The 55,670-nt window shown below is 58.8% G+C and carries 55 protein-coding genes and 1 riboswitch (1 of these 56 running past the window's edge); of the genes, 33 read left to right on the top strand and 22 right to left on the bottom strand.

Annotation, left to right across the window (positions count from 1 at the left end; genetic code table 11):
* On the top strand, window positions 1-132 hold the final stretch of the coding sequence (gene mug, locus AEQ67_RS03635) for a G/U mismatch-specific DNA glycosylase (RefSeq protein WP_059402538.1). It extends 384 nt beyond the left edge of the window; the window shows 132 of its 516 coding nt (coding positions 385-516); the start codon falls outside the window, past its left edge; the stop codon is at window positions 130-132.
* Between the two features lie 96 nt (window positions 133-228).
* On the opposite strand, the gene AEQ67_RS36545 is transcribed toward mug, so the two are convergent.
* Both AEQ67_RS36545 and AEQ67_RS03625 read right to left on the bottom strand, forming a co-directional pair.
* The gene (locus tag AEQ67_RS36545; protein ID WP_059402524.1) at window positions 229-579 is read right to left on the bottom strand and encodes a LysR family transcriptional regulator; all 351 of its coding nucleotides are present in this window, start codon (window positions 577-579) and stop codon (window positions 229-231) included.
* Window positions 580-643: 64 nt separating this feature from the next.
* On the bottom strand, window positions 644-1,324 hold the full coding sequence (locus tag AEQ67_RS03625) for a DUF2848 domain-containing protein (RefSeq protein ID WP_059402523.1): 681 nt from the start codon (window positions 1,322-1,324) through the stop codon (window positions 644-646).
* Between the two features lie 270 nt (window positions 1,325-1,594).
* Between AEQ67_RS03625 and AEQ67_RS03620 the strand changes: the two genes are divergently transcribed.
* From AEQ67_RS03620 to AEQ67_RS03600, 5 genes are all read left to right on the top strand, one after another.
* Window positions 1,595-2,809 (top strand): IscS subfamily cysteine desulfurase, encoded by a 1,215-nt coding sequence (locus tag AEQ67_RS03620; protein ID WP_059402522.1) that lies wholly within the window; start codon window positions 1,595-1,597, stop codon window positions 2,807-2,809.
* 68 nt (window positions 2,810-2,877) lie between these two features.
* Window positions 2,878-3,249, top strand: coding sequence for a cupin domain-containing protein (locus tag AEQ67_RS03615; RefSeq protein WP_059402521.1), 372 nt, complete (start codon window positions 2,878-2,880; stop codon window positions 3,247-3,249).
* A 138-nt stretch (window positions 3,250-3,387) separates the two neighbouring features.
* Window positions 3,388-4,734 (top strand): amidase, encoded by a 1,347-nt coding sequence (locus AEQ67_RS03610; protein ID WP_059402520.1) that lies wholly within the window; start codon window positions 3,388-3,390, stop codon window positions 4,732-4,734.
* A 370-nt stretch (window positions 4,735-5,104) separates the two neighbouring features.
* Window positions 5,105-5,581 (top strand): flavin reductase family protein, encoded by a 477-nt coding sequence (locus AEQ67_RS03605; protein ID WP_059402519.1) that lies wholly within the window; start codon window positions 5,105-5,107, stop codon window positions 5,579-5,581.
* A gap of 34 nt (window positions 5,582-5,615) precedes the next feature.
* Complete coding sequence (locus AEQ67_RS03600; RefSeq protein WP_059402518.1) at window positions 5,616-7,073, top strand: 4-hydroxyphenylacetate 3-hydroxylase family protein; 1,458 nt, start codon at window positions 5,616-5,618, stop codon at window positions 7,071-7,073.
* 302 nt (window positions 7,074-7,375) lie between these two features.
* Here AEQ67_RS03600 and AEQ67_RS03595 read toward each other — a convergent pair whose 3' ends face one another.
* Window positions 7,376-8,656, bottom strand: a complete 1,281-nt coding sequence (locus AEQ67_RS03595) for an OprD family porin (RefSeq protein WP_059402517.1) — start codon at window positions 8,654-8,656, stop codon at window positions 7,376-7,378.
* A 469-nt stretch (window positions 8,657-9,125) separates the two neighbouring features.
* Between AEQ67_RS03595 and AEQ67_RS03590 the strand changes: the two genes are divergently transcribed.
* Window positions 9,126-10,457 carry an MFS transporter gene (locus tag AEQ67_RS03590; protein WP_059402516.1) on the top strand — a complete coding sequence of 444 codons (1,332 nt, stop codon included), beginning with the start codon at window positions 9,126-9,128 and terminating at the stop codon, window positions 10,455-10,457.
* 86 nt (window positions 10,458-10,543) lie between these two features.
* On the opposite strand, the gene AEQ67_RS03585 is transcribed toward AEQ67_RS03590, so the two are convergent.
* Window positions 10,544-11,092, bottom strand: coding sequence for a MarR family winged helix-turn-helix transcriptional regulator (locus AEQ67_RS03585; RefSeq protein ID WP_059402515.1), 549 nt, complete (start codon window positions 11,090-11,092; stop codon window positions 10,544-10,546).
* Between the two features lie 147 nt (window positions 11,093-11,239).
* On the opposite strand from AEQ67_RS03585, the gene AEQ67_RS03580 reads away from it, so the two are divergent.
* On the top strand, window positions 11,240-11,644 hold the full coding sequence (locus AEQ67_RS03580) for an antitoxin Xre-like helix-turn-helix domain-containing protein (RefSeq protein WP_059402514.1): 405 nt from the start codon (window positions 11,240-11,242) through the stop codon (window positions 11,642-11,644).
* Window positions 11,638-12,330: an RES family NAD+ phosphorylase gene (locus tag AEQ67_RS03575; protein ID WP_059402513.1), complete on the top strand. Its 693-nt coding sequence runs from the start codon at window positions 11,638-11,640 to the stop codon at window positions 12,328-12,330. Before AEQ67_RS03580 ends, AEQ67_RS03575 begins: the two co-directional genes overlap by 7 nt.
* A 19-nt stretch (window positions 12,331-12,349) precedes the next feature.
* On the opposite strand, the gene AEQ67_RS03570 is transcribed toward AEQ67_RS03575, so the two are convergent.
* Complete coding sequence (locus AEQ67_RS03570; RefSeq protein WP_059402512.1) at window positions 12,350-13,273, bottom strand: LysR family transcriptional regulator; 924 nt, start codon at window positions 13,271-13,273, stop codon at window positions 12,350-12,352.
* Window positions 13,274-13,409: 136 nt separating this feature from the next.
* Here AEQ67_RS03570 and AEQ67_RS03565 point away from each other — a divergent pair, with 136 nt between their 5' ends.
* From AEQ67_RS03565 to AEQ67_RS03555, 3 genes are all read left to right on the top strand, one after another.
* Window positions 13,410-14,465, top strand: a complete 1,056-nt coding sequence (locus AEQ67_RS03565) for a tartrate dehydrogenase (RefSeq protein WP_059402511.1) — start codon at window positions 13,410-13,412, stop codon at window positions 14,463-14,465.
* A 106-nt stretch (window positions 14,466-14,571) separates the two neighbouring features.
* Window positions 14,572-15,927 (top strand): dicarboxylate/amino acid:cation symporter, encoded by a 1,356-nt coding sequence (locus AEQ67_RS03560; RefSeq protein WP_059402510.1) that lies wholly within the window; start codon window positions 14,572-14,574, stop codon window positions 15,925-15,927.
* Between the two features lie 462 nt (window positions 15,928-16,389).
* Window positions 16,390-16,770 carry a RidA family protein gene (locus AEQ67_RS03555; RefSeq protein ID WP_059402509.1) on the top strand — a complete coding sequence of 127 codons (381 nt, stop codon included), beginning with the start codon at window positions 16,390-16,392 and terminating at the stop codon, window positions 16,768-16,770.
* A gap of 177 nt (window positions 16,771-16,947) precedes the next feature.
* On the opposite strand, the gene AEQ67_RS03550 is transcribed toward AEQ67_RS03555, so the two are convergent.
* The 3 genes from AEQ67_RS03550 to ahr all read right to left on the bottom strand — a co-directional run bounded on the left by AEQ67_RS03550 (window position 16,948) and on the right by ahr (window position 19,625).
* On the bottom strand, window positions 16,948-17,532 hold the full coding sequence (locus AEQ67_RS03550; RefSeq protein ID WP_059402537.1) for a hypothetical protein: 585 nt from the start codon (window positions 17,530-17,532) through the stop codon (window positions 16,948-16,950).
* Window positions 17,533-17,701: 169 nt separating this feature from the next.
* The gene (locus AEQ67_RS03545; RefSeq protein ID WP_059402508.1) at window positions 17,702-18,469 is read right to left on the bottom strand and encodes a metallophosphoesterase; all 768 of its coding nucleotides are present in this window, start codon (window positions 18,467-18,469) and stop codon (window positions 17,702-17,704) included.
* 124 nt (window positions 18,470-18,593) lie between these two features.
* Window positions 18,594-19,625, bottom strand: a complete 1,032-nt coding sequence (gene ahr, locus AEQ67_RS03540) for an NADPH-dependent aldehyde reductase Ahr (RefSeq protein ID WP_059402507.1) — start codon at window positions 19,623-19,625, stop codon at window positions 18,594-18,596.
* 338 nt (window positions 19,626-19,963) lie between these two features.
* Here ahr and AEQ67_RS03535 point away from each other — a divergent pair, with 338 nt between their 5' ends.
* From AEQ67_RS03535 to AEQ67_RS03505, 7 genes are all read left to right on the top strand, one after another.
* A complete protein-coding gene (locus tag AEQ67_RS03535; RefSeq protein WP_063854407.1) occupies window positions 19,964-20,239 on the top strand; it encodes a YtcA family lipoprotein in 276 nt (91 codons plus the stop codon).
* Between the two features lie 16 nt (window positions 20,240-20,255).
* Window positions 20,256-21,308, top strand: coding sequence for a multidrug transporter subunit MdtN (mdtN, locus tag AEQ67_RS03530; RefSeq protein WP_059402506.1), 1,053 nt, complete (start codon window positions 20,256-20,258; stop codon window positions 21,306-21,308).
* Complete coding sequence (locus AEQ67_RS03525; protein WP_059402505.1) at window positions 21,305-23,350, top strand: FUSC family protein; 2,046 nt, start codon at window positions 21,305-21,307, stop codon at window positions 23,348-23,350. The genes mdtN and AEQ67_RS03525 overlap by 4 nt, the downstream gene beginning before the upstream one ends.
* The gene (locus AEQ67_RS03520) at window positions 23,347-24,807 is read left to right on the top strand and encodes an efflux transporter outer membrane subunit (RefSeq protein WP_059402504.1); all 1,461 of its coding nucleotides are present in this window, start codon (window positions 23,347-23,349) and stop codon (window positions 24,805-24,807) included. The genes AEQ67_RS03525 and AEQ67_RS03520 overlap by 4 nt, the downstream gene beginning before the upstream one ends.
* A 172-nt stretch (window positions 24,808-24,979) precedes the next feature.
* Window positions 24,980-26,299 carry an MFS transporter gene (locus AEQ67_RS03515; protein WP_059402503.1) on the top strand — a complete coding sequence of 440 codons (1,320 nt, stop codon included), beginning with the start codon at window positions 24,980-24,982 and terminating at the stop codon, window positions 26,297-26,299.
* Window positions 26,300-26,324: 25 nt separating this feature from the next.
* Window positions 26,325-27,077: a maleate cis-trans isomerase family protein gene (locus AEQ67_RS03510; protein WP_059402502.1), complete on the top strand. Its 753-nt coding sequence runs from the start codon at window positions 26,325-26,327 to the stop codon at window positions 27,075-27,077.
* Between the two features lie 57 nt (window positions 27,078-27,134).
* Window positions 27,135-28,016, top strand: a complete 882-nt coding sequence (locus tag AEQ67_RS03505) for a LysR family transcriptional regulator (protein WP_059402501.1) — start codon at window positions 27,135-27,137, stop codon at window positions 28,014-28,016.
* An 11-nt stretch (window positions 28,017-28,027) separates the two neighbouring features.
* On the opposite strand, the gene AEQ67_RS03500 is transcribed toward AEQ67_RS03505, so the two are convergent.
* A complete protein-coding gene (locus tag AEQ67_RS03500; RefSeq protein ID WP_059402500.1) occupies window positions 28,028-28,945 on the bottom strand; it encodes a LysR family transcriptional regulator in 918 nt (305 codons plus the stop codon).
* A 166-nt stretch (window positions 28,946-29,111) separates the two neighbouring features.
* Between AEQ67_RS03500 and AEQ67_RS03495 the strand changes: the two genes are divergently transcribed.
* The gene (locus AEQ67_RS03495; RefSeq protein WP_059402499.1) at window positions 29,112-29,876 is read left to right on the top strand and encodes an SDR family NAD(P)-dependent oxidoreductase; all 765 of its coding nucleotides are present in this window, start codon (window positions 29,112-29,114) and stop codon (window positions 29,874-29,876) included.
* A 41-nt stretch (window positions 29,877-29,917) separates the two neighbouring features.
* Here AEQ67_RS03495 and AEQ67_RS03490 read toward each other — a convergent pair whose 3' ends face one another.
* On the bottom strand, window positions 29,918-30,820 hold the full coding sequence (locus AEQ67_RS03490) for an AraC family transcriptional regulator (RefSeq protein WP_059402498.1): 903 nt from the start codon (window positions 30,818-30,820) through the stop codon (window positions 29,918-29,920).
* Between the two features lie 181 nt (window positions 30,821-31,001).
* Between AEQ67_RS03490 and AEQ67_RS03485 the strand changes: the two genes are divergently transcribed.
* Window positions 31,002-31,442, top strand: a complete 441-nt coding sequence (locus AEQ67_RS03485; RefSeq protein ID WP_059402497.1) for a DoxX family protein — start codon at window positions 31,002-31,004, stop codon at window positions 31,440-31,442.
* Between the two features lie 288 nt (window positions 31,443-31,730).
* Here the strand turns inward: AEQ67_RS03485 and phnE are convergent, their stop codons facing one another.
* The 4 genes from phnE to AEQ67_RS03465 are packed head-to-tail and all read right to left on the bottom strand — an operon-like array spanning window position 31,731 to window position 34,970.
* Complete coding sequence (gene phnE, locus AEQ67_RS03480; RefSeq protein ID WP_059402496.1) at window positions 31,731-32,498, bottom strand: phosphonate ABC transporter, permease protein PhnE; 768 nt, start codon at window positions 32,496-32,498, stop codon at window positions 31,731-31,733.
* A complete protein-coding gene (locus tag AEQ67_RS03475; RefSeq protein WP_059402495.1) occupies window positions 32,495-33,322 on the bottom strand; it encodes a PhnE/PtxC family ABC transporter permease in 828 nt (275 codons plus the stop codon). The genes phnE and AEQ67_RS03475 overlap by 4 nt, the downstream gene beginning before the upstream one ends.
* On the bottom strand, window positions 33,316-34,113 hold the full coding sequence (locus tag AEQ67_RS03470; protein WP_059402494.1) for a phosphonate ABC transporter ATP-binding protein: 798 nt from the start codon (window positions 34,111-34,113) through the stop codon (window positions 33,316-33,318). Before AEQ67_RS03470 ends, AEQ67_RS03475 begins: the two co-directional genes overlap by 7 nt.
* Window positions 34,110-34,970 carry a putative selenate ABC transporter substrate-binding protein gene (locus tag AEQ67_RS03465; RefSeq protein WP_059402493.1) on the bottom strand — a complete coding sequence of 287 codons (861 nt, stop codon included), beginning with the start codon at window positions 34,968-34,970 and terminating at the stop codon, window positions 34,110-34,112. Before AEQ67_RS03465 ends, AEQ67_RS03470 begins: the two co-directional genes overlap by 4 nt.
* A 311-nt stretch (window positions 34,971-35,281) precedes the next feature.
* On the opposite strand from AEQ67_RS03465, the gene AEQ67_RS03460 reads away from it, so the two are divergent.
* Genes AEQ67_RS03460 through AEQ67_RS33525 form a run of 3 tightly spaced genes read left to right on the top strand, consistent with a single transcriptional unit; the run spans window position 35,282 to window position 36,846 of the window.
* Entirely contained in the window at window positions 35,282-35,902 is a 621-nt protein-coding gene (locus AEQ67_RS03460) for a dihydrofolate reductase family protein (RefSeq protein WP_059402492.1), read from the top strand.
* Between the two features lie 39 nt (window positions 35,903-35,941).
* Window positions 35,942-36,421, top strand: coding sequence for a VOC family protein (locus AEQ67_RS03455; RefSeq protein ID WP_059402491.1), 480 nt, complete (start codon window positions 35,942-35,944; stop codon window positions 36,419-36,421).
* Window positions 36,422-36,453: 32 nt separating this feature from the next.
* Window positions 36,454-36,846 carry a GFA family protein gene (locus tag AEQ67_RS33525; RefSeq protein ID WP_082377772.1) on the top strand — a complete coding sequence of 131 codons (393 nt, stop codon included), beginning with the start codon at window positions 36,454-36,456 and terminating at the stop codon, window positions 36,844-36,846.
* Between the two features lie 264 nt (window positions 36,847-37,110).
* Here AEQ67_RS33525 and AEQ67_RS33520 read toward each other — a convergent pair whose 3' ends face one another.
* The 6 genes from AEQ67_RS33520 to AEQ67_RS03425 form a co-directional block, all read right to left on the bottom strand.
* Window positions 37,111-37,401 (bottom strand): hypothetical protein, encoded by a 291-nt coding sequence (locus tag AEQ67_RS33520; protein ID WP_082377771.1) that lies wholly within the window; start codon window positions 37,399-37,401, stop codon window positions 37,111-37,113.
* Between the two features lie 90 nt (window positions 37,402-37,491).
* The gene (locus AEQ67_RS03445; RefSeq protein ID WP_059402489.1) at window positions 37,492-38,283 is read right to left on the bottom strand and encodes an ABC transporter ATP-binding protein; all 792 of its coding nucleotides are present in this window, start codon (window positions 38,281-38,283) and stop codon (window positions 37,492-37,494) included.
* Window positions 38,280-39,296: a FecCD family ABC transporter permease gene (locus AEQ67_RS03440; protein WP_059402488.1), complete on the bottom strand. Its 1,017-nt coding sequence runs from the start codon at window positions 39,294-39,296 to the stop codon at window positions 38,280-38,282. Before AEQ67_RS03440 ends, AEQ67_RS03445 begins: the two co-directional genes overlap by 4 nt.
* Window positions 39,293-40,306 (bottom strand): ABC transporter substrate-binding protein, encoded by a 1,014-nt coding sequence (locus AEQ67_RS03435; protein ID WP_059402487.1) that lies wholly within the window; start codon window positions 40,304-40,306, stop codon window positions 39,293-39,295. The genes AEQ67_RS03440 and AEQ67_RS03435 overlap by 4 nt, the downstream gene beginning before the upstream one ends.
* A gap of 144 nt (window positions 40,307-40,450) precedes the next feature.
* Window positions 40,451-40,646, bottom strand: a riboswitch (cobalamin riboswitch).
* A gap of 14 nt (window positions 40,647-40,660) precedes the next feature.
* On the bottom strand, window positions 40,661-41,335 hold the full coding sequence (locus tag AEQ67_RS03430) for a class I SAM-dependent methyltransferase (protein WP_059402486.1): 675 nt from the start codon (window positions 41,333-41,335) through the stop codon (window positions 40,661-40,663).
* A 98-nt stretch (window positions 41,336-41,433) separates the two neighbouring features.
* Window positions 41,434-42,192, bottom strand: coding sequence for a sulfite exporter TauE/SafE family protein (locus AEQ67_RS03425; RefSeq protein WP_059402485.1), 759 nt, complete (start codon window positions 42,190-42,192; stop codon window positions 41,434-41,436).
* A 97-nt stretch (window positions 42,193-42,289) separates the two neighbouring features.
* Here AEQ67_RS03425 and pdxR point away from each other — a divergent pair, with 97 nt between their 5' ends.
* From pdxR to AEQ67_RS03405, 4 genes are all read left to right on the top strand, one after another.
* Window positions 42,290-43,786 (top strand): MocR-like pyridoxine biosynthesis transcription factor PdxR, encoded by a 1,497-nt coding sequence (pdxR, locus tag AEQ67_RS03420; RefSeq protein ID WP_059402484.1) that lies wholly within the window; start codon window positions 42,290-42,292, stop codon window positions 43,784-43,786.
* 78 nt (window positions 43,787-43,864) lie between these two features.
* Window positions 43,865-44,791 carry a LysR family transcriptional regulator gene (locus tag AEQ67_RS03415; RefSeq protein ID WP_059402483.1) on the top strand — a complete coding sequence of 309 codons (927 nt, stop codon included), beginning with the start codon at window positions 43,865-43,867 and terminating at the stop codon, window positions 44,789-44,791.
* A gap of 301 nt (window positions 44,792-45,092) precedes the next feature.
* Window positions 45,093-46,403, top strand: a complete 1,311-nt coding sequence (locus tag AEQ67_RS03410) for an MFS transporter (protein WP_059402482.1) — start codon at window positions 45,093-45,095, stop codon at window positions 46,401-46,403.
* Window positions 46,404-46,501: 98 nt separating this feature from the next.
* Window positions 46,502-47,518 carry a M14 family metallopeptidase gene (locus AEQ67_RS03405; RefSeq protein WP_059402481.1) on the top strand — a complete coding sequence of 339 codons (1,017 nt, stop codon included), beginning with the start codon at window positions 46,502-46,504 and terminating at the stop codon, window positions 47,516-47,518.
* Window positions 47,519-47,635: 117 nt separating this feature from the next.
* On the opposite strand, the gene AEQ67_RS03400 is transcribed toward AEQ67_RS03405, so the two are convergent.
* A complete protein-coding gene (locus AEQ67_RS03400; protein WP_059402480.1) occupies window positions 47,636-48,061 on the bottom strand; it encodes a hypothetical protein in 426 nt (141 codons plus the stop codon).
* 202 nt (window positions 48,062-48,263) lie between these two features.
* Here AEQ67_RS03400 and AEQ67_RS03395 point away from each other — a divergent pair, with 202 nt between their 5' ends.
* Window positions 48,264-48,923 carry a TetR/AcrR family transcriptional regulator gene (locus AEQ67_RS03395; RefSeq protein ID WP_059402479.1) on the top strand — a complete coding sequence of 220 codons (660 nt, stop codon included), beginning with the start codon at window positions 48,264-48,266 and terminating at the stop codon, window positions 48,921-48,923.
* A gap of 772 nt (window positions 48,924-49,695) precedes the next feature.
* On the opposite strand, the gene AEQ67_RS03390 is transcribed toward AEQ67_RS03395, so the two are convergent.
* On the bottom strand, window positions 49,696-50,841 hold the full coding sequence (locus AEQ67_RS03390; protein ID WP_059402478.1) for an alkene reductase: 1,146 nt from the start codon (window positions 50,839-50,841) through the stop codon (window positions 49,696-49,698).
* Window positions 50,842-50,924: 83 nt separating this feature from the next.
* Between AEQ67_RS03390 and AEQ67_RS03385 the strand changes: the two genes are divergently transcribed.
* The 4 genes from AEQ67_RS03385 to AEQ67_RS03370 all read left to right on the top strand — a co-directional run bounded on the left by AEQ67_RS03385 (window position 50,925) and on the right by AEQ67_RS03370 (window position 55,268).
* The gene (locus AEQ67_RS03385) at window positions 50,925-51,314 is read left to right on the top strand and encodes a winged helix-turn-helix transcriptional regulator (protein ID WP_059402477.1); all 390 of its coding nucleotides are present in this window, start codon (window positions 50,925-50,927) and stop codon (window positions 51,312-51,314) included.
* Window positions 51,315-51,452: 138 nt separating this feature from the next.
* Window positions 51,453-52,817: an MFS transporter gene (locus AEQ67_RS03380; RefSeq protein ID WP_059402476.1), complete on the top strand. Its 1,365-nt coding sequence runs from the start codon at window positions 51,453-51,455 to the stop codon at window positions 52,815-52,817.
* A gap of 62 nt (window positions 52,818-52,879) precedes the next feature.
* Window positions 52,880-53,869, top strand: a complete 990-nt coding sequence (locus AEQ67_RS03375) for a LysR family transcriptional regulator (protein WP_059402475.1) — start codon at window positions 52,880-52,882, stop codon at window positions 53,867-53,869.
* Window positions 53,856-55,268, top strand: a complete 1,413-nt coding sequence (locus AEQ67_RS03370) for an aspartate ammonia-lyase (protein WP_059402474.1) — start codon at window positions 53,856-53,858, stop codon at window positions 55,266-55,268. Before AEQ67_RS03375 ends, AEQ67_RS03370 begins: the two co-directional genes overlap by 14 nt.
* Window positions 55,269-55,670: the final 402 nt, after the last annotated feature.

Raw genomic sequence — 55,670 nt, 5'->3', positions numbered from 1 at the left:
CAACCGAAGACCTTCGGCAATGCCGCGGTATGGATCCTGCCCAATCCCAGCGGGCGAAATCGCGCGTTTACGCTTGACCAATTGGTGGCTGCGTACCGCCAACTCTGTTTAGCCGCCAGGTCTAAGCCATAACGCGACCCTGTAGCAGCTGCCGAAGGCTGCGTTCGGCTGCGCAGCAGTCGTAAACCCTGAGCACGAGGTCATCCTGAAGCACCGCATTTTCTGATTTCACGACTGCTGCGCAGCCGAACGCAGCCTTCGGCTGCTACAGGGTATTCGTGGCTGCTCAAATTGTGCTTGCTGCTCATGCACAGTAATCAGCGCCCGATCAAACGAGCGGAGGAAAGAGCCGACGCAGCCAATGAGCAGTTCCCCAGTGCTGGTCAGCTCTATGGCACCAGGTCCACGAATGAACAGAGGGGCATTGAGGTAGTCCTCGAAGCGACTGACTTGTTTACTGACTGCACTTTGGGTCACGCGTAATTCTTCAGCGGCGCGCGTGAAGCTTTTTGTGCGAGCGACGGCTTCGAAAAACCATAACGTTTGTAGCGGCGCCAAATGCCAGCTCACTCTGGACATTGAGAACTCCTCGCAGATTTGGGAAATGGCGCGGCACTGAATCGAAGTCAGGCCGCGCGACAGGTCAGATATTCTCCATTTGGTAGCTGAATCGGATGCTGCGATCGAGCAAAGGGTCTCTCAGCTCCAGGGTCAGGTGACTCGTGTAGCGAATGCCGCCGATGGCTGCCAGGGTTCCGCAGAACATCAACATGCCCGGCTCGAAGGTTGTCCCGCACGTTGCCGCGAAACGTTCCAGTAGGGCTTCTGGTTCCAGCATCGTGGTGACTTTGCCTTCCTGATACAGAACGGCGGCTCCGCTGTCGTTACTCCACGAGCGCAATTCCAGCTGATCCCAGTGCTCCCGCACTTCGTCCAATGGCCAGAGTGTGCGGCCAACGGGTTTGCTGCATATCTGCTTGGACACTGTGATGTCGTAAGCCTCGACCTTGCGGTCCGTGTGATCGGACCCAAGGCCGACCCACAGTCGTTCGCCGTCATTCAGCAAAAAAAACTCGATTTCGCCGGAGGATTCGTAGCCCAGCACTTGAATGCTCTCGCGCTGGGTCAGGCGGTCGTCGGTGACGAAGTAATACGACGGAATGGTAGCGGGGCGCTTCACGCCCAGTTCCTCCAGTTCGACGATATGCGCCTCGACCGCGCCGCGATCGCGACCTGTCCAGCCCGCAATGATCACATCGTTGATGTGAAACTCACGGAGCTCAACGCCGGTTCTGGAGACGCAGTTGAAGGTCAGTGCTGTCATTGTGTGGTCTCTCTTTTTGTCAGTGAATGCAGGGCGGGCCGTTCTCTGTCGAGATTCGGGCTGATGTGTCACCGCTTACTTAAAGCTTATAAAAGTAGCTAACAAAAAAAGCAATATAAAAAATACTAGCCGTGGAGTAACCAGGCTTTCGGTCGAAGGCAGGGTGTGACGCGATGGGTTTTAAGTAACGAAAAAAGCTTGCAAAAGAAGCTAATCATATTAGACACTAACTCATCGAACACAGCGTCTCGAACGGGTATAGGTCTGCCAATGAGCGAAAATATTTATTTGGATTACTCCGCGACCACGCCGGTCGACCCTCGGGTTGCAGAGCTGATGTGCCGGTATTTGACGGCGGACGGGCTCTTTGGCAATCCCGCCTCGCGCTCTCACTCGTTTGGCTGGGAGGCTGAAGCGGCGGTCGATAACGCGCGCAAACAGGTCGCCGACCTGGTCAATGCAGATCCGCGAGAAATTGTCTGGACCTCCGGTGCCACAGAATCCGACAACCTGGCCATCAAGGGCGTCGCCCGGTTCTATCGCAACCTGGGCAATCACATTGTGACCTCCAGCATTGAGCACAAGGCAGTGCTGGACTCGTGCCGCCATCTCGAACGGGAAGGCTTTGAAATCACCTATCTGGACCCGGATAAAAATGGCCTGATCCAGCCGGAAGCGGTGGCCAACGCGATCACCGACAAGACCATTCTGGTCTCCATCATGCACGCCAATAACGAGCTCGGTACGGTCAACGATATCGCTGCCATCGGTGAGATCTGCAAGGTGCGCGATGTGTTCTTCCACGTCGATGCAGTGCAGAGCGCCGGCAAAGTGGCGATCGACCTGCGCTCGGTTCATGTGCACCTGATGTCGTTTACGGCGCACAAACTTTATGGGCCCAAAGGCATTGGGGCGCTCTATGTTTGCCGTAAGCCGCGCATTCGCCTGGAGGCCCAGATCCATGGTGGCGGACATGAGCGAGGCATGCGTTCAGGCACGTTGCCCACCCATCAGATCGTCGGCATGGGTGAAGCCTTTCGAATTGCGGCCCTGGAGATGGAAAGCGAAAACGCGCGCGTGCTGAGTCTACGAAATCGGCTACTCGCGGGATTCGACGGGATGGAAGAGGTGTACGTCAACGGCTCCTTGGAACATCGGGTGCCGGGCAACTTGAACATCAGTTTCAATTTTGTCGAAGGCGAATCGCTGATGATGTCCCTGAGAGGCCTTGCGGTGTCGTCCGGTTCCGCCTGCACATCGGCCAGTCTTGAGCCTTCGTATGTACTTCGTGCGCTGGGTCGAAGCGACGAACTGGCCCACAGCTCACTGCGTATCACCCTGGGTCGTTTCACGACCGAGGCCGAAGTCGACCAGGCCGTTGTGATGATCAAGGCCGCTGTTTCCAAGCTGCGGGAAATGTCGCCGCTATGGGACATGTACAAGGACGGTATCGACATCAGCAAAATCGAATGGGCCGCCCACTGAGCCTTCCGGCCTGTGCCAAGGCAACTCACGTCTCAAGCAGTCCTGCTTGAATTAAGGAGAACGCTGTAATGATCAATAAAGAGCACAAAGAATTCTATTCGGTTGATATGGACTCCGGCTGGGAGACTCCGCCGGGCTACCCCAAGGGCATCGAGCAGCTCATCCTGTCCGGGTCACTGGATGAGGCAGGCAAGTCGGGCACCCGCACGCGTTTGTTGCGTTTCCAGCCGGGTATTTTCACAACCAAGCCTTTTGTGCATGACTATTGGGAAGAGGTGTACCTGGTCTCTGGCGATCTGACTGTGGGTAACGACGAGCAGGGTCAAGGTGGCGAGTCTTTTGAGCCCAATACCTACGCTTGCCGTCCACCTGGAGCGTTCCACGGCCCGTTCAAGTCGCACGACGGTTGTGTGTTGCTGGAAATCCACTATTACGAGTGACAGCGGTTGTTCGCAGCCCGATTCCATTCCTGCAAGCCGATTCCAAGGCGTTGTCCATACGGGTGATTCGGGCGCCCTCTCTTTGTATTCGACGCCAGGAATATCCGGCGTGAATTGGAAGCTCCCGGGAGTCATGCCATGACGCTACTGACCATCAGCCAGGCCGTGAATTCGTTGCTGCGCAGCGAAGAGCTGGTCCAGCGCTGTATCGACAATATGGATCGCCAGCCAGCGCTGGCGGCCAAGGTCTTTACCAAGCAGTTGAGGAATCAAGCCCTGGCGCAGGCCAAGGCCTACGACAGGTTGCGTGAGCAGGGCGTCCCGGTCCCGCCTTACGCCGGTGTGCCGATCAGCATCAAAGACCTGTTCGACATGACCGCAGAGGTGACCACCTGTGGTTCCAGGATTCTTGCCGATCGCGAACCTGCAGGTATCGATGCTGAAGTGGTGCGCCGCCTGCGTAATGCGGGTTTCATCCCTGTCGGACGGACCAACATGACGGAGTTCGCTTATTCCGGACTCGGTCTAAACCCCCATTACGGCACCCCGGAAAACCCTTGGGAACGCTCAAATCCAAGGATTCCTGGAGGCTCATCATCCGGCGCTGCGATTGCCATTACCGATCAGATGGCCGTGGCCAGCCTGGGCACCGACACCGGCGGCTCCTGCCGAATTCCCGCGGCGCTGTGCGGCATCGTGGGCTTCAAACCGACAGCATCAAAAGTGCCGCAGAGCGGTGTGTCTCCGCTGTCTAGCAGTCTGGATTCGGTCGGGCCGCTGGGCGCCTCTGTAGAGTGCGTTGCAATTTTGAACGACATTCTGGCCGGCGATGTTGTCAAGCCGATAATCCGGACAAGTCTGAGAGGACTGCGCCTGGCGGTTCCGACAACGCTGACGCTGGACGGGATGGACGCTGCGGTCGCGGCGACCTTTGAGCGGACACTGATGCTGCTCGCTCAGGCCGGTGCGCAGATCGATCGCATCCCATTGATCGAGCTGGGAGAGTTACCCGCTATCAACGGCAAAGGTGGCTTTGTTGCGGCCGAAGCCTGGGCGTGGCACCGAGAATTGATCGCGGCCCATAGAGACAGCTACGACCCGAATGTCGTGACCCGTATCGAAAAGGGCCAGCATCAGAGCGCTGCGGATTACATCGACCTGATCAAGGCGCGGGCCGATCTGCAGCGACGTGTCGCGGCGATCAGCATTCACTACGACGCGCTGGTCATGCCCACGGTGCCGATCGTCGCGCCGACCCTTCGGGAGATGGAGGATCCGGAACGCTTCCAGCACGCCAATCTGCTGATGTTGCGCAATCCCTCCATCGCGAACTTCCTCGATCGCTGCGCTATTAGCCTGCCGTGTCACGAACAGGGCAGTGCCCCGGTGGGATTGATGCTGATGGGCGAGCGGGGGGCCGATCTGCGGATCCTCGGCATCGCGCACGCGGTGGAGCAACTGCTTCAGAGCGCTCTTCAACAGTAATTGTCCGCAGCATGGCCAAGCAGCCTCTCCAAGGTGCTGGCACGTATAAAAATCCCCCACGGCCTGAACGCGGTCCCGCGTTCGGGCTGTATCTAAATGGTTTCTGCGCACATTGCGGATTGCCGCCAAATGCCAATGCCAGCACTCCTCTAACGCCTTATCGGCACCTCCCCGAAACCCTCGCTCCTGCGTTGCACGTGTACACCAGCACGGCATTCATCACCAGCGACTTCCTTATTTTCATGTAATTCCAAGGTGTTGCCTTACTCAAAAAAAGCTTTTAAAAATAGCTATTATAAAAAGCTTGACGATCATCGTTGCTGGCGTATTATTGGCTTTGTCGCAAAGCTAATAATAAAAGGTGAATCCCATGTCATTCGATGCATCTCAGTTTCGTGCTGCTTTGGGCCAGTTCCCGACTGGTGTTGCGGTCATCACCGCCCAAGACAGCGAAAACCGTCCGCTCGGCATCACCATGAGCTCCTTCAACTCTGTGTCAATCAATCCGCCGCTGGTGCTGTTCAGCCTGGATCGCCGCGCGCTGAGTCTCGAGTCAATGCAGCGAGCGAGTCATTACGCCGTGAATGTGCTGAGCAAGGAGCAGGTCGAGCTTTCCAACAAATTTTCCCGGGCCTTGGGAAATAAATGGGAAAACGTCGATTTTGAAACTCGAGACACCGGGACGCCTTTGCTCATCGGCGCTTTGGCTCAATTCGAATGCAAGCCGTACGCCGATTACGACGGCGGCGATCACATCATTTTTGTCGGTGAAGTCGTGAGTTTTACCAGCAGTAATCACAGCCTTCCGCTGGTTTTCTGCCGCGGTCGTTACGCCGAAATCGCCTGAACCTGCCCATCCGTCAGTATTGGAGAACAACAAAATGATCAAGACTTCACTTCAACACATTGAATCGCTCCGTGATGGACGCAGTGTTTACATCAATGGCGAACGGGTGGATGACGTGACCACTCACCGTGCCTTTGCCGGTTCCATTGAGTGGCTGAGTAATCTGTACGACTTTCAGCACGACCATTTGGAGTTGATGACGACTGTCGATCCTGAGTCCGGCGAGCGCTACAACCGTATCTGGCAACTGCCAAAAAGCCCCGAGGATCTCAAGCAACGCCGCATGGCCCTGGAAGCGTGGACAGGTCTGAGTTGCGGGTTCCTGGGGCGTGCGCCGGATCACGTTGCCAGCTGTATTTCTGGCATGGTCATGGGGATCGAGCGTTTCGAGCAGTACGATAAGGTGCGTGCCCAGAACCTGCGTAATTACTACCGCTATGCGCGTGACAACGACCTGTACCTGACTTACGTCATCATCAATCCGCAAGCGGACCGCTCAAAGTCCACGGGTGAGCAGGCGGATGAGTTCCTGACGGCGGGCATAGCAGCCGAAGATGAGCAGGGCATCACCATTCGGGGCGCGAAAATGCTGGCTACCGGCGGCATCATGGCCAACGAAGTATTGGTGACTTGCCTTCAGCCGTTGAAGAAAGGTGAGGAGGAGAAGTACGCCGTTTCCTTTGCCATACCGATGAATGCGCCGGGCTTGAAAATCCTCTCGCGCAAATCATATGAAGAGCACAACCAGAGCGTGTTCCAGAACCCTCTGTCGAGCCGTTTCGACGAGAACGATGCGCTGCTGTATTTCGACAACGTCAAGGTTTCCTGGGATCGGGTGTTCGTGCACCGCGACACCGATATGTGCATGGCCCAGTTTCATGAAACGCCGGCACACGTTTACCAGAACTATCAGGCACAGGTTCGCCTGATGGTCAAAATGCGCTTTCTTGCCGGTGTGGCTTATCGCACGGCCGAAATGAACGGCATCATTAATTTGCCGCAGGTTCGCGAGAAGCTCGGGCAGATAGCAGCGGAAGCGGCTATTTCCGAATCCTTCGTTAACGGAATGGAGAGCAAGGGCTCCTACGTCGGCGAGTATTTCGTACCGGATCGTCACCTTCTTTACGCTTCCCAGGTGATTGCGCAGCAGCTGTATCCCAAGTTCATCTCCCGATTGCGCGACCTGGCCGGGGGAGGGGTCATTATGTTGCCGTCTTCTACCCAGGATTTCGCCAATCCGGAAATGCGTGAACTGATTGAGAAAACCCAGCAGTCGCCGATTGCGAACGCCGTGGAGCGGGTGAAATTCTTTAACCTGGCCTGGGACGCAATAGGTTCGGAATACGCCTCCCGTCATACCCAATACGAGATGTTCTACTCAGGTGCTACCTTCGTGACCAAAGGGGCATCGTTCAGAGCGTTTGACTGGAAGCGCAGTGCCAGTCTCCTGGACACCTTTGCTTCGCAGTACGACCTTAACGAAGAAATCTGATGAGTTGAGCGAGGTTGTTGATTCATCAGCAGCCTCACTCATGATTGATGAAGAGGAATTTTGCCGCAGTTTATCTGCGGTTTTTTTCGTCGGTGAGTTTTGTGTGGACTACCTGGAGTGAGCCAGTCACTGCGCATGTAAACGTGCGATGAGGTCAATCAGATAAGAAAACTTGTAGGAGCGAGCTTGCTCGCGATGGACTTGAGGGCAACGCGTTTTATCCAGCAAACACGCGTTATCGTTAACGTCCATCGCGAGCGAGCTCGCTCCTACAAGGTTCCGCGAAGAGGGCGGCTGGTGACTCAGAAAAATTTCAGGGTGTAGCTGAGTATCAGGCGGTTTTCGTCGATGTCAGTTCGATAATTAGAGCGTGCGACGGCGTTGCGCATTCGTAGAGAGACGTTCTTCAGCAGGCCGCTCTGGAAGGTGTAACTCAGGTCCAGGTCGCGCTCTGTGTCCTTGCCCTCGAAGTTACCGGCATCGACGTTATCCCCCTTGATGTAGCGTACGCTGGCGACTAGGCCGGGCACCGCCAGCGCGGCGAAGTCGAAGTCATAGCGCACCTGCCAGGAGCGCTCGTCGGCGGAGGCGAACTCGTAGGTCGGGACCTCATTACCCAAGGGCGACACGGTGGCGAACACACGCGGGAAACCGTCCTCGCCGTACATGCCTTGGTAGCCCACATAAAAGGTGTGCCCGCCGCGCTTGGCCGACAGCAACGAGTAGAACGCCTGGTTATCGATTTCGCCGATCAGATGCTTGCCGTCTTCGGCGGATTTGAAGTAGCCGAGGGTGGCGCCCAGTGTCCACAGGCCCACTGGTTCACTGTGCTTGAAGCCAAGGTATTTCTGGTTGTAGAGATCCTCGAGTTGGCCATACCAGGCGCTGACCGTTGAGCGGTTTTCGTTAAATGAATAGTCACCCCCGGCATAATTGAAGCGGTCCGAGGTGATCAGTTGTTTCTGGGCATCGCGTTGCGGCGAGTATCCGACGATTGCGCCGATTTCCTCGTCTCCCGCTTCGCTGCGCAGGCTGATCGAATGCAGCTGGCCACCCTGCAGCGTCAGACCGGCGATTTCGCTGGAGCTGATTGATACGCCCTGGTACGTGTTCGGCAATAGACGGTTGTCGGTGAGTGCCAGCACCGGCAGGTTCGGCTGCAGTTCACCGACCTTCAACTCAGTCTTCGACACCTTGACCTTGCCCGCGATGCCCAGGCGACTGTAGATGTCCGGCGCCCTGTGGCCGTAGGTGCCTGGTAACAGGCCGGTGCCGGATCGATCCGGACTGCTGTCGAGCTTGATGCCCAGTAGTCCGATGGCATCGACGCCAAAACCAATCGGTCCCGAGGTGTAACCGGACACGTAATTGAGGATGAAGCCTTGCGCCCATTCCTCGGCCTTGGACTGTGTGCTTGGGCCGACGATGTTGGAGAAGTCGCGGCTGAAGTAGTAATTGCGCGCGGTCAGGGTGGCAGTGGAATCCTCGATGAAACCACCACCGCCAGCCAGTGAGGTCAGCGGGAGGGCAAGGGTGACGGCAGTAGCGAGTACCTGGGGTTTGTATTTCGGATACTGATTCATGTCGTTCTCTTGTTTTTATAGTGGTTGGGCGCGCTGTTTTATGGGGCGAGCGCGGGTAAAGCTTATATTTAAAGCTAACAAGAAAAGCAATTAATAATAGCTTGATGGTTGCCGTCGGTCGTATCCGTGGGGCAGATACAGAGCGAAAGGGCACCTCGGGCGGGTGGCGAGTGCGCCCGTGCGCACTGGTGCGTGGGCGTCAGGCAGAGAATAAGACCGGTCGGCTATCGCTTTTTAAAATAGCTTGCAAAGTAAGCTAATACGGTTAGATACTATTTCCGTCGAGCGAAAGCCGCGAACTTCGCGCAGAGGATGAGTGGGCAGATCGGTCAGTCCGTCTTCCTCTTGTACCCGGCTCGATGGTGGGCCCGCCAAACGCCGGTCGACCGTATCCGCAGCCTGTACCAGAGGCTTTCCTGAAAGGACTTCTCTCTTGACCGTGACCCAACAATAAAAAGAGGCAGATGTCATGCGAAACGTAAACGTACACACAATCATCGACAATGCTCGCGTTGCCAGCTTCCATTGGATGGTGATGGGCTGGTGCTTTCTGCTGCTTATCTTCGACGGGTACGATTTGTTCATCTACGGCGCTGTCCTGCCAGTGCTGATGCAGCAGTGGGGGCTGACGCCCCTGGAGGCTGGCGCGCTGGGTAGTTATGCGCTCTTCGGCATGATGTTTGGTGCCGTGTGCTTCGGCACCCTGGCCGACCAGATCGGTCGCAAGAAGGGCATCGCGGTGTGCTGTTTACTCTTCAGCTGCGCCACGTTGATCAACGGGTTCGCCAGCAGCCCCACCGAGTTTGGCGTGTGTCGCTTCTTTGCAGGCCTGGGGTGCGGCGGATTGATGCCGAATGTCGTGGCATTGATGAACGAGTACGCGCCGAAGAAAGTTCGCACCGCAGTGGTTTCCATCATGTTCTGCGGGTATCCGTTGGGTGGCGTGCTGTCGGCCAGCGTAGGGATTTTCATCCTGCCTCGCTTTGGCTGGGAGGCGATGTTCTTCGCTGCCGTGGTGCCGCTGATTTTGCTGCCATTGATCTACTGGCAGCTCCCCGAATCGGTAGGCTTCCTGGTGCGCCAGGGCCGTACGGAGCGGGCACGCACCGTTCTTCTGCGCGTCGATCCAGGCTCCAATCTGGAACAGGACGACAGACTGGTCATGAGCGAAACCAATGGCCGGCCGGCGTCACTTCTGGAGTTGTTTCGCGAGGGCAGAGCGTTGCGTACCTTGCTGCTGTGGCTGGCCTTTTTCTGCTGCATGCTGATGATCTATGCACTCAGTTCCTGGTTGCCGAAGTTGATGGCCAACGCCGGCTACAGCATGGGTTCCAGTCTTTCCTTCCTGGTGGCGCTGAATGTCGGCGCGGTACTCGGCGCTATCTTTGGCGGTACGCTTGGCGACCGGATGAATCTGCCGAAGGTGCTGGTGATCTTCCTGATACTGGCAGCCGTGTCGGTCAGTCTTCTGGGGGTGAGAAGCTCGATGCCGGTGCTTTATCTCCTGATCACCGTAGCCGGTGCCACGACCATCGGTACGCAGATTTTGTTGTATGCCTGCGCTGCCCAGTTCTATGGCCTCTCCATTCGCTCAACCGGTATGGGCTGGGCTTCCGGGGTCGGTCGTAGTGGCGCCATCGTTGGTCCTTTGCTCGGGGGTGTGCTGTTAGGCATCAACCTGCCTTTGCAGCTTAACTTCATGGCCTTCGCCATTCCCGGTGTTGTCGCCGCGCTGGCGATGGTGCTGTTTGCCTTGATCAAGGAGCCCAAGGTTGCGTCGCTGACGGCGGCGGGTGCTTGAAACGACCCTCTCGGGCTCTACCGTTGTCCTGCTCGCCAGCACGGAGCAGGGCAACGATCGTCTCAAGCGCGATCGGTGTCAGGGGCTTATTTGTTATTGCTGAGGAAGCTGGCCAGATTAAAAGCACGGTCGCCGTTGTTGGCGAGCAAATTGAACGCCTTGGCCAGCGCCTGGAATTGTTCTTGATCGAGACCGGCGAAGAGCACGTCGTTAACTTGCTGTTGCGAATGAGCAAGGCTGGAGAGTGCTTCGTATCCTTGCACAGTCAGGTCCAATTGAACGCGACGCGCATCGTCCGGGTCCTTGGTCTTGGTCAGATACCCTTTCTTCGCCAGCTTATTGGTCTGCAGTGTGATGAAGGCGCCGCTGAGGTGCAGATGGTCGGCGAGGGTGTTCACATAAACCGTATCGATATTGCGCATGTAAGCGGTGGCGATCAGGGCCGTGTATTCAATACCCGTCAGGCCGATTATCTTGCCGAACTCGCCACGAATAGCTTCAATCTTGCTGGAAAACGCGAAGATATTGTGTAGAAGTTCACGAAACGTAGCATCTCCCTTGGCTTTATCAAGCAAGGCGGGGAGGGTAATGGTCTTCTCCTTCAGGTGCATACTGGCAGCGTTATCTTTAGTCATTCTAGAATTACCTTAGCTTTCATTTATAGCTAATCATGCTACCTACCTTTGACGCTAAGTCAATGAACCTACAGTTTAGACAGATTTGCTCTGTAGACGCTCTTTGCCTATAGTTGTGTCTATAGGTGCATAAAGAGGTCCCCGGACATGACAGTAGCCCTGCAAACCCAAGGCTTTTCCAAGCAGCAGTGCGTGACGGGCCTGCGAGCAGCCGTCGGCATTCTCGAAAAATGGGGGGCGTCCAGCGATCAGGCCTGCCGGATCCTGCGCATTTCCCGCAGCACCTACACACGCGCCAAGCCGCGCGATCCCGACTGGTCCGTGAGCCTGGATTCGGACCAGATGCAGCGCATCAGTTTTGTGCTCAATATCCACGCTGCGCTGCGCCTGATCTTTGATAACCCGGAAAACGTCTACGGTTTCCCGGCAATGGCCAATGACAACGAGTTCTTCAACGGGCGTTCTCCGCTGGAGATCATGGCTCAGGGCGACATGATTTCTCTGTACGAGACGTTTCGGCGGATCGACGTGCTGCGAGGCGCGCAATGGTGAAGGTGAGTCAGCTGGCAGCGCTGGCTGGCGAGCCGTTGCAGGCCTACCGATTGGTCAATTCGAAGTTTCCGCCTATTGCGCTGTTTGATGACGTGGCGGACGCGGACGAGTTTGAGGACCTGTACCAGATTCAGGCACTGACCAATCCCAGGCTGAAAAACGAAGTGGGTCACCTGGAATTGATTCCACGAAACGAGATCCCGTTCGGTATTCCCGGCTGCTCCTACGCGATCGCGCCGTTTACCCACGTCAACCCGGCGGGTTCGCGATTCAGCGATGGTCGCTACGGTGTGTTGTACCTGGCTGACAGCATGGAAACAGCATTGGCCGAAGTGCAGCATCACCAGAATCTGTATTGGTCGAACGTCCGGCAACTGAATTACGAGCGATTTGTTTTCCGCGGGCTGACATGCACCTTCACGGAAACAGGGATGAAGGATGCCACGTCGATTCCGATGAATGATCCTGTCTACGATCCCGACGATTACACGCATTCCCGGCGCTTGGGCAAAGCTATCAGAGGGGCAGGGAGCGCGGGCCTTCGTTACCACTCGGTGCGCAAGCAGGGCGGCTACTGTTGGGCATTGATGACGCCGAGGCCTGTCTCTTCAATTATTCAAGCGGCCCACTACGAGATGATCTGGAACGGACAGATCACCAGCGTCAATAAAATCAGCGAAGCCTGACCACGCTCGCCTACGCGGTTCAGTCACGACTGGGTTCCGGTTCATCCAGATGATCAATGTGCTTGAAGCGCTCCACCAGGAAATCGATCAGGCTGCGCACGCGCGCTGACAGGTGCAACTGTTGCGGATACACCGCGTAGACATCGGCGCGGGTAGGCGTCTGGTCTTCCAGCACCAGGCGCAAGCGGCCACTGCGCACATACCGGGCGATGTCCCATTCGGCCCGAAGCAGAATACCGTAACCTTCCAGCGCCCAGTTCAGGGCAACTTCGCCGTCGTTGCAACCTAAGGCTCCGCGTACCTTGATGTTTTGCGTACGCCCGCCGTTGGTGAAACTCCACACGCCATAGGGCGTTTCGTTTTGCCGCAGGAAGATGCAGTTGTGATGCTGCAGATCCGCCAGACGCCGGGGGACGCCATGTTTTTCCAGGTACAGCGGCGAGGCGCATAACAGACGGCGATTGGATGCAATCTTGCGTGCGTGAAAGGCGGCGTCCGGCAGCGTGCCGAATCGAATACCCAAGTCGAACCCATGTGTCGCCAGGTCGAGCGGGTGATCGCTGATTTCCAGCTGTATTTCCACCTCCGGGTACTGCGCGTAGAACGCCGCCAAGGCCGGGCCGATGTAACGACGACCGAACCCCAGCGATGCGTTGACGCGGATCAGGCCTTTGGGTGTCGCCCGACTATTGCTCATCAACTGCTCGACTTCGTCGATCTGCGTCAGGATGCGCGCGGCGTGCGAAAAATACAGTTCACCTTCCGAGGTCAGGCTCATCGAACGCGTGGTGCGGTTCACCAGGCGTATGCCCAGTCGTGCTTCCAGCGCGGTCAGGCGTTTGCTCACCGCCGGCGGTGTCACACCAAGCTCTCGCGCCGTCGCGGCGAGGCTGCCTTTGTTGGCCAGCAGGTAGAAAAAAGACAAATCCAGGGTCTGGCTCATTGGTAACTCAAATTCATCTATGTAGTTATTTGGAGTAACTCACGCCTATTTGCTCACTACATATACTCCGCTCACACCCTGATTGAACACCCCGTTCAGCAGGCACAACAAAAACGTGACGAGAGTGGAGTTGATGATGAGCGCATACAAAATTGCTGCGGTCCCAGGTGACGGTATCGGTGTTGAAGTGATCGCTGCGGGCGTTGAGGTGCTGCAAGCCTTGTCGAAAAAATCCGGCTTCGAACTGGATTTCAAACACTTTGACTGGAACTCCGATAACTACCTGAAGAATGGCTACTACATCCCCGAAGGTGGCCTGGAAGAGCTGAAAACCTTCGACGCGATCTTCTTCGGCGCTGTCGGTGCGCTCAACGTACCGGATCACATTTCGCTCTGGGGCCTGCGTCTGCCGATCTGCCAGGGCTTCGACCAGTACGCCAACGTGCGTCCGGCTCGCGTACTGCCTGGGGTGAAAAGCCCGCTGCTCAATGGCGATCAGATCGACTGGGTGGTGGTGCGTGAAAACTCCGAAGGCGAATACTCCGGCAACGGCGGCCGTGTCCACCGGGGCCTGCCTGAAGAAGTCGCCACGGAAGTGTCGGTGTTCACCCGTGCCGGGGTAGAGCGCATTCACCGCTTCGCGTTCGAACTGGCGCAAAGCCGTCCACGCAAACACCTGACCATGGTCACCAAGTCCAACGCCCAGCGGCACGGCATGGTGTTGTGGGACGAGATCTTCTACGAAGTCGCCAAGGATTTCCCGGACGTCAAAATCGACAAGGAACTGGTCGACGCCGTGACCACGCGCATGGTGCTCAAACCGTCGACGCTGGACGTGATCGTCGCCACCAACCTGCACGCCGACATCCTCTCCGACCTGGCCGCCGCGCTGTCCGGCAGCCTGGGTATCGCACCGACGGCCAACCTCAATCCTTCGCGCAAATTCCCTTCGATGTTCGAACCGATCCACGGCTCGGCCTTCGACATCACCGGCAAAGGCGTGGCCAACCCGATCGCGACGTTCTGGACGGCCGCCATGATGCTCGAACACCTGGGCGAAGCGGCTGCGGCGAAACACCTGATGTCGGCTATCGAGGCGGTGACCGAGAGCGGTCTGCACACCCCGGATCTGGGCGGCACGGCCACCACCCGCCAGATCACTGAGGCGGTCATCGACTTGATCAACCGCTGATAGAACTCACCGATCCAAGTAGTACTGCGGCACGACGCCAAGGGGCGGCTCACTGAATCCGACCCCTTGGTATTTCCTGACAACAATAAAAAATCAGGGCCCTGTCATGAAAAGAATATTCGGCAAACTCTACGTACAAGTGCTCATCGCCGTGATCCTCGGCGCCATCGTCGGGGTGCTCGTTCCCGAAACCGGAACAGCACTCAAACCCTTGGGCGACGCGTTCATCAAACTGATCAAAATGCTCCTCGCGCCGGTGATCTTCCTGACCGTGGTCACGGGGATTGCCCGCATGGAAAACATGAAAGAGCTGGGCCGTGTCGGCTTCCGGGCGCTGCTCTATTTCGAAGTCGTTTCCACGCTGGCGCTGGTCGTCGGTCTGGTGGTTGTTGATGTGTTCAAGCCCGGTGCCGGCATGAACATCGATGTCGCCACGCTGGACACGTCGAGTCTGGCCACTTACACCACTGCGGTGAAACACGCGTCGTTCATGGACTTCGTCATGAACATCATCCCCGACACCATCGTCGACGCCTTCGCCAAGGGCAACGTCCTGCAAATCCTGCTGTTTTCGATCCTGCTCGGTATTGCGCTGGCGCATGTCGGGCCACGGGGAAAAGTGTTCGTCGACGCGCTGGACAGCCTGATGCAAGGGATGTTTCGCATCGTCAACATGGTCATGCGCCTGGCCCCCATCGGTGCCTTCGGTGCCATCGCGTTCACCATCGGCAAATACGGCTTCGGCTCGCTGTTTTCGCTGGGCAAGCTGATGGCCTGCGTCTACCTGACCTGCGCCGTTTTCGTGATTTTCGTGCTGGGGCCGATCTGCCGCTACAGTGGCTTCAGCCTGTGGAAGTTTCTGAAGTTCATCAAGGAAGAACTGTTCACCGTACTGGGCACCAGCTCGTCGGAATCGGTGCTGCCGCAGATGATTTCCAAGATGGAAAAGGCCGGCGTTTCCAAACCCGTCGCCGGGATGATCATTCCCTCGGGCTTGACCTTTAACCCGGATGGCCAGGCGATTTACTACACCATCGCCGCTATCTTCATCGCGCAGGCCACCAATACGCCGCTGACCCTGACCGATCAGTTGATCGTCCTGGCCGTGCTGATGTTCACCTCCAAAGGCTCGGCCGGTGTCACAGGCTCGGGATTCATCATCCTGGCGGCGACGTTATCGTCCCTCGGCACCATTCCCGTGGCGGGCATGGTGTTGCTGCTGGGCGTTGACCGATTCATGTCGGAAGCACGGGCGATCACCAACACCATTGGCAACGGCGTCGGGACGATGGCCATTGCCAAATGGGTCGGGGCACTGGACACCGTGAAGATGAACAAGGCGCTGAACGGGGAAGTGGAAGAAGAGAAGTCTGAGAAGGTTCCAGCAGACAGCGTTGCCGGTGCGTCATCGACGACCACCAGTTCCTTGTTGCCGAACTTCAAAAGCGTTTCCCAGGGATAACGTTCTAATCCAGCCACCGCGCAATCCATGTAGCGGCTGGCGAAGCCTGCGTTCGGCTCGGGCCGCGATCGGACGCAGCAGTCGTGAAATCAGCAATGCGGTCCTTCAGGACTACCTCGCATTCAGGTTTCACGACTGCTTTGCAGCCGAACGCAGGCTTCGCCAGCTGCTACAGGTTATTTGTCTCAGCTAGTTCCCGTCCGCTACCTTGCGCTCTATCTCCGCTATTTTCCGACTGAGTTCCTCTGCTTCCTGCTCTTTGGTGCGAGGTGAAGAGGGCGGAGCGGTCTGATCCTCCGGTATTGACGTGGTATCCGATTCGACGTCGTTAACGCTGTCATCGTTGTTCATATCGCTTACCTCCATTGACCTATTCATTGGATACGGCGATAGGGCTGGAGTTCTGTAAACTGGCGGCCCAAAAAGGCGTCGCCCCATTACCCACTCAAGCGAGAGACTTCCATGGCAAACCACGACATCACCTTCGTTCCCGATCCCGACTCGGAATCCATCTCCTCGGACGTCGCCGGTTTCGGCGGCCTGTTGGTCTCCACGCAAATTCCCACCCACGCCGACGGCAGCCTGGAACTGGGTGATATCACCCTGCAGAGCGAATGCACGTTGCAGGCGCTTAAAATCGCGCTGGAACGCGCCGGCAGTTCCATGGATCGGGTTTTGCACCTGACCATCTACCTCACCGACATGGCCGACCGCGCCGCTTTCAATGAGGTCTACCAGCGCTTCTTCGCCAAGCCCTGGCCCGTTCGCGCCGCGGTTGGCGTGGCCGCCCTGGCGGTCGAAGGCATGCGTGTGGAAGTCACCGCGATGGCCGCCAAAGGTTGAGACCGCAGACCCGATCAATAGATTTGTATGAATCTTGTGAAGAGAATCAGGCTCGTTGAACGATTGAGCTAATGTCTAGTTGTTCGCCTCGCCAGCCGCAGCACAATCAGCCCGTCCCTGAAGTGGCCGGTGAGGCGAACGCTCTTCAAGTCGCTATGCCGCGACAATCAGTCTTGTTCAAATTCCCAGATAGCCGAAGTAAACGAATGCCACCGCCGCTGCAATGACAAACGCCAGCAGCGCCTTTGTCGTTGTAGTGTGCAGCGGTACGGATTCGGTCACTCGCTGCAAACGGGTCTCTGAAAACGCTGTGCGGTTGTCGTAACGGAGCCTGATTGCCCGGTAGGTGTATCGGGCTCCGATCAGCAGAAGCAGGGCTATCAGCCCGATGGCAGGCCAGCTGGTTTTGGCCGGCTTGACCAACGGCGCGAGGTTGTCTTGTTGGCAGGCAGCGCTATTGACCTCCAGAACGGAAATTCGCTTGTCGTCCGTCGAGGGGAGCTTCTTGCCGCCCTGGATCGTCGCCAGTTGCTCGAGATCAAACGCCTTGTATTGCCAAAGCGTGGGCTGTCCCTCTCGGCAATAGGTGAACGCTGTGGGGTTTGAGGCGGCGATGATGCAGGCGTCGTCGATACCCAGTTTTTTCAGCGTTTCAGTCGCTGCCCGTGTGAAGTCGAGGTCGATGACAGGAATGACCCCGGTTGCACATGCGGTGACCGAAACCAGCAGGCTTCCCAGGAAGCAGATGATTGATTTTTTCAAGATAGGCGCTTCCTGGTTTTTTGTTGATTTCCCAGTTTTAGTGCACCCAACGTTGAGTTCGTCGACGCAAGCCTTCGCCCTCAAAGAGTGCGCGTCATGATCGTCCTCCTTACGATCACGACGCTCAGAAAAGATTAGACAATCCTGGAGGATTTCACACAGCCAGGAATCAGATATTGAGAGCTATTACCAATGAATCATCGAAGTCCGGATTTTCATTGATGCCATTTTTTGCATAACCCCGGGCGTTGCACAGGACGCGGGTGTTGCCCACCTGGTAGTCAAAGCTTCCATGGGTATGGCCATGCAGCCAAAGAGCCGGCTGCCAGTCCTGGATCCGATCTTGGAGGTCTGAAACAAAACTCGAATTGATCGGTGAATTCGCAAACAGCGGGCTGATGCTAAACCGTGTCGGTGCGAAATGGGACACCACCACCGTGGGAATGCTGCTGTTGCGGGAGAAGCAATCGTCCAGCCAGGCGACAGTCTGTAGAAAAATAAGCTGTGAAATGGCTGGCGTGAACAGGTCTTGAAAATCCGGCGAGATTTTTATGTGGGTGAAGTCGCGCATCAGCTGGGTCGCCAAATCAATCCCGTGTGCCCGATCCTCGGCAGAATCGAAAAGACGATAATCCGACCACAAGGTGCAACCCAAAAACCGCACGCCGTTGTGGACGTACTCCGAACGTTCCAACACGTGGATCTGCGTGCCTTCAGCTAACCTGTTCAACTGTTCGTAGGTCGAGATCAGGTCACTGCCATAAAACTCGTGATTGCCTGCCACGTACACGACTGGAACGGGACTCGATCTGGCCCACTCAATGGCCTTGGCCGGCCGGCAGATGTCTCCGGCGAGCACCACGACATCGGCATCCACCTCGGGAAAAGGGATCGCGTTGACGGACAAGTGGACGTCGGACAGTAAAGCGATGCGCATTGATCAATTCCTACCTGTTTTGAAGGGCAGCGAATTCAACTTACGCGTTCATCGCCTCCAGCGACAACTGAATATCACACACGGTCTCGACGGCGCGAGCGGCGTTACCCGCCGCGCCAGTCTGTCATTTGCTGGCGTCCAGCACGACGCGGTAGCGCGCCTTGCCGCTGCGCAGGTGATCGACGGCGTCGTTGACCCGGCTCATGGGGAAGTGCTCGACCTGCGGCAGGATCTGATGGCGGGCGCAGAACTCCAGCATGGTCGCCGTGGTGCTGGGCGAGCCGACGGGCGAGGCAGACAAACTCTTCTGTTGGGGAATCAGGTCGAACACGTGCACGGGGATAGCGCCGGGCACGACGCCTACAAAATGCAGGCGACCCTTGCCGCGCAGGGTTGCGAGCATGGCCGGCCAGTCGAGGTCGGCGTTGGCGGTGACGAGGAGAAAATCCAGGGTGCCGGCAATCGATTTCAGCGCGTTACTGTCGGTCGAGGCGACGACGTTGTGCGCGCCCAGGCGTTTGGCTTCGTCCTGCTTGCTCAATGACGAGGTAAAGGCGGTGACTTCGCAGCCCCAGGCGTTGAGGAAACGCAGCGCGAGGTGCCCGAGGCCGCCGATGCCCACCACGCCGACCCGGTCGGTGGGCTTGACGTCGAATTCCACCAGCGGGTTGAACACCGTCGAGCCGGCGCAGAACAGTGGCCCGGCCATGGCCGGATCGAGTCCGCTCGGTATCGGCAGGGCCCAGGCCCAGTGTGAACGCAGGCGATCGGCGAAGCCGCCATTGCTGCCGATGATGGTCGGTTTGGCGGTGCCACAAAGGTGATGGGCGCCACCGATGCACGAGGAACAGTGCATGCAACTGCCCTTGTACCAACCAATGCCCACCCGTTGTCCCACTTCGAGACCGCGAACCTGCGCGCCCACGCGCACGATACGGCCGACCACCTCGTGGCCGGGGATAAAGGGGTAGGCGCTGATTCCCCAGTCGTTATCGATCAGCGACTGGTCGGAATGGCAGACGCCGCAATACTCCACGGCGACTTCCACTTCTTCGTCCCCCAACGGGCCGGGATCGTAGCTATAGCGTTCCAGTGGAGCGCCGGGGGCCGTTGCGGCCCAGCCGGTGAAGGTCGTGAGTTCGGTACTGTCGCTCATGGGGCACCTCCAGATCAGAAGACAGGGGTTAGGGCAGCGCGGAGGCTGCGACGGAGCCAGTGAAGTGTAGCGTGTCGGTGGCCGGTGTCTCGGTTGCCGATAAGCGTAAGGTTTACGTAAAAAGTCGCGGTCAACGAGTGGCCAACGACCCCTGCGGTCGCACACTATGTGGGTGGCAATTGCGTTCATAGGGCCGGCCAGGAACTTGCAGTGTTTGTGGGCTATAAAGGAATCTCGCTGATCGAATCAGAAAAGCGCGATTCACCAGGACCGTACCCTATACAGAGGCGTGTCCGTCGACAGCTCAAGCACCATTTCCCTTTGATGGAGGAGTCTTGATGGGCCGCAAGGGGAGGATCAGCCGGGAAGGCATTCTGCTGTTACTGACGTTGGTGCTGTCAGCCTGTTCCAATGCGCCATCGGTCTCCGTACTGGGCGCCTATTTTCCCGACTGGCTGTTCTGCATCCTCGGTGCCGTGGTGGTAGCCTTTCTTCTCCATGCCCTGCTGGATCGGTTCGGTTTCGGTGCCTGGCTAGTGCCACCCACGTTGACTTACCCCGTGCTGACCGTGCTGTTTGCCCTGAGCGCCTGGCTGCTGTTCTTCCAGTCCTGACCGGGAGTTGCCCCTCATGAGCGAAATTGTTGTGAAGACGCTGCCCCGGCGCATCCTGTTCCTGGTCGTGCTGGGTTTGACCCTGATACTGCTGGTGTGGGTGGTCTGGCGGCTCGACAACGCACCGCGCACCGATGACGCCTATGTCTACGCCGACACCATCAATGTCACCCCCGAGGTCAGCGGCAGCATTGTCGAGTTGCCGGTGCACGAGAACCAGCAGGTGAAGCAGGGCGATGTGCTCCTGCGCATCGATGCACGCCCTTATCAGGACGCCCTGGATCAGACCCAGGCGTCGCTGCAGGCGCTGAACCAGGAAATTATCCTCAGCCAGCGCCAGGTCGATGCCCAGCAGTTCAACTCCGACGCTGCACAAGCCAGCATCGAACGGGCCAAGGCGACGGCTACCCAGACCGCAGACACCCTGCGCCGCATGGAGCCGCTGTTGTCGCGCGGCTATGTCTCCGCGGAGCAGGTGGACCAGGCGCGCACCGCCGCCAAAAGTGCCCGTGCCGAATTGAACGCCGCGCAGCTACAGGTCAAGCAAGCGGCTGCTGCCGTCAGCGGAGTTGACGCGTTGGTCGCCCGGCGCGCGGTGATCCAGGCGCAAATCTCCCGCGCCGAGCTGGATCTGGAGCACAGCGTGGTGCGCGCACCCTTCGATGGACGCATCGTCGGCCTGACGACGTCCGACGGCCAGTTCGCGGCCGTCGGGCATCCGCTGTTCAGCCTGATCGACACGCGGCGCTGGTACGTGGTGGCGAACTTTCGCGAGACCGAACTGGACAGTATCCATACCGGCAGCCGCAGCACGCTTTACCTGATGAGTGACAGCGGGCGTGCTTTCAGCGGGACCGTCGACTCCATTGGCTTCGGCGTCTTTCCCGACGATGGTGGCGCTCAGGTCAGCGGGTTGCCGAGGGTCGCGCGCACTATCAACTGGGTGCGGGTGGCGCAACGTTTCCCGGTGCGCATCCGCGTCGATCAGCCCGACCCGCAGCTGTTCCGCATAGGCACTTCGGCGGTGGCGGTGATCCATGCCGATAGCGCCGAAGGCAAACCGCAATGAAAGCCATGGATAGCTGGCCTGAGCGACTATGGCGCTTCGTCGTCGCAGAACTGGCACCTTTTCCCGGGCGCGCCAATGCGCTGTTGCGCAATCTGCTGGCCTGCACCCTGGTGATCATCCTGGCGATGAGCCTGGAGCTGCCGTTGCTGGCGTTGTCGCTGATCATGGTGTTCTTCGTCAGTCAGTCCAATGTGGTGCTGACGCGCATGGCCGGCATTCTGTTCATCGTCAGCGCCACACTGGCCATCGGCATTGCGATCGTTCTGCTCAAGTTCACCTACGGCTATCCGCTGCTGCGCATTCTTTTTGCCAGCGTGGTGTTCCTCGTCAGCCTGTTCGGCATGCGCGCCACGCGCCTCGGGCCACTGTTTTTCGTGGTGGCGATCGTCACCATTTACGTGCAGAGCCTGGTGGATCTCGTGGCGCAGCCCGAGTTGCTGTTACGCGCCTGCCTGTGGGTGTGGATGGCCGTGGTCTATCCGACGCTGGTCACCTTGCTGGTCAATACGCTGTTGTTGCCGCAAGAACCGCAACGGTTGCTGCGCGAGGCCATGCAGCGGCAGTTGGCGCAGGTCGAATCCCGTTTGCTCGCGTTGGAACAGGGCCGCGCAACGATCCCGCCGATCAGCCCGACTGACGTGCAGCAGGGCGTGCTCAGCCTGCATAAACTGCTGAAGTTCGCCAGCATGCGCGATGCCGGCTACCGTGCCCGCGAGGTGCAGCATCTGGCGTTGATTACCGGCGTGTCGCGGCTGTATGCCGCCGTAGCGTCCCTGAGTGCGCCAGTCCCGGATGTCGAAGCGCTGTCGGCGTTACACCACGATTGCGCGGCGCTGGCCAGGGCGATCGAGGCTGACCCCATGTCGCCACTGGTGTTGCACAGCGAGACCCTGAAACGGCCGCTGATGCCGGCGGCGCTCGAGGAGATGCGTGACGCTCTGCGCACCCTGGCTGCCAGCGACAGGCTTGTCCCGGTCAGCAAAACCCCGGCGAAGGAGCCGCTCCTGGCCAGCGATGCCTTCAGCAATCCCAACTACCTGTTGTTTGCCTTGAAGACCTGGCTGGCCACGTTGTTCTGTTATGTGTTCTACAACGCGGTGGATTGGCCGGGCATCCACACGGTGATGCTGACGTGCGTGATCATCGCCTTGCCCAGTCTCGGCGCCTCGACCCAGAAAGGCCTGTTGCGTGTCGGCGGTTGTCTGGTGGGAAGTGCCCCGGCAGTGCTGTGCACGGTCTTCGTCATCCCGAACATCGAGACGCTGGGCGGCTTGTTGCTCATGAGCCTGCCGGGGATCGGTCTCGGGGCCTGGGTCGCGGCGGGCTCCGAGCGCATCAGTTATGCCGGTTTGCAGATCATGTTCTGCTTCGCCCTGGCCTTGCTCGAACAGTTCGGGCCGAGCACCGACCTGACGGAAATCCGCGACCGACTGGTGGGGATCGTTCTTGGCGTTGTGGTCAGCACGCTGATACATCGTTTGCTGTGGCCGGAAGGTGAGGGTGACAGTCTGCGCCGGCGCCTGTCCGCCACCCTGCAGAGCATCGCCGGACTATTGCGTGCGCCAGCCTCCGGTGCCTCGACCGATCACCTGCATGAACAGAGTTTGCGCACCTGGAGCCAGCTCGCCGAGTGCGAGGCGATGCTCGCGCGGGTCGCCCTGGAGCCCGGTTGGCAACAGGGCGAGCATGAAGAACTGACGCTGTTCACTCAGACGCTGTTGGCCAAGGCACGGGAAATCCTGCTGGCCGCCGGCCAGTTTCAGCGTAACCGCGCCGCGCTCGATGCCGAATTGCCCATGCCGTTGCGGACCTGGCTGGACGCGCATCAGGAGCAATTGGGTGTGTGGCTGACTCGCTACGCGGCGCGACTGCAGGATCAGTCGGTTGCGACGGCCGATTTACCGCCATTTGATCCGCCAGTGGACAGTGGGCCGGGTGACGACGAGCTGCTCCGGGAGCTGCACGAATTACGTCGGCGGTTTGGTTCGCTGCCGGACTGGCCGTCATTCGAAACGGGCACGCTGGCGGAGCTGCGGCCATGAACGGTGCCATTCGTGGGTGCATATTTATCGGCCTGAGCCTGATCGTCGGCGGCTGCGCGCTGATTCGCGAGGAGGGCGATCTGGTGGCGCAACGCGACCCGGCCGAGATCCGCCTGGCCGACGATCTGCACCTGGCTCGCGACGGTTGGCCCGAGGCACGCTGGTGGGCGCGCTATCAGGACCCGCAGCTCGATCAGTTAATCAACATGGCTTTCGCTCAGGCACCGAGTATTGCCATCGCGCGCAGTCATATCGATCAGGCCCGCGCTCAGGCCGCCTCAGTGAAATCGCTGACCGGCGTGCAAGTCCAGCTGATCGGCCTGGTCAATCGCCAGCACGTTTCCGCCAATGGTTTCCTTGGCCCCTTCGCCGAAAACGAACCGGCGCTCGGCCTCACCGGCCCCTGGTACACCGAGGGCATCGTGGGCCTCGGCGGCGTGTACCAACTCGATCTCTGGGGGCGACAGCGCGCGCAAGTGGACGCCGCCCTGGGTGTGCGCAACGCGCGTCAGGCCGAAGCGGCCTGGGTCGAGCTGGAAGTGTCCAGCGGCGTGACCCTGCTGTATTTTCAGATCCAGACGGCACAGCAACTGCTCAGCGACTTGCAACAAATGTCGATCATTGCCGCCGAAGTCGTGGCCGCGCACCAGGCGCGCATCGAACGTGGGCTGGAGGCGCAGCCGCAACGGCAGCAGGCGTTGAGCAACCAGGCACTGATCGATCGTCAAATCGTCTCGTTGCACAGCCAGACGCAGCAATTGCGCGAAGCCATGCGGGCGTTGCTCGGTGTCGGCGCCGACGTCTCGCTGCCGCTGATGCCACGGTCCCTGCCGGAACACGCCTATGGGGTGCCGCAGAGCCTGGGCTATGAATTGCTGGCACGCCGCCCGGACTTGCAGGCGATGCGCTGGCTGGTGCAGTCGTCCTATTCGAACATCGATGCGGCCAAGGCGGCCTTTTACCCGAGTTTCGACATCAAGGCCTTCTTCGGTGCCGACGCCCTGCACATGGGGGACCTGTGGGACCACGGCAGCCGACAAATCAATCTGATCCCCGGGATGACCCTGCCGATCTTCGACGGTGGCCGCCTCAATGCCGACCTGGCAAACGCCCGCAGCCTGAGCAACACCCTCGTGCAGCAATACAACCAGGCTGTGTTTGACGCCGTGCGTGACGTCGCCGTAACCGGCAGCAAGTTGCAGGGGCTGGAAACGGAGGCGACGCTGCAACAGGCTCGAATCGGCAATATGCGTTTCAACCGCGACAGCGCTGAAGCGCATTACCAACGCGGCCTTTTGGGGCGGGTCGCGGCACTGGAAGCCAACTTGCCACTGCTGGCCGAGCAGAGCGGCCTGGCCTTATTGCAGGGGCAACGCCTGGAAAGCGAGGTAGCGCTGATCAAGGCGTTAGGCGGTGGTTATTACTCCAGCGACTCAACAGCGGCAATCAATCAGTAAAACGCCTCCTTCTGCTGCCATCGCCATCCGCGATGGCAGGCTCGTGAATGCCTGATATACGACGCGTTTTCCCCCTCCTAACATCGGTCGCACATGAGCATTCGTTTGCCGACGGCCATCTTCGGCACACGAGTTTCCAAAAATAATAAGTTGAGTCCCACGAGGTTTAACCATGAAAACTCTAGCGGCCGTATCTGCGGCCAGTGCCCCTGCAGTGGATGGAGCCAGTCAACTTACCGCCAACCAGCGATACATTACGTTGGGAGGCTCCTGGGCCGCCTGGTTGTTTGATGCCCTGGACGCGACGATCTTCGGTTTTGTCCTGCTGGCGATCGCCAAGACCTTCGCCGTTGGCCTGGGCGATGTGGTCTCCACGGTGGCCTGGTTTCTGCTGGCGACCGGGATTGGCGGTTTCTTCCTCGGCAACCTTTCCGACAAGATCGGCCGCAAGAAAACCATGATGTTGTCGGTGTTCGTCTACGGCACCGGCACCTTGCTCTGTGCGTTTGCCGACAGCCTGTGGCAACTCAATCTGTTCCGTTTCTGCGTCGGCATCGCCGTCGGTGGCTTGTGGTCCGCCGCTGCAGCACTGGTGTCGGAGATCTGGCCGGCGCAAGGTCGTGCCAAGGCCTTTGCGGTGATGCAGACCGGCTGGTCGGGCGGTGGTCTGCTGGCAGCGATTTTCGCCTGGACGTTCCTCGACGGCGGTAACCCTGAGTCCTGGCGGCACTTGTTCATCTACGCCTCGATCCCGGCCTATTTCACCCTGGTGTTCATCTGGCTGTTCGTCAAGGAGTCGCCGGTCTGGCTGGCCAACCGCGAGTTCATGCGCACCAACGCCAGTAAAGGCCAGTTGATGGAAATCTTCCGTCCGCAGTACCTGAAACTGACGCTGCTGGGCCTGAGCATTTCGGTGCTGGGCATGTACGGCTACTGGATCATCACCACCTTCATGCCGGCCTACCTGCAGAACATTCTCAACGTACGGATCGATCAGGCACCGGTCTTCGTGATCTGGATCGGCATTGGCGCCACCATTGGTTATCTGGCCTACGGCTACCTGGCCGAAAGCCTCGGTCGACGCTTGTCGTTCGCGATCTTCTTTGGCGGCATGGCGATCATGGTGCCCGTGTTTGCCTACTCGGCGACGTTGATGCCTTTAACCGACGGCAAGCTGCTGTTCACCACCCAGAACGTCATCACCCTTGGGTCGCTGGCCGCGCTGTTGGGCTTCTTCACCGGTTATTTCAGCGGCTTTGGCGCCTGGTACTCGGAGTTGTTCCCGACCAGCATCCGTTCGACCGCATCAGGTTTCTGCTTCAACTTCGGCCGGGTCGGCGCCATTGCCGGCATCAAGCTGGTGCCGGTGCTGATCCCGCTCATCGGCTTCACCGCGACCATTTCTCTTGCCTCCGTTTCCTACGTCATCGCCGCCGTCATGGTGTTCACGTTGCAGGAAACCAAAGGCGTCCAACTCACCAGCGGCAACTGATCTGCACTGCTCAAAGGAAAAACCCATGAAAAACTTTCGCATCGGCCAAATCGTACCCAGCTCCAACACCACGATGGAAACCGAAATCCCGGCCATGCTGACTTCGCGCTACGGGCTGTTTCCAGAAGAACATTTCACCTTCCACTCCTCGCGCATGCGCATGATGCACGTCAGCCCCGAAGAGCTGAAAAAGATGGACATCGACAGCGACCGCTGCGCGCTGGAATTGAGCGATGCGCGAGTGGATGTCATGGCCTACGCGTGCCTGGTGGCGATCATGTGCCAGGGTCCTGGCTATCACAAAGTCTCGCAAGAGCGCCTGGGCAAGACCGTTGTTTCAAACCGGTCGAACGCTCCGGTACTCAGCTCCGCCGGTGCGCTGATCGACAGCCTGCACATGCTCGACTACAAGAAAATCTCGATCATTACGCCGTACATGAAACCGCTGACCCAGCAGGTCATCGACTACATCGAGGCGGCGGGCGTCGAAGTGGTCGATTCCATCAGCCTGGAAGTGGCTGACAACCTTGAGGTCGGTCGCCTGCACCCGATGAATCTGGTGGCCCACGCCGACAAGCTGAATATCGGTCAGGCTGACGGCGTGGTGCTGTCGTGTTGCGTGCAGATGCCTTCGCTGCCAGCGATTCAGCTGGTACAGGATCGCCTCGACAAACCGGTGTTGTCAGCGTCGGTCGCCACCGTTTACCAGATGCTGAAAACCCTCGGCCTCGAGGCCAGGGTCCCGAATGCCGGCCACCTGTTGTCCGGGGCGTTCTGAGCCAGTGACCGAGGAGGTACTATGCTGGCCATTCAGATCAGCTAACCGGTATCTCACATGAAGCTCGACCCGGTCTCTTTGCGACTCTTCGTCAGCGTCGTCGAAGAAGGCACCATTGCGGCCGCCGCCAAGCGCGAACACATCGCCGCGGCGGCGGTCAGCAAGCGCCTCAGCGAGCTGGAAGAATTGCTCGACTCGAAACTGCTCAACCGCACTAACAAGGGCATTTCGCCCACCGACGCCGGTCTGTCGCTGTTGTTCATGGCCCGCAGCGCCCTGAACAACCTCAACGAAATTGTCGTGCAGATGCGCGAATACTCCTACGGCCGCCGTGGCTCGGTGCAGGTCCTGGCCAACATCTCCGCCATCACCCAGTTCCTGCCCGGCTTGATCAAGTCGTTCATGCAGCTGTACCCGTTGATCAACATCAGCCTGGAAGAAAAGCAAAGCCTGGCAATCACCAAGGCAGTGGCGGAAAACCGCGCCGAGATCGGTATCTTCACGCGTCTACCCCATGGTGCCGACATCGAGGTCTTTCCGTTTCGCACCGATCGGCTGGTGTTGCTGGTGCCCAACGGCGATTCGCTGGCCGACCGCCAATCGGTCACATTCAGCGAAACCCTGGAGCACGAATACATCGCCTTGCGCAGCGGCACTCACCTCAACTTTCAGTTGATCAAGGCGGCCAATGACCTCGGGCGCTCACTGAAAATACGGATGGAAGTGTCCAGTTACGACGCGCTGTGCCTGATGGTTCAAGCCGGGTTGGGCATCGGCATCATGCCCGAGGGGAGTGCGGCGATTTACAAAATGGACGGGGCGACGGTGGTCCGGCTGGATGAACCGTGGGCGTCCCGCGAACTCAGCGTGTGCATACGGTCGCGAGAATCGTTGTCGGCCGCTGCGGGATTGTTTCTGGAGCATCTGCTTGAAGGGTAGGGTGCCTGCGTTCATGCCATCGACTCATCCTCCGAATGTTGTCCGATGAACCGATCAATCAGCCATCGCGCGGCGGGCCCCGGCGCCAGATCGGTGCGATAGATAACGTCGAACGGATAAATCCCGCTGTTGTATTCCGGTAATGTCAGGTGCACCAGTCGGCCGGAATCCAGGTCCTCGCGGACCATCGTGATCGGCATGTTCCCCCAGCCAATGCCTTCACGCAGCAACATGTGTTTGGCGCCCAGGTCTGCCAGCCGCCACGTGCGGGTACTGAGGACGGCGAAGTCCTTGTCTTTGGTCAGGACGGAGCGGTCGGACAGCACCAACTGAGTGAACTCACGCCCGGCCCCTGGCATGTTCGAGTCACTTGACGCCAGTGGATGATTGGGCGCTGCAACCGGAATCAACTCGACACTGCCGACTCCGATTCTTTCAATGCCATCGATCCCCTCATTCATCGGGCCGCTGACGCCGATCGACGCGCCACCATTGATCACCAGTTCAGTGACTGCGCCGAGCGCCTCCATATGCAAGTGCAGAGCAACCGTCGGAAATGCCTCACGGAATGATTTGAGTGCGTCCACCACGCGCTCGGCGGGCAGCATGACATCCAGCACGACGTGGATTTCGGCTTCGAGCCCTTGAAGCAAGCCTTTCACTTTGGCGCGTAATCCATGAACACCGTTGGCGATGGTTCGCGCTTCGGCCAGTACGGTGCGGCCGGCATCGGTGAGTTGGGGTTTACGCGTGGTGTGGCGGTCAAACAGCGACACGCCGAGTTGCATCTCGAGGTTGGCAATTGAATAGCTGATGACTGAGGTGGCGCGGTGCAGCTTTCTTGCCGCCGCCGCGAAACTGCCGACTTCTACGACGGTCAGGAACACGCGCAGTTGGTCCAGTGTCGGTGTGCCTGGGTCAGAGATCATGTGTGTTTCCTCGAACGTGTCGGTCAATGGTGCCCGAGCTGTTTTGACGAGCCCGCTGGAAGATAAAAGCAGAACCCCGACAGGACGAGCAAGCCTGCGAAAGAGTGGAGGGCGGCAATCGGCGACAGTGGAGTCGTCGAAAGCAACCACCCTCAGGAGAAATGACATGACTGATTTTATCCCTACCCCCAATGAAATCGCTGGCAAAGTCGTGATTGTGACGGGCGCTGCCAGTGGCATTGGCCGCGCCATCGCCGAGCTGTTCCATGCCCGTGGCGCCAAGGTCATTGCTGAAGATATCAACCCTGAAGTGAACGCCCTTGAGCGTCCGGGACTGGTGCCTTTCGTGGCCGATATCACTGTCGACGGTTCAGCTGAAACAGCGGTTGCATTGGCCGTCCAGCATTTCGGCAAGCTCGACGTGTTGGTCAACAATGCCGGTCGGATTATCTACAAACCTCTCGTTGAAATGACCCGCGAGGATTGGAGCTGGCAGATGGAGACGAACGTTACTGGGGCGTTCCTGCACTCGCGTGAAGCCGCCAAGGAAATGATGAAACAAAAGTCCGGCGCTATCGTCAACATCGCCTCCTATGCGGCTTACTTTGCCTTCCCGGGCATCGCGGCCTACACCGCATCGAAAGGGGCACTGGCCCAATTGACCCGAACTCAGGCCCTGGAAGCGATTCCGCATGGTATCCGCGTCAACGCGATCGGCGTGGGTGACGTAGTGACCAATCTGCTCAATCACTTCATGGAAGACGGTCCAGGCTTCCTCGAAGAACACGGCAAGTCAGCGCCGATCGGCCGCGCCGCTTCGCCCAACGAAATCGCAGAGATCGTTGCATTTTTGGCCTCCGAACGGGCCAGTTTTATGGTGGGCTCGGTCGTCATGGCTGATGGCGGTATGAGCATCCCCGTCGGCAGTTGAATGCTCGTTCACGCAAGCGACACGGCGCAGGCCGTGTCGCTTCATTTGCGGTAATGGCTGGGCGGGACGCCCACCTGGCGCTTGAACACTTGCGAGAAATGACTGGCGCTGCTGTACCCGACCTCCAGGGCGATATCAATAATGCTCCGGTCGGTTTCGATCAGTTGCTGTTTTGCCTTGGTCATTCTCAGCTTGATGAAGTATTGAGACGGTGAGTGCCCTGTTGCGCGTTTGAACAGCCGGCTGAAATGGTATTCACTCATGCCGGCTTCGTGAGCCAGATCGGCCAAACGAAACGCTTCACCCAAACTGTCCTCCATCGTCTGTACAACACGCTTTAGTTTGAACGCAGGCAGCGCATTGCGCTTCGCGATGTTTTCCGCGTCGGCATCAAGATAGCTGCGAGCCAGATGCACTGCGATGCACTGAGCGATCCCTTGTACCAAGAGTGCGCTGGTTTCTGGGCGGGATGTCAGTTCGACTCTGAGCTGTTCGAGTAGCACCGACAGAACCTCGTCTCGACCGCCGGAAATTTCGCGTAAGCGAATGGAGTCTGTGGCGCCTCCATGGACTTCCTCAATCGCCCGTTCGAGAAGCTGCAAACCGAGATAAATGTGCATGACCACGAACGGTTCCGGGCTGGTCACGCGCCAGCGCATTTCGTAAGGGACGGCGGAGGTGGTCAGGAAAAAGTCGCCTGGCGATACCTCGCTCGCCAACCAGTCTTCACCGGCTGCCCGCTCTTCAATGGTTGCGTCGCCAGACAGCACCCAAACAATCAGCGGTTCTGCGACGGCAGGAACGATGACGCTTTCCTCGATCCGCTCGCGGGTAAAAATCTGCACCAATACGTCTTTCGCGCAAACATCGTCGGACGCGGCCAGGCGCTCACCACGAATGTGCGCTTGCAGGCCTGTCGCTGAAGTTCGCTCAGCGCTCGTCACCGTTTATCTCCTCGAGGTTCATGCGCGGTTACATCAAGGCCAGAGCTTAGCAGGCCAGCTTTTCTATTTTTTCGCACCTAATGATCTAAATTAGTCAGCTATTCAGATGAGAACGCGAGGCGCACCATTTCTTCACCAGGGCGATTCATACCGAATCGCGCCTAACCGAAGGAAATACCTCATGGCTAACTCTGCACACATCGCACATCCAACCACCACTGAACAGAACCGCTCGGACGTTACCCAGGCCTCGGCATCGCTGATCGGCCGCGTACTGCTCAGCGTGATTTTCATTCTGTCCGGTTTTTCGAAACTGGCCGCCCCGGCGATGATGATCGGTTACATCGGCTCCGTTGGGTTGCCGTTTCCGCAATTGGCTTTGGCGCTGGCGGTCGTTGTTGAAATCGCCGGTGGTCTTGCGTTGATCCTGGGTTTCCGTGCGCGGGCCGTTGCCTCGGTGCTGGCGTTGTTCAGTGTGTTTACCGCATTGGCTTTCCATAGCGCACTGGCGGATCAGAACCAATTCATCCACTTCTTCAAGAACATCGCCATGGCCGGCGGCCTGTTGCAAGTCGTGGCATTCGGCGCCGGTCGTTTCAGTCTTGATGCTCGCCGTCGCTGATTACACCTTGCAGGAGCTGGCTTGCCAGCGAAGAACTCGAATGCGCAACGGTTATCCTGTTACAACGCGTTATCGTTAACGTCCTTCGCTGGCAAGCCAGCTCCTACAGGGGATGGCGTAAGTGAGCGGTGCTGCCGGAAGCTGCGATTTTTTGATCTTGCTCATGCTTCGTCGGCGGATTCCCAACGAACGCAACACCTGAAAACCACCGTCCCCCTGTAGGAGCTGGCTTGCCAGCGAAGGTCTCCAGAGCGCCGGGTTTGATCAGTAACGTTACAGGGACGACCATCACGCCTTGACCCAACGCTGGCGGCTCCAGCTGCTCAGCGTATCCACGGCAAACACCAACAACAGCATGGCCAGAATCACGGTGCTGGCTTGAGCTTCCTGGAACAGGCTGAGGCTGACGTAGAGCATCTGCCCCAAGCCACCCGCGCCGACAAAGCCGAGCACGCTGGCCATGCGGATGTTGTTTTCCCAGCGGTACAGGATGTAGGCCAGTAGCTGTGGCAGCAGGTTGGGCAGGGTGCCGTAGCAGAACGCCCATGCGGCGTTGCCGCCCTGGAGGCGGATCGCATCGGCAGGTTCCGGTGGGGTGTTTTCCAGTGCTTCGGCGAACAGCCGTCCGAGCACGCCGGTGGTATGCAGGGCCAATGCCAGGGTGCCGGCATTGGGGCCGAGTCCGGCGGCCAGGACCATCAGCGCAGCCCACACCAGTTCCGGCACCGCGCGCAAGCCGTTGAGCACAAGGCGTGATGAGCTCTTGAGCGGCCAGCCGAATCGCCCTGCCGCAGGCAGTGCCAATAGCAGGCCAAACACCGCCGCGAGCAGGGTGCCAAGGGCGGACATGGCGATGGTTTCCAGGGCACCATGGCTGATGGCTTGCAGGTGACCGGGGCTCAGGTCCGGGCTGAGAAAACGTTGCGCGTAGGCACCCATTTGCTTCAGGTTGCCGCTGCCGCCCAACTCGCCAAGGTCGATGCCCAGATAGATGAACGAGGCGGCGACCGCAGCGACGATGCCGAGGAGCAGTGCCAGATTGATCAGGCGATTCATGCCAGCCTCCAGCGCAGCAGGCGGCTGAGTTGGTCGGCGAGCAGCACCAGTACGAGGAAGGTCAGCAACAGGCTGGCCACTTCGCCGCTGGCGAACATGCGCAGCGACAGGTCCATTTGCTGACCCAGACCGCCGGCACCGACAAAGCCCATCACCACCGAAGCGCGAATGGCGCATTCCCAGCGGTACACCGTGTACGACAGCAGCTCCGCCGCGACATTGGGCAGGATCCCGTAGCAAAACGCCGCGAGCCGACCGCTGCCTGCTTGCAGCAGCGCGTGGGCCGGGCGCTGGTCGACCGACTCGAAAATTTCCGCATAGACCTTGCCGAGCATGCCGCTGTAGGTAATGGCGATGGCCAGTACGCCGGCCGTGGGACCGAGGCCGACGGCGCGCACGAACAGCAGGGCCCAGACGAGTTCCGGCACGCGACGCAGGAAGATCGGCAAACCACGTACCGGCCAGCGCAGCGGTGGACCCCAGCAGCTCGGGCGACCGCCACGGGAAGCCGCAGACAGGGACAGGGCGCGACTGGCCAGCAGGCTGGCGGGAATTGCCAACAGCAACGCCAATGCCATGCCGGCCGTGGCGATGGCCAGGGTCTGCAAGGTGGCCTGCAACAACAACTGGATGAATGCCTGATCATGGGCGGGTGGCCAGAAGGCTGATATAAACCGGCCCATCTCGCTCTGACTGTCACCCGCCACCAGTACGCTCAGGTCCAGCTCGCTGAAGTGGATGCTCGGCCACAGCAGGGCAATGGCCAACAAGGTGAGCAACAGGCGGGGCCGGGCGGCCGGATCTCGGGAATCGCGCGTCAGCATCGGGGAATCTGCACACTCAAGGGCGTAACGGGAGTCGGGGAGGGCTGTAGCTGCTCGTTCGCGTAGAGCCTGTCGAGCAGCTCGCGGTCGACTTCGCTGGCCGGGAGATCGAACAGGATCTGCCCATCACGCAAGCCGATAATGCGCGAGAAGTGCGCCAACGCCAGCTCCACCGCATGCAGGCTGGCAACCAGGGTGACGTTGTGCTCCCGGGCATGGTGGCAGAGGACCGACAGCGTGTGCTCGGCCAACACCGGGTCCATCGCCGATACCGGTTCATCGGCCAGCAACACCTCGGGCGCCTGATACAACACACGGGCAATGCCCACGCGCTGTAGCTGACCACCGGACAGTTGCTGGCACTGCGCGAACAATTTGTCGTTCAGGTCCAGCCTGGCCAATGCGGAGCGCGCCCCCGGAATATCCAGCGGATGCACCAGGTTCAGCAGGCTTTTGCCCAGGCCCCACTGGCCAATCTTTCCGGCCAGAACCGCTGTAACCACACGTTGGCGCGGTGGCAGGGGCGGCGCCTGATGCACCAGACCGATGCGCGCGCGCAAGCGCTGACGCTGCCGGGCAGAAAGCTGCCACGCCCGTTCGCCGAGCACTTGCAGCTCGCCGCTGCTCGGTCGCAGGGCGGTGGCCAGCAGATTGAGCAGGCTCGACTTGCCCGCGCCGGACGGGCCGATGATGGCGACCTGTTCGCTGGCACCGATGTGCAGATCCAGGCTACGCAATGCCTGGACACCATTGACGTGGGTGAGGCTGACGCCGGTCAAATGCAATGTCATTTGAGCAGTTCGGCGGCGCGTGCGGCTTCCTCGATGCTCTTGTAGTTGTCAGGACTGGTTTCGATGAAGCGGCTGGCGGCTTGCAGATCGAGAATTTCCTTGTCTGCCGGTTTCGCCGGATCGAGGGCAAGGAAGGCTGCCTTGATCTTGGCCGCGAGCGCCGGATCAAGAGTCCCGCGCACAGTCCAGTTGTAGTCGAAGTACGCCGGGGTGGTGGCAAACACTCTGACCTTGGTGGTGTCGACCTTGCCCGCGGCGACCAGTTTTTCCCACACGCTGGCGTTCAGTACCCCGGCGTCGACCTTGCCGGCCTGGACCCAGGCGACGGTGGCGTCATGAGCGCCGGAGTAGCCAACGCGACTGAAATAGGTTTCCGGCTTGATGCCGTCCTTGAGCATGAAATAGCGCGGCATCAGGCTGCCTGACGTGGAGGACACCGAGCCGAAGGCAAAGGTCTTGCCCTTGAGGTCGGCGAGGGACTTGACGGCCGGGTCGGCGGTGATGAATTTGCTGGTGAACTGGGCATCCTGTTCACGCTGTACCAGCGGAATGACAGGAGTGGTAGCGTCGGTTTTCAGGCGAGCCTGCACGAACGTGAAACCACCCAGCCAGGCCATGTCGATTCGGTCAGTGGCCAGCGCCTCGACCACGGCCGGATAGTCGCTGACTGGCACGAACTCGACCTTCATGCCGGTTTTCTGCTCCAGATAGGCGCCCAGCGGCTTGAATTTGCGCAGCAGTTCGGTGGGGGCTTCATCAGGAATGGCGCTGACTTTCAGGGTGTCGGCGGCCTGTGCAAGCAGGGTGCAAACAGACAGGGACAAGCCGACGGCCAACGCCAGGGTACGTTTGAGCATGGAGGTTCTCCGGTTCGTTAGCGAAAGAGTGTCGATGCGCCTGGCACACGCTGATGGCTGCCCTGGCGCTTTATGAGGGTAGACGAAACGCAGCGATTATAAGCACTCCTGCGTCGTTGACCTGCTTTGTTCGTATCCGTAGGACGACAAGGAACTTTGTCCGACAGACCCTATCGACAAGAAATACGACATGGCCTGTCGATTTCGCAGCGTCTCGTTCGACTATCCGTTAAGCAATGCCTCTGACCGGTCGCAATGAACGCGGGCGTTCCCGTTACGAGCACTTCCACGAGGACGAACAGGAGAAAAACATGCGCAAGCTCACCGTAGCCGCATTCATTAGTCTGGATGGTGTCATTCAAGCGCCCGGCGGGCCTGAAGAAGACACCAGCGACGGTTTCCGCTTCGGTGGCTGGATAGTGCCCTACGCCGATGAAACCACCGGCCAGGCCATACAGACGTTGTTCTCGCAGCCGTTCGAGTTGCTGCTGGGGCGTCGTACTTACGACATATTCGCAGCGTATTGGCCGAAGATACCGGCCAGTTCGAACAACCGCATCGCCGACCTGTTCAACAGCGTCCCCAAGCATGTGGTCACGCATCGATCCGCTACGCTTGATTGGCAGAACAGCCACGCGTTGCGGGGCGACCTTGGCGACGCGATACGCGCGCTCAAGCATCAAGACGGCGCCGACCTGTTGACGCAGGGCAGCGGCGAAACGGTGCGGCAACTGCTTGCCGCCGATTTTGTGGATGAGATTCGACTCATGATCTTTCCAATCATCCTGGGCCGCGGCAAGCGCTTGTTCGACGACAACGCACAAGCGTCAGCCTTCACTTTGGCGCACTCGAGCAGCACGCCTGGCGGTGTGCTGATCACCCGCTACGTGCGCAGTGGGGAGGTGCGTACAGGAACGTTCGAAGAACATTGAGCAGGTAAAAACAGTCCGTCCCAACCTTGGAGAACCAAAATGGTCAGCAAAAACACAATTTGCCTCTGGTACGACGGCAGCGCATTGGACGCTGCAAAGTTTTACGCCGAGACGTTCCCGGACAGTGCGGTAGGCGCGGTCGTTCGCGCGCCTGGCGACTATCCGGCGGGCAAACAGGGCGATGTCTTGACGGTCGAGTTCACGGTAATGGGCATCCCATGTCTGGGGCTGAACGGGGGCTCGGGGGTCCAGCACAACGAAGCCTTTTCGTTCCAGGTGGCGACCGACGACCAAACTGAAACAGACCGCTTGTGGAACGCGATTATCGGAAACGGTGGCCGGGCAAACGTATGTGGCTGGTGCCAGGACAAGTGGGGATTGTCGTGGCAGATCACGCCGCGCGTCCTGACGGCTGCAATAGCCAACCCCGATCGCGCGGCGGCCAAGCGCGCGTTCGACGCCATGATGCAAATGGGTAAGATCGACATTGCTGCAATTGAAGCGGCTGTGGGACGGTAATCAGCAAGGCTTGGTGTTAGAGGAGGCGCAGCATGCAACGATTCACTGGTGGTTGCGTGTGCGGCAACGTGCGAATAGAGGCATCGGGGCTCCCTTATCGGGTCGGCCTTTGTCATTGCCTCGACTGCCGCAAGCATCATGGGGCGCTTTTTCACGCCTCCGCGATATTCCCGCAGGATGCGGTGACGATCGATGGCGAAACACGCGACTACGCCGGGCGGTATTTCTGTCCCCGCTGCGGCTCTTCCGTTTTCGCACGCAGCGGCGATGAAATCGAAGTAAACCTGGGATCCCTGGATGCCCCTGACCAACTGAAGCCAACCTACGAAAGCTGGATCGTCCGTCGCGAGGCCTGGTTGCCGCCGTTTCCGCTGACCAGACGCTACGAGCGTGATCGTGACGGCACGGGTCGCTTTGAGAAGTAGATCGCCCTGGCTAATGCCAGTCAGTTAAGCAATTTCTGCAGCAACGCATACTTTGTAGCAGCTGGCGAAGCCTGCGTTCGGCTCGGGCCGCGATCGGACGCAGCAGTCGTAGACTCACACGATGCGGTGCGTCAGACCCACCGGTTTATCAGGGTTTACGACTGCTGCGTCCGATCGCGGCCCGAGCCGAACGCAGGCTTCGCCAGCTGCTACAACGTATGCGTTATGGCTTAACTGACCGGCATTAGTCGCACTGGCGCTCTATTAATGTCTGCACTGCGCCAACACCACTTGGCAGGTATCCGGCGTGCCACCGGAGCGGCCGGCATAGCGTATGCAATTATCCAGGGATTTTTTGCGAGCCATGCTCAAGGAGTCGCCCCACGCCAGGCCGCCCTCGCCGACAGTGGGTAGCGCTTTTGCATAGCAGGCCGAGCCTGTGTTTGAAGCCGAATAGCGAGCCGTCGCAGCTTTGCCTGCACATCCGGCTGTCAGCGCCAGGTTGATGGCGAGCAGGGAGAGCAGGACCCATGACGAGCATTGTGTTCCGGTCATCCCGTTTCCCCTGGATCAAGAGGCTGGAGGCGTATTTTGGTGGTGCTCTACTTAGATTAGACGGTATCGCGCCTGCACCAGTCCGAGACTTCAAACAGAACGAAATCGCAGAATCTGCGCGCCGTCGAAAGGATCAATAAGGTAATGCGCGTGCACGCCGAATGTTTCCTGCAAACGTTGCGGGGTCAGCACCTCCAATGGTTTGCCGAGGGCCACCAGTCGCCCCCGTTCCAATATCGCCAAACGATCACAGGTCAGCGCCTGATTCAGATCATGCAGGGCGATCAATGTTGTCACCGGCAGCGCCTGTACAACTTTTAGAATGGCCAGCTGATGCTGGATATCCAGGTGATTGGTCGGTTCGTCCAGCAACAGAATCTGCGGGCGTTGGGCCAAGGCGCGCGCGATGTGCACGCGCTGACGTTCACCGCCGGACAGGCTGTGCCAGGTACGGTTTTTCAGGTGCGCCGCATCGACGTCCTGCAGCGCCTGCTGGACGATGGCATCGTCTTCATTCGACCATGGGCTCAAGGCCGATAGCCACGGCGTTCGGCCCAGGGCCACGGCATCAAACACACTGATGGCATCCAGGGTGTCGGCCTGTTGCTCAACCACCGCCAGGGTTTGCGCGATGGTCCGTCGTGACAGCCCCTTGAGGCGCTGGCCATTCAGGTGGATGTCGCCACGGCCAGGGGTGCGCACGCCAGCCAGCAGCTTGAGCAGCGTGGATTTGCCCGAACCGTTGGGCCCGACGATGCCCAGGGTCTCGCCACGTCGGATGTTCAGGTCAATGTTGTGCAGCAGTTCAGCGTCGCGGACATGGAAACCGAGGCCGGAACAACTCAGTACGGATTGACCGATAACCGGCTGGGCAGCACTCATCGGGCATTCCTCCGACCGATCAGGATCAAGGCGAATACCGGCGCGCCGACCAGTGCGGTGATGACGCCGACCGGGATCACCTGGCCCTTGATCAGCGTTCGGGAGAGCACATCGGCGGCGATCAGAAACACTGCGCCCCCTAGCGCGCTCGCCGGCAGCAGGCGCGTATGCCGGGTGCCCAGCAGCAGTCGCACGGCATGGGGAATGACCAGCCCGACGAAACCAATGGAGCCGACAATCGACACCATCACCGCGGTCACCAGTGCGGCGCAACTGATCAGCAGAAATTGCACGCGACGCACCGGAATGCCGAGCGAGGCGGCCGAGTCGGCGCCAAAGGTGAAGGCATCCAGCGCCCGTCGATGCCAGAGGCACACCGCGAGACCGGTCAGTGCCACGGGCACCGACAGCCACACCGACGGCCAGCGCACCCCGCTGAGATTGCCCAGTAACCAGAACATGATGCCGCGAGCCTGTTCGGAACTGGCAGACTTGGTGATCAGAAACGCCGTAAGCGCGTTGAACAACTGCGAGCCGGCAATCCCCGCCAGAATGATCTGCCCGGAGCCGCCCGGTGAACGGCTGGCACGGGCCAGCAAAACCACCACGGCGAAGGCGGCAACGGCCCCGGCAAACGCCCCGACCGACAGCGAAATCAGTCCGCCACCCAAGCCCAGCAATGCCACCAGCACCGCCCCCGTCGAGGCGCCGGCGGAGATGCCCAGCAAGTAGGGATCGGCCAGCGGGTTTCGCAACAGCGATTGCAGGATCACCCCGCAGGTGGCCAGACCCGCTCCGCAAGCCGCTGCCACTAGCGCGCGGGTCAGGCGGTAATTCCAGACGATGCCTTCGTCGATCGGATCAAGAACGTAACCGGCCGCCCACAGCTTGTTGGCCAGTACCTGGAACACCACGTTGGGTTCGATGCTCGTCTCACCGATGGCCACACCGGCAATTACCGCCAGCAGCAGGGTGAGCAATGCCAGCAGTGTACGAATCAGTGTCCCGGTCATTTCGGCAGGTCGTAGCCATTGATGGCGGTGGCCAGGGTTTCAAGACCGTCGAACATCCTTACGCTGGCCTGCATGGCCATGGCGTCGAGGATGATGATGCGGTTGTTTTTCACGGCGTCCATGTTGCGGGTCACCGGGTCGTTGCGCAGGAATTCCAGTTTCTTGAGGTGGTCGTCAGCGGGGAAACGACGGCGATCCATGCGGGCGATGACCAGGAAAGTCGGGTTGGCCTTGGCGATGGTTTCCCAGCCAACGGTCGGCCATTCTTCATCGGACTCCACCACGTTGCGCACACCCAGGGTGTTGAGCATGAAGTCGGGAATGCCCTTGTGCCCGGCGACGTAGGGGTCGATATCGAGGCTGGCGCTGGAGAACCAGAACAGCGCGCTGGTGTGCTTCAGGTCTTTGTTCTGCACCGTCGCAATGGACTTGGCCAGGCTGGCCTTGAGGTCGGTGTTCAGTTGCTGGCCACGGTCCTGCACATCGAAGATTTCAGCCAGTTGGCTGATGCTTTTATAAATGCTGTCGATGCGAAAGGCCTCCAACCGTGTGCCGTCGGCACCGACCAGATTATCCTTGGCTTCGCAGTCGGAGGGCATCAGGTAGGTCGGGATCTTCAATTCGTGAAACTGCTCGCGGGTTCCGACCACGCCTTGCGGGCCGACCATCCACTCCAGTTCCACCGCCACCAGCCCCGGACGCTTGCCGATCACCGCCTCGAAACTTGGCTCGTTATCGGCCAGGCGCTGGATCTTGTCGTTCTGCGTCTTGTACTTGGCCAGCACATCGTTGAACCACAGCGACGTTCCAACCACCTTGTCGCTCAGTCCCATGGCATAGAGCATTTCGGTGCCGGCCTGGCCGATGGTCACGACGCTGTCCGGCGCCCGCTGGAACGTCAGCGTGCTGCCGCAGTTTTCGACAGTCAGGGGGTAATGAGTCGGCGCCGCATGGGCGAGGGTGCACAGACCCAGGGCGGTGACGAGGGTGGCAAGGCGGGACAGCAGCATGACGCAATCTCCATTTGAACCGTATCCGGAGCAGAGGTATACGGTCTGGAAACACATCATCTAACGCTGCCGACAAAGCAGTGAAGTGCCGATCACTCAGGTAACGCACGGCGCAAGGATGTCCTTCCCGGACACCCCGCCGGTTAGTGATTTGCTTGGCCGGCAGGTCTCCTGACTGATGCGTCATCGCCTGGCTCCAGCCTTCCCGAGAGTGATCTCAGTGGCAATCCAGGAGCAGGCTCAGCACCTACAGTTGCGGGGGCAGTTCCGATTGACGCCAGGCAAGGCGTTTCGGATTCCCTATTAATCCCATTTGGAAACCGGCGGCGGCATGGTAGTCGATCATGCCGTTTATCACCACTCACGTTGCTCGGCCACCAACAGCAATGACTGCGGAACAGGACTTTGCGGATGTTGCGGCTCCTGCAGGCCGGCCAGCCGAAAACCGGCCATGTCCAGCGCATTAATCCAACTGGATAAAGTGCGGAAGTACCACGGCATGGGTTGCCACTGGCCCTTGAACCCCGCGAAGGTTTCGTTGCGCCAGCCATCCTGATAGTCGCCCGCCGCTGCGGTCCACGGATGCAGCGTCTGGATCACCAGTGCGCCGCCAGGGGCGAGCAGGGCGTTCATGGCGGCGAGCAGTGGAATGATGTCCTGATGCAGCAGCGCGAAGTTGGCGCAGATCAGGTTGTAATCGCGGCCGATGTCCACCCTCGCCTCCACCAACGCTTCATAGCTCGCCACATGTACCGGCGAAGAGCCCGCCGCCCGCGCCGCTTCGACCAGCGTCGCATCGCCATCCACACCGACCGCCTCGATGGACCGTTCAGTCAACGCACGCAACAGCCAACCCTCGCCGCAGCCCAGGTCGAGTACCCGCTCAGGCTGGCGACTTTGCACCGCCAGCAGGATTGCCTGGTCGGTGACCTGGCGGCGGCTTTCGATGGCGCCGGTGCGCACGGCTTCGATCCAGGAGGTGGCGTTGTGGTGCCAGCTTTGGAGGAGGGTGGATTCGGGGGCAGGCATGTCGATGTCCGGACTGTGTGGTTGGATGAAAGGATAGGACAAGCATAAGCCGCCGCGTAATTTCTCTTCCCCGCAGCGTGTCGATTGCGACCGCGTTCTCAGGCCATATAGCCACCGACGCCATCCCACAGCAGTTTCAGCGCCGTGACGACGAGCAGGCCGTAGCAGGCACGATACATCTGGCGCTGGTCCAGTTTGGCGTGCAATCGCCAGCCAAGCCAGACGCCGCAAGGCACGGCGAGCAGGCAAATGAGCATCAGGCTCAGTACGTTGCCTGTCGGTCTGGCCAGGAGCAACCACGGCGCGGCCTTAAGCAGATTGCCGACTGTAAAGAACATGCTGGTCGTTCCGGCATAGACCTGCTTGCTCAGGCCGAGCGGCAGCAGGTAGATCGCCAGCGGTGGCCCGCCTGAATGCGCGACCATGGTCGTGACGCCCGATGTGATGCCGGCCGCCACTGCCTTGGGCGCCGAGCGCGGCCGCACCCTGACTTCTGCGCCCGCCTTGAACCAGAGGCCGACAAACGTCAACGTGACCGCCGCCATCACGATGGCGACGGCGCGGTGATCCATCACGCGAAAAAGCAGATAGCCGACGCCGATTCCGACGATAAGGCCAGGGACCAGCAGTTTCAGGTCCGGTTTTGACCAGGTTGACGGCTTCCAGTAGCGCAGGCTGAACACGTCCATGGCGATGAACAACGGCGCGAGCAGGCCGCCGGCCGTGATCGGGTCCATCACCAGCGACAGCAGCGGGATACCGACGATGGCAAAGCCGCCGCCGAACGCGCCCTTCATGAAACAGATCAGAAAGACGCCGGCGAAGGTGACCAGGAGAGTGGTGGCAGTCAGTTCCATGGTGGTGTCTCCCGGGGGATTTCATTTCGGGTGGCTGGGTATCCATAATGTCGATCACGACCTGCACCCTGGAAAGTGCCAGTTTTGAGGTTTCCCCATGGGCCAGTTTTCAACCGAGCCGGATGCATCCTCCCGCGGTGCGGAACGCCGTATCTATGCCCGGCTGCGCGCGCAGATTGAAGACGGCACGCTTGCAGCGGGCACGAGGCTGGTGTCGACGCGAGCCATGGCGGCCGAACTCGGTGTTTCGCGAACCACGGTGACCGCGGCGTACGAGCAACTGGCGGCCGAGGGCTTTGTCGTCACATCGGCGGGTAAAGCCGCCACGGTAGCGAGCGTGAGCAGCACCCCGTCCGGGCACGCCAAAGCGAGCTCGGCGCCGGATAAGGACCAGCCGCCTGCACTTTCCCGGTACGGGCAGCGTGTTGCCGTCATGCAGCCATACAGCATGGCGTCGCCTCGTGCCCGCATCGATTTCAGGTACGGCTCGGTCGCCTCAAGGGATTTTCCGGCCCTGGGTTGGCAGCGCGCCTATCGTGCCGAACTGGTCAAGCGTCAACCGAGCCTCGCGTACGGCCAGCCCGAGGGGGAAGCGCGTTTGCGCAGTGCGCTGCAAGGCTATCTGCGACGGGCACGAGGCCTGGCGTGCGATGCGGATCAAATTCTCGTGGTGCATGGCTCGCAGCAGGGACTTGACCTGTGCGCCCGGCTTCTATTGAACCCCGCAGATGCTTTCGTCTTCGAGGAGCCGGGTTACCGCATGGCCAGATACTGCTTTGAGGCCACGGGCGCGACAGCGTTGCCCATCCCCGTCGACGCCTCTGGACTGGATACCCGCGCGCTGCCGGAAGATGATCGCGTGCGCCTGGCCTTCGTCACGCCGTCGCACCAGTTTCCCATGGGCGCGGTGCTTTCTGTTGCTCGTCGCCAAGAACTGCTGAGTTGGGCGAGCCGGCATCGCGCGTGGATCATCGAGGATGATTACGGTGGCGAATTTCGTTATGGCCAGCGTCCCATCGACGCGCTGCAATCCATGGATTCGGATGCTCGGGTGATTTATGTCGGGACCTTCTCCAAGGCACTCTCACCGCAGCTCAGGCTGGGGTATCTGGTTCTGCCGCGCGAGTTAGTTCACGTTTTTCGCGAAGCCAAACGGCTGACGGATCGACACTCACCGCGCTGGGAGCAAAACGTTCTCGCCTCATTGATTGAAAGTGGCACCTATGAGCGCCACGTTCGCCGCCTGCGCCGGGACAACGAACACCGACGAAAAGCACTGCTGCAAGCGTTTGAACAGCATCTGGCGGGGTACGGGCAACTGGTTGGCATGGCGGCGGGGCTGCATGGCGTGCTGCTGCTTCCGGCACTTCGCGTTGAGGACGAGCCCACGTTGCAGGCCGCCTCGCTCAAGCACGGAATCGGCGTTTATCCGCTCTCGCCACTGTTTGCCGACCCCTCGTCGGCAGCGCACGAGCGCCCTGCAGGACTCATTTTGGGCTACGCGGGCCTGACGACGCAGGAGATTGATGAAGGGATTGAAATACTCGCCGCTGTGATTCGCGAGCTTATGGGTGATCTTGGGGCCAGGGGCTGATAAGTTCGCGTGTCGCAGCTGCGCAAGCGCCCTGCTAAATAGACGTTCCACTGCACAAAGAGGGGGCTGGCAATCACGATGCAACTCGAATGGCTCGAAGACTTTATCGAACTGGCCCGCACTCGCAGCCTGTCCCGTGCCGCAGAGATCCGCTGCGTGACACATCCCGCATTCGGCCGGCGTATTCGGGCGTTGGAGGAGTGGGTCGGCTCTTCGCTGATCGAGCGCAAGCAGCCGCTGTCGTTGACGCCTGCCGGTTTACTCTTTCTAGAGGCGGCAACGCAATCGGTGGAGTTGCTGGCGGCGGTGCGGGCGCAATTTCAGGGAGGAGGGTTGAGCCACGACGAGCCGGTGCGCATTGCGACGGGGCGGACCCTGGCCAGTGATTTTTTCCCCGACTGGTACGAGTCTCTGAACGAACAGTTCGGCTGTTTCCCGGTGTCACTGATTACCAGTGGTGCGCAGGAGGCAATAATGAAATTGTCCGCCGGCGATGTGGATTTGCTGCTGAGTTTTTCCAGCCCGCTGACACAGGTACTGATTGACCCTGAGCGTTTTGAATCGTTGGTTCTCGCCTATGAAGAGTTGCTGCCGGTCAGCGCACCGGACGATCAGGGACGGCCTATGTTCCAGATTTCCACCAACAGCAGCGCATCTACCATCCCCTGGTTGGCCTTTTCTCCGACACTCGCACTGCGCGGAGTGCTTGCCCAGCACTTGGCGCGGCTGCCGCAGCGGCTGGCATTGCGCATGATTTATCAAGCAGACTCTTACGATGCTATTCAGGAAATGGCCAAGCGTGGCAATGGTCTCGCCTGGCTGCCACGAATGGTCGCCAAAAATGCCCTGGCGTCGGGAGAGTTGTTGATGGCTGGCGGTCCCGAGTTTCGGATCAGCTTCGACGTGTCCTTGCATCGCCTGCGCTCCAACGAGAGCAAGCTGGTGAAGAAAATATGGCAAGGTCTTCTGTTGCGTCATGCCGTGCACGACAACAATTTGGCCTGAATGCCTGCTGACGCGTGCACTCATTACGGGCGCGCAAAAATAAATCGGCGTTTTGATCGTGCTGAAAAGGTCGTGCTAAACGGCGTGTGCCGAATGAGCCCAAAGATGTGCCCAAACAGCAATTGCCAAGGCACAGGGCTTCACTCAATTTGGCTCCGGGCCGAGTCGCCATGAAGACGCAAACCTTCGTCAGGCACTCGGTTGTTTTCACCCATAACAATTAATGCCATCGATCTCATCGAACCGTATTGCGGCTCGGTGAATACGCCAGGCCATTGTGAAACGCACCCGGGACTAACTCATGAACGTTCAATCATCAATCGTGCAGCCCGCACAGGCTTCCACCCAGCGAGGTCCCTGGAAGGAAATCATCGCTGCCAGTATCGGTAACGCTCTCGAGTTTTATGACTTACTGATTTACGGCTATTTCGCGGTGGTGATCGGGAAGTTGTTTTTCCCATCCGACAACGAAACGACTTCATTGCTGCTCAGCGTCGGTTCCTTCGGCATTTCCTTTTTGATGCGCCCGCTGGGTGCCATGGTGCTGGGCTCATACGCCGATCGGGTGGGGCGCAAGGCCTCGCTGACGATGTCGATCATGATCATGATGATCGGCACCGCGATGATCACTTTTGTCCCTTCCTATGAGCAGATCGGACTGGCTGCGCCGCTTGTGATTATTGTTGCGCGCATGCTGCAAGGCTTTTCAACAGGAGGGGAGTTCGGCGCCGCGACCGCCTTCATGGTCGAACACGCTGATGCTCGGCGACGTGGTTTTTTTGCCAGTTGGCAGCTGTCGACCCAAGGTCTGGCGACCGTACTGGCGGCCGGGGTCAGTGCACTGCTCAGCTACCTGTTGTCGGATGTGCAATTGAATGATTGGGGCTGGCGTGTCGCCTTCGGTATTGGGTTGCTGATCGGGCCCGTGGGTTACTACATCCGTAGCCAGATTGACGAGACTCCGGACTTCAAGAAGACCGTCGCGAACGTTCAGAATAAAACGCCATTGCGTGATGTGTTGGTCAAAGGTCATGTCAGCTTGCTGCTGGCTATCGGGGTGGTCGCTGGTGCGACGGCGTTCAACTACGTGCATAAACTGTATATGCCGATCTATGCCTTGAAGCAGTTACACATAGCGGCTACGTACTCATACCTCGGAGCGCTGGTGACCGGCGCGACCCTGATGATCATGGCACCGGTATTCGGTGGCCTGTCGGATCGCCATGGTCGGTTTCGGGTGCTGACCCTTGCCCTGCTGATTACTGGTTTGTCGTCCTACCCGATGTTCCTGCTGCTCAACACCTTTCCCAGCGTAGGGGTCTTGCTGCTGGTGCAAGCCATTGTGGGCATCTTGATCGCCGCGTGCCTTGGGCCGATTCCGGCGATGCTGGCCGATATATTTCCCACCAGTATTCGTGGCACAGGCCTGGCGCTCAGCTACAACTTTTCGGTCACCCTGTTTGGCGGTTTCGCCCCGTTGATCGTGACCTGGATGATTGATGCCACCGGCAACAAGCTGGCACCCAGCTTCTACGTCATGGCGACTGTATTGATCAGTGTCATCGCCGTGATATGCCTTGGCCGTCGTATGCGTCACAACACCCCGAGCTGATCTTAAGACGTTCGCTTCAATCCATAAATCAAGTCGCCGTACATGCCGCGCCTGCAGGGTGCTCGGCAAGCGGGAACTATTGTCTGTCGGAGACCCAAATGAAGACCCTTGAACAAGTTCGTGCGTCCCTGAAACCCTATCCGGTAGAGGTTGAGTTTCCCGATATCCGTCAATGGAAAACGAGTAACTGCGGGGTCGACTACGTTCACAGCTTCGACAGCGGGATACCAGGACAACACGTAATGATCATGGCGCTGACCCATGGTAACGAAGTCAGCGGTGCCATTGCGGTTGACGCATTCCTGCGCAGTGGCTTGCGCCCTCGTCAGGGCCGGTTGAGCCTGGGTTTCGGCAACGTCGAGGCCTACCACCGCTTCGATCCACAGAACATCGATGCTACTCGTTACCTGGACGAAGACATGAACCGGGTCTGGTTACCTTCAAAGCTCGACGGCGTGCAAAGCTCTGTCGAACTGAGCCGGGCCCGTGAGTTGCGTCCCTTCGTTGAAAGCGTCGATTTGTTGCTCGACATCCACTCGATGCATGAAGAATCCGCTCCGCTGATGATGAGTGGTGCACGTATCAAGGGCTTGAAGTTCGCCGCAACCCTGGGCGTACCCGCAACAGTGATTGTCGACTCAGGTCACGCCAACGGCCGGCGCCTGCGTGACTACGATGATTTCAATGATGAAGCGAGCAAGAAAAATGCGTTGCTGATCGAGACCGGGCAACATTTTTCGAAGAAAAGCCAGCAGGTCGCACTGGATGTGGCCGCACGCTTTCTGATCACGACCCAAGCGGTGTTTGAAGAAGACGTCGCAGCGTTTCTGAGCACCGAAAAACTTGAGCCTCAGCGCTTTCTCCAAGTGACCGATTCGGTGGTTGCCAACAGTATGGATTTCAACTTCGTCGAGGAATTTCGCGGCCTGGAGTTGATTGAGCGTGCTGGGACGGTCATCGCTCGGGACGGCGCTCAGGAAATCGTCACGCCTTATGACAACTGCGTGTTGGTCCAGCCGTCACTCAGGCATCTCGGTCCCGGCGTCACCGTAGTACGACTGGCCAGGCTGATCGATATCTCGCACTACCACCTGCCTTCGCAAAACTCACTCTAACCCCCCGGATTAGGGTGGTGCTGTGACGAAGGCCGGCCGCGAAGGGCCGCTATCGATCCGGGGTGGATCTCACCCCGCACCGATAGGCTGCCCAAATGCTGCTACTGGGTTACTGCGTTATGACAGGCGTGATTCGCCTGTCGCGCTGTTCGAAAACTCGGCCGTGACGCCGATGCGCGAGAACACCTGCCACGCAAGAAGCAGCACGCTGCAGCCAATGAGCATGGATGCGACGGCAATCAATGGCTCGACTGACGGGAATCCCTTGAGGCGCAGCGTCAGTGCGCCGAGCATCACCGGGACGCCAACGTTGTACGTCCAGAACTGTGCTGCAGCAACGCGGCCTTCGGTGACTGACGGGTGCACGGTGCCGATGAGTCCGAACAGTGCCATCGACACCCATCCCAACAGATTGATATGGGCGTGTACTGCGAAGAGCGAGTGGTCGCCCGAAGCGCCCATCACCACCCCCAGCGCCACGCCAATGGCAAAGTAGATAGCCGCAAGTCGAAACCAGGTCCGCGAACGGGGATTGAGATTCATGGTATTCACCTCGTGCGCCCGGAGGCGCGCTCAGTTGCTGAAAAACTGATGTGAAGCGTTACTAAATGGAAGCGATGGTCAATCATTCGATCGACCTGCCATTGTGCTGGGAGGCTCATAACGGGCGACCTCTTGTTGGTGGGTGGCCATGTGTCTATTATGAGACTCATGTCTCATTAAAAGACGGAGTATCATTTATACCATGCCGACCCGGAAGTCAAGCCCGTCCATCCGTGACGGCGATTCGCAAGGCCGCGCCAACCAGAAGTTGCGCACGCGTCAAGCGCTTATCGATGCTGCCATCGCATTGCGCGACGAGGGCCATAACCCGACGGTCGCGCAAGTGGCCGAGCGTGCGATGGTCTCGCGCGCCACGGCGTATCGCTACTTTCCCTCGACCGAGGCGTTGATCAGCGAGACGGCGGCCGATCGTGAAATGACACCGCTGGAGCGCATGTGGCAGCCGGGAGACGATCCGGTAAAGGGCATTGGTCTGGCGGCGAACGCGTTGAACAAACTCTTGATCGACGACGAGATCGGCCTGCACGTGATGGAACGCTCGTTCATGACGGTGTGGCTCGAAAGTGAGTCCCATGATCCCCTGCGGCCAGGCCGTCGCATGAGCTACATTGAGCCGATTGTCGACTCGCTGAAGGACGTGCTCTCACCGCGGGCGCGTAAACGACTGAAGCAGGCGTTGTCGATTGTCATGGGCACCGAGGCATTGATCGCTGTGCGCGATATCGGTGGTGCTAGCGTTGAAGAGTCACTCAACACCGCCGCCTGGGCGGCGCGGGCGCTTGTTCGTCAGGCGCTGGCGGAGGATGAACAGGCGCGAGGAAAGCGCACGAAGCCTGAATAAAAGGGGGTGAGAGCAGGGGATAAATGCGGAGAACCCGGCTATGGCGTAATGCGCAAGGGATGGAGTACATATCCGTTTCTGCGGTAGCGGCGGCTGGCGGTTTCGCTTTTACAGCGACTCACTTTTTCAAACGCCAAAAAGTAAGCAAAAGGCTTTGCCCCTCCATTCGGTGCCTCGCCTAGGCTCGGCATGCCGTAACGAAGGCATCGCGGTGCCCCCTGCGCAACGCCTGCGTTCGGCCTCTGGGAAAGGGGCGGCAGATCGGGAGCCAAAGCAAAGCAACGGCAAGATCAAAAGCGTACGCAACATCTAAAAACCACCATCCCCCTGTAGGAGCTGGCTTGCCAGCGAAGAACTCAAATGCGCCACATTTATCCTGTTGAAACTCGTCATCGTTAACGTCCTTCGCTGGCAAGCCAGCTCCTACAGGGGAAGGGTGTACGCTGCTTTTCACCACTCATTAGGTCGAGCGTTAGCTCGCCTTCAGCTTTTGATTTTGACGCACAGCCCCCTCACGCCGAGTGGAGGTTCTGCGCAGTGGGCAACCCGGCATGGATGGCGGCGGGCCCACGGAGCAGGACCGGAGCGAGGGCATGCCGAGCCACAGCGAGGCACCGAACGAAAGGGGCAAGAGCGTTTGGTTACTTTGGGCTGGGCCGGCTTCCGGATTTTCAAAGTGACCCGCTGTAAGAGCGGAACCGCCAGCCGCCACAACCAAAAAAACGGATATGCCCCCAATAAAGCCCCCAGCCAAGGTTTCAGGTGCGATATATCAACTAAATTGCAGTGATAAGTAGTTTGGAAAATCGGTATAACCAACTTCTCCATTTCGAGTGTAATAACTAGACGGATCAGCCTCTATGACCGGCCAGTTATTCTGCAAACGCTTGACCAAGTCAGGATTGCCAACAAATGGCCGTCCAAATGCGATCAGATCGACATTCCAAGTATCGAGAGCGACTTTCCCAGAGGTTTTATCAAAACCACCACACCAGATAATCGTACCCTTATAGATATAACGAATTTTCTGAACCAGATCATTACTTAAATGACGCTGGTTAAAATCGCTGGAATTCATATTGCCTGACGGCATTAACTGATAAACCATATGCACATAGGCAATGTTTCTCCTGTCCAGCTGCGCGCAAAGATAAAGCAAGGTTTCTTCCACTTTGGGATCTTCGGGCATGCTGTTAAACCGCCCGAATGGCGACAGGCGAACACCTACCCGATCCGGTCCCAATACAGCTGCAGCGGCATCAACTACCTCAAGAAGAAAACGAGTTCTCGATTCCAGTGTCTGCCCGCCATAGCAGTCAGTGCGCGTGTTGAGGGTTGAGTTAATGAACTGATCGACAAGGTATCCGTTGGCCCCATGAATTTCCACGCCATCGAATCCTGCGACGTCAGCGTTTTTAGCGGCTTGTGCAAATTCATTCACAACATGAGACACGTCTTCGATGGACATTTGTCGTGGCTGGCTTGCCCGGACAAATGTGGCCCTACCTTCAGCATCGTAAGCAAAAACATCGGATTCGCTCGCCGCCTCATCAGTAACGCCCCAAGGCGCTTCACCATTGGGCATCAGCGATGTATGCGCCATCCGGCCCACGTGCCACAGCTGGGCGAAGATCCGGCCAGCATTGCGGTGCACCTCATCGGTCACCCTGCGCCAACCTTGAATCTGGGCCTGCGAATAGATGCCAGGCGTCCGAGCGTAGCCCTTGCTGTGTGGGGAAACGTCGGCCGCTTCAGTTATGATCAACCCGGCACTGGCACGCTGGCTGTAGTACTTGGCCATCAATGCCGTCGGAACATCGCCTTCGGACGACCTCGCGCGAGTCATCGGTGCCATCACGACACGGTTTTTCAGACTGATTTTACCGCCAAGTGTATGAGGAGTGAGTAAGTTGACCATGTGATTATCCCGTTGCTGAACGAAGTCCAGGCAGGGTAGCCTTTGATTAAAACTCCATTCCACAGACAAATAGGTGTGTAAGAATGCAAGTCATTAAGCATCTGCCCGGTTTGCCAATTGAAAGAGCACTGAGCGTTGTCTCGGGGCGATGGAAGGCGGTCATTATCTACGTGCTGTTAGAAGGGCCGCAGCGTATATGCTCTCTCGAAAATAATATCCAGGGTATTTCGCAAAAAGTTCTTATTGGTCAGCTTAGAGCGCTTGAAAGTCATGGTCTCGTCTATCGGTTGTTCTTTGCGGAAGAACCACAAAGAATTGATTATGCGCTAACCCCTCTAGGCATGAGTCTCGAACCATTACTTAAAAGTCTGTACGACTGGGGGGTAAGTCACGCGAAGGAAATGGGCGAGTTTCATCGGCTTCTTCCTTGCGAGGCTGTCGTAAACCTATCGGCAGAGAGGGCTGGAGAATAAGTAAAAATGCACGTCAGTATTAGCGATCTTGATACTGCAATTGCGAATGCTGAAATACTGATGATGAAGCCATAGACTCATTTCGTGCCCGGCGCCCGCGTCGGATCCAACAACTATAAAAAGTAAGCGGAGACACGAATGAGCAAGCAAGTATCGTTCGAAGACCTACCGCTGACCCGCTTCCATATCAGGACGGTGTTCAGTGGTACGGGTGGCCAATTCAGTGATGGCTTCGTACTTGGAATTATCGGCATCGCCGTCAGCATGGCGGCGGGCCCGTTGCAACTCACTGCATTGTGGATGGGACTGCTGGGCGCTGCGTCGCTCGCTGGCCTTTTCCTGGGTAGCCTGATCGCAGGCCCCCTCGCGGACAAGTATGGGCGCAGGACAATCTTCGCCTGGGACATGCTGCTGTTCGCCATCATTTCCGCCTCCCAGTTTTTCGTCACCTCACCCGAGCAATTGCTGGTGCTGCGTTTGCTGCTGGGTCTTGTGTTGGGTTTCGATTATGTCGTCAGCAAATCGCTGGTCACGGAGTTCGCCCCGCGTCGCTATCGCGGGCGGCTGCTGAGCATACTCGCGGTGGCTTGGGCCGCCGGCTACGTCGCGGCCTATCTGGTGGGCTTCGCTGTTCGCGATATCGGCCCGGATGCCTGGCGCATCATGCTGGCGTTAAGCGGCCTTCCCGCATTGCTCATCCTGCCGTTGCGCATGGGCGTGCCTGAGTCGCCGATCTGGTTGATGGCGCGTGGACGTACTCAGGAAGCCATGGACATCGTGCGCAGTAAGTTCGGGCCCAATGTCAGCCTGCCGGAGCCAGTGAGTGCGCCGAAGAAAAAAGGCGGTAATTGGGCGGAGCTGTTCAGCAACCGCTGGCGTAAAAACACTGTGGTCGGGTGTGTCTTCTACACCTGCCAGGTCGTTCCGTTCTTCGCCCTGGGCACCTTTTCGCCAAGAGTCCTCGAAGCGCTGAACGTCGGCGACAAGTTCGTCGGTGGTCTGGTCTACAACGTGCTGCTCATGTTGGGCGCAATCCTCGGGTTGTTGTGTATTGACCGAATCTCGCGTCGCGCCTTTCTCGTCGGCACCTTCTTCCTGAGCGCTTTGAGTCTTGCCGTGCTCGCCTATGCCGGTTTCGGTCCCTTGGGAACCATTCTGGCCTTCGGCCTCTTTGCCTGCGTGCTTGCTGCCGCGGTGAATCTGGAGTTCGTCTATCCCCCTGAACTATTCCCGACCCATCTGCGTGCTTCCGGTATCGGTCTTGCGGTCGCGTCCAGCCGTTTCGGCTCTGCTTTTGCTACGTTCTTGCTGCCTATCGCCGTGCAAAGCCTCGGCATCCAGACGGCCTTGGGTATCTGCGTTGGCGTGTTGATATTCGGCGGCGTGTTCTGCCACCTGTTTGCGCCGGAAACCAGCAAGGAAGATCTCTCTGGCGTAACGCCTGATGGGCACGGTCTAGCGGCAGCCTTCGCTACGCCGGCCGCAGTCCGCGAGGGGAAGTGACGGGCGAGGAGGCGATGGTCGCACTAAAGTCTTTCCGACCTGATAGAGCGAGTACAGACCTAATGACAGCGAACAAACTCATCGACATGTATGCGGTTCAGGTATTCATCGCCGTGGCCGAGGAAGGCAGCATGTCGGGCGCAGCTACGCGCATGGGGATCTCCCAGTCGGGCGTATCGCAGATGGTCCGCCAACTAGAGGAAGAGCTTGGAGTGATCCTGGTGGATCGATCAACTCGCCCTCTGGCCTTGACCACCTACGGGATTGCGCTGCGCAATCGCGGCTCGGTGTTGAGTGAGGAAATTTCCCATCTCAAGGCGCAAGTGGTGGATGCCGGGGGAGGCGTGAAGCCTGACCTGCGAATCGGTCTTGTCGATTCGTTTGCCGCGACCTGCGGCTCGGTCTTCACCAAGCGGCTTTTGGGAAAAGTCTCGCAGTTATCGATTCGGACAGGCTTGAGTCCGCAACAAGGTGAGGCGCTGTTGCGCCGTGACCTGGATCTGATCGTGACCAGCGATCCACTCATGGATACCAACGACGTGATCCGCTATCGGCTGTTCTCGGAAAAATACTTTGTCATTACCCCAAAGGATTTGCACAAGAACATCACGAGCATTGAAGACATCCGGGCGATGGCCAACGTCCTGCCGGTGGTTCGCTTCAATCGTGGTTCGCAGGTCGGGCTGCAGATCGAGCGCCATCTTCGCAGCTTGAGCGTGCGCGTGCCCAATCGGCTGGAGTTGGACAACGCCGACGCCCTGACCTCAATGGTTGCCGAAAGTATCGGCTGGGCCGTTACGAGCCCGATGTGCTTTCTCCAGGCGTCGGCCTGGGTCGACAAGGTGAACGTACACCTGACCCCCGAGCTCGGGCTCGAAAGGTCGCTCTACCTGGTGGCCCGAAGAGATGAATACAGCACTTTTTTCGCGGATGCCTGCGAAACAGCGCGCGAGGTGGTTCTCAACTCATTTTTGCCACGCCTGCAGTCCATGGGCTGCGGGGTTGAGACGTTAATAAATTCTGATGAGGGCAGTACTCTTGAATACTTTTGAGCGCAAGGAATACAGGCTGGAACGTGACTATGTGGGTGACGTTCAGATCGCTGCCGACAAACTCTACGGCGTGAACTCGGTGCGTGGCTTCGATAACCTCAGCGTTTCACCGCTGACGGTCGCTCACTACGCCGAATTTCGTAATGCGTTCGCCCAGTGCAAGTGGGCGGCGGCGCTTGCGAACCTGGATAGCGGCGTACTGGCGCGTGATCAATGCAATGCCATCGTGCAAGCCTGCAAGGACGTCATCGACGGCCAATGCGATGACTCACTGATTGTCGATCTGCTGGAAGGCTCGGGTGGTACGTCCACCAACATGAACTTCAATGAAGTCATTGCCAACCGTGCCCAGCAGGTCCTGGGGCATGCGGCGGGCTCCTACGACATCATCCATCCGAACGACCACGTCAATATCTCGCAGTCGACCAACGATGTTTATCCCGCGGCAATGAAGATTGCTACCTACGCAATGTTCGGGCCTCTGATCAGCGAGGTCGAGTTGCTCGCCAAACAGTTCGACCAGAAGGCCGAGCAGTTTGCCGATGTCCTGCACCTGGGCCGCACCTGCCTGCAAGATGGCCAGCCTATGCGACTGGGGCAGGTGTTCTCCGGCTACGCTTCACTCACCCATCGCCTGGCTGCCGAACTGGCCAACGTACGTGACAAGCTGCGCACGCTGCCGCTCGGTGGCACGGCCATTGGCACCGGCTTCGGTGCGCCGCCGGCCTACCGGACGTTTGCGTTCGCGCACCTGGAGGCGATCACCGGGGTCGTGTATCAAGCGCCGTCAAACCCCTTCGATGCGATGCAGAATATGGACGTGTTCTCCCGGGTTTCCGCAGAACTGCGCACCTGTTCCGCTTCATTGGCAAAGGTCGCCTCCGACCTGACGGTATTGTCCTCCGGCCCGGTGGGCGGTATTGGCGAGCTGAAGCTGCCAGAAGCCCAGGCCGGCTCGTCGATCATGCCGGGCAAGGTCAACCCGGTGTTGCCGATGGCGATGATCCAGCTGAGTTTCGCGGTGATCGGCAACGATGTTGCCGTGGCCCAGGCCGTGCAATACGGCGAACTGGAAATCAATCATTTCGAGCCAGTGGTTGCCTCCCGGGTATTTGACAGCATCACGCTGCTGACCAACGGCATTCAGCGCTTCCGTGAGAAGTGCGTGGCCGGGATCACTGCCGATGTAGCGCGCAACGAGCAGCACCTGACTGAGTCGATGGCTGTTGCCACTGCCTTGGTGCCGACGCTCGGCTATGCGCAAGTCAGTAAGCTCGCTCGTCAGTCGGTGGCGCAAGGTCGTTCACTGCTGACGATTCTGGAAGAGTCGGGGATCTTGTCTCGGGCAGAGGCGATGGCGGCTATTAATAAGGCGTCGTACCCGGTCTTCAACAACTGACCCCATCAATCAGGCGGCCGGACTAGCCTGGCCGCTTGAGTCCATCGCCACCATTTAGTCGTTTGCTGTCTGTCGCGGAGGCGGGTAAGGAAAAAGAATTTTCAGGCGGGGGTTGACCCCGTATTTTAATGCTGTAGTATTCGCCTCCCGCTGACGAGCAGTTTGCTGCTTGGTCTGGCCTAAGTGATTGATTTTGATAGTTAAATCAGTAGCTTTTAAGGGTTGCAAGTTGAGGGTGTGTGCTGTAAAGTGCGCGCCTCGGTTGAGACGAAAGATCTTAACCAACCGCTCTTTAACAACTGAATCAAGCAATTCGTGTGGGTGCTTGTGGAGTCAGACTGATAGTCAACAAGATTATCAGCATCACAAGTTACTCCGCGAGAAATCAAAGATGTAACCAAC

It is taken from the genome of Pseudomonas sp. RIT-PI-q (genome assembly GCF_001297125.1).
In the GTDB taxonomy this organism is placed as follows: Bacteria; Pseudomonadota; Gammaproteobacteria; order Pseudomonadales; family Pseudomonadaceae; genus Aquipseudomonas.
The sequence above is the reverse complement of the archived record's forward strand: the minus strand, read 5'-3'. Positions and strand labels throughout refer to the sequence as shown.

Coding starts and splice junctions, on each gene's coding strand:
- AEQ67_RS36545 (WP_059402524.1), bottom strand. CDS start 579: ATGTCCAGAGTGAGCTGGCATTTGGCGCCGCTACAAACGTTATGGTTT.
- AEQ67_RS03625 (WP_059402523.1), bottom strand. CDS start 1,324: ATGACAGCACTGACCTTCAACTGCGTCTCCAGAACCGGCGTTGAGCTC.
- AEQ67_RS03620 (WP_059402522.1), top strand. CDS start 1,595: ATGAGCGAAAATATTTATTTGGATTACTCCGCGACCACGCCGGTCGAC.
- AEQ67_RS03615 (WP_059402521.1), top strand. CDS start 2,878: ATGATCAATAAAGAGCACAAAGAATTCTATTCGGTTGATATGGACTCC.
- AEQ67_RS03610 (WP_059402520.1), top strand. CDS start 3,388: ATGACGCTACTGACCATCAGCCAGGCCGTGAATTCGTTGCTGCGCAGC.
- AEQ67_RS03605 (WP_059402519.1), top strand. CDS start 5,105: ATGTCATTCGATGCATCTCAGTTTCGTGCTGCTTTGGGCCAGTTCCCG.
- AEQ67_RS03600 (WP_059402518.1), top strand. CDS start 5,616: ATGATCAAGACTTCACTTCAACACATTGAATCGCTCCGTGATGGACGC.
- AEQ67_RS03595 (WP_059402517.1), bottom strand. CDS start 8,656: ATGAATCAGTATCCGAAATACAAACCCCAGGTACTCGCTACTGCCGTC.
- AEQ67_RS03590 (WP_059402516.1), top strand. CDS start 9,126: ATGCGAAACGTAAACGTACACACAATCATCGACAATGCTCGCGTTGCC.
- AEQ67_RS03585 (WP_059402515.1), bottom strand. CDS start 11,092: ATGACTAAAGATAACGCTGCCAGTATGCACCTGAAGGAGAAGACCATT.
- AEQ67_RS03580 (WP_059402514.1), top strand. CDS start 11,240: ATGACAGTAGCCCTGCAAACCCAAGGCTTTTCCAAGCAGCAGTGCGTG.
- AEQ67_RS03575 (WP_059402513.1), top strand. CDS start 11,638: ATGGTGAAGGTGAGTCAGCTGGCAGCGCTGGCTGGCGAGCCGTTGCAG.
- AEQ67_RS03570 (WP_059402512.1), bottom strand. CDS start 13,273: ATGAGCCAGACCCTGGATTTGTCTTTTTTCTACCTGCTGGCCAACAAA.
- AEQ67_RS03565 (WP_059402511.1), top strand. CDS start 13,410: ATGAGCGCATACAAAATTGCTGCGGTCCCAGGTGACGGTATCGGTGTT.
- AEQ67_RS03560 (WP_059402510.1), top strand. CDS start 14,572: ATGAAAAGAATATTCGGCAAACTCTACGTACAAGTGCTCATCGCCGTG.
- AEQ67_RS03555 (WP_059402509.1), top strand. CDS start 16,390: ATGGCAAACCACGACATCACCTTCGTTCCCGATCCCGACTCGGAATCC.
- AEQ67_RS03545 (WP_059402508.1), bottom strand. CDS start 18,469: ATGCGCATCGCTTTACTGTCCGACGTCCACTTGTCCGTCAACGCGATC.
- ahr (WP_059402507.1), bottom strand. CDS start 19,625: ATGAGCGACAGTACCGAACTCACGACCTTCACCGGCTGGGCCGCAACG.
- AEQ67_RS03535 (WP_063854407.1), top strand. CDS start 19,964: ATGGGCCGCAAGGGGAGGATCAGCCGGGAAGGCATTCTGCTGTTACTG.
- mdtN (WP_059402506.1), top strand. CDS start 20,256: ATGAGCGAAATTGTTGTGAAGACGCTGCCCCGGCGCATCCTGTTCCTG.
- AEQ67_RS03525 (WP_059402505.1), top strand. CDS start 21,305: ATGAAAGCCATGGATAGCTGGCCTGAGCGACTATGGCGCTTCGTCGTC.
- AEQ67_RS03520 (WP_059402504.1), top strand. CDS start 23,347: ATGAACGGTGCCATTCGTGGGTGCATATTTATCGGCCTGAGCCTGATC.
- AEQ67_RS03515 (WP_059402503.1), top strand. CDS start 24,980: ATGAAAACTCTAGCGGCCGTATCTGCGGCCAGTGCCCCTGCAGTGGAT.
- AEQ67_RS03510 (WP_059402502.1), top strand. CDS start 26,325: ATGAAAAACTTTCGCATCGGCCAAATCGTACCCAGCTCCAACACCACG.
- AEQ67_RS03505 (WP_059402501.1), top strand. CDS start 27,135: ATGAAGCTCGACCCGGTCTCTTTGCGACTCTTCGTCAGCGTCGTCGAA.
- AEQ67_RS03500 (WP_059402500.1), bottom strand. CDS start 28,945: ATGATCTCTGACCCAGGCACACCGACACTGGACCAACTGCGCGTGTTC.
- AEQ67_RS03495 (WP_059402499.1), top strand. CDS start 29,112: ATGACTGATTTTATCCCTACCCCCAATGAAATCGCTGGCAAAGTCGTG.
- AEQ67_RS03485 (WP_059402497.1), top strand. CDS start 31,002: ATGGCTAACTCTGCACACATCGCACATCCAACCACCACTGAACAGAAC.
- phnE (WP_059402496.1), bottom strand. CDS start 32,498: ATGAATCGCCTGATCAATCTGGCACTGCTCCTCGGCATCGTCGCTGCG.
- AEQ67_RS03475 (WP_059402495.1), bottom strand. CDS start 33,322: ATGCTGACGCGCGATTCCCGAGATCCGGCCGCCCGGCCCCGCCTGTTG.
- AEQ67_RS03470 (WP_059402494.1), bottom strand. CDS start 34,113: ATGACATTGCATTTGACCGGCGTCAGCCTCACCCACGTCAATGGTGTC.
- AEQ67_RS03465 (WP_059402493.1), bottom strand. CDS start 34,970: ATGCTCAAACGTACCCTGGCGTTGGCCGTCGGCTTGTCCCTGTCTGTT.
- AEQ67_RS03460 (WP_059402492.1), top strand. CDS start 35,282: ATGCGCAAGCTCACCGTAGCCGCATTCATTAGTCTGGATGGTGTCATT.
- AEQ67_RS03455 (WP_059402491.1), top strand. CDS start 35,942: ATGGTCAGCAAAAACACAATTTGCCTCTGGTACGACGGCAGCGCATTG.
- AEQ67_RS33525 (WP_082377772.1), top strand. CDS start 36,454: ATGCAACGATTCACTGGTGGTTGCGTGTGCGGCAACGTGCGAATAGAG.
- AEQ67_RS33520 (WP_082377771.1), bottom strand. CDS start 37,401: ATGACCGGAACACAATGCTCGTCATGGGTCCTGCTCTCCCTGCTCGCC.
- AEQ67_RS03445 (WP_059402489.1), bottom strand. CDS start 38,283: ATGAGTGCTGCCCAGCCGGTTATCGGTCAATCCGTACTGAGTTGTTCC.
- AEQ67_RS03440 (WP_059402488.1), bottom strand. CDS start 39,296: ATGACCGGGACACTGATTCGTACACTGCTGGCATTGCTCACCCTGCTG.
- AEQ67_RS03435 (WP_059402487.1), bottom strand. CDS start 40,306: ATGCTGCTGTCCCGCCTTGCCACCCTCGTCACCGCCCTGGGTCTGTGC.
- AEQ67_RS03430 (WP_059402486.1), bottom strand. CDS start 41,335: ATGCCTGCCCCCGAATCCACCCTCCTCCAAAGCTGGCACCACAACGCC.
- AEQ67_RS03425 (WP_059402485.1), bottom strand. CDS start 42,192: ATGGAACTGACTGCCACCACTCTCCTGGTCACCTTCGCCGGCGTCTTT.
- pdxR (WP_059402484.1), top strand. CDS start 42,290: ATGGGCCAGTTTTCAACCGAGCCGGATGCATCCTCCCGCGGTGCGGAA.
- AEQ67_RS03415 (WP_059402483.1), top strand. CDS start 43,865: ATGCAACTCGAATGGCTCGAAGACTTTATCGAACTGGCCCGCACTCGC.
- AEQ67_RS03410 (WP_059402482.1), top strand. CDS start 45,093: ATGAACGTTCAATCATCAATCGTGCAGCCCGCACAGGCTTCCACCCAG.
- AEQ67_RS03405 (WP_059402481.1), top strand. CDS start 46,502: ATGAAGACCCTTGAACAAGTTCGTGCGTCCCTGAAACCCTATCCGGTA.
- AEQ67_RS03400 (WP_059402480.1), bottom strand. CDS start 48,061: ATGAATCTCAATCCCCGTTCGCGGACCTGGTTTCGACTTGCGGCTATC.
- AEQ67_RS03395 (WP_059402479.1), top strand. CDS start 48,264: ATGCCGACCCGGAAGTCAAGCCCGTCCATCCGTGACGGCGATTCGCAA.
- AEQ67_RS03390 (WP_059402478.1), bottom strand. CDS start 50,841: ATGGTCAACTTACTCACTCCTCATACACTTGGCGGTAAAATCAGTCTG.
- AEQ67_RS03385 (WP_059402477.1), top strand. CDS start 50,925: ATGCAAGTCATTAAGCATCTGCCCGGTTTGCCAATTGAAAGAGCACTG.
- AEQ67_RS03380 (WP_059402476.1), top strand. CDS start 51,453: ATGAGCAAGCAAGTATCGTTCGAAGACCTACCGCTGACCCGCTTCCAT.
- AEQ67_RS03375 (WP_059402475.1), top strand. CDS start 52,880: ATGACAGCGAACAAACTCATCGACATGTATGCGGTTCAGGTATTCATC.